This is a genomic window from Draconibacterium sediminis (assembly GCF_000949475.1).
Taxonomy (GTDB): domain Bacteria; phylum Bacteroidota; class Bacteroidia; order Bacteroidales; family Prolixibacteraceae; genus Draconibacterium; species Draconibacterium sediminis.
Window position 1 is genome coordinate 2,191,516 of the sequence record NZ_JRHC01000001.1, and the last position, 57,671, is coordinate 2,249,186.

At 39.1% G+C, this 57,671-nt stretch carries 44 protein-coding genes (2 of these 44 only partly in view); 33 read left to right on the top strand and 11 right to left on the bottom strand.

From position 1 onward, the window contains the following. On the top strand, positions 1-799 hold the 3' portion of the coding sequence (gene glmS / locus LH29_RS08530; RefSeq protein WP_045027730.1) for a glutamine--fructose-6-phosphate transaminase (isomerizing). 1,040 nt of this gene lie to the left of the window's left edge; the window shows 799 of its 1,839 coding nt (coding positions 1,041-1,839); the start codon falls outside the window, past its left edge; it ends in the stop codon at positions 797-799. Positions 800-1,267: 468 nt separating this feature from the next. Here glmS and LH29_RS08535 read toward each other — a convergent pair whose 3' ends face one another. After that, positions 1,268-2,020, bottom strand: coding sequence for a DUF6261 family protein (locus LH29_RS08535; protein WP_045027733.1), 753 nt, complete (start codon positions 2,018-2,020; stop codon positions 1,268-1,270). A 757-nt stretch (positions 2,021-2,777) separates the two neighbouring features. Between LH29_RS08535 and LH29_RS08540 the strand changes: the two genes are divergently transcribed. The 4 genes from LH29_RS08540 to fabD all read left to right on the top strand — a co-directional run bounded on the left by LH29_RS08540 (position 2,778) and on the right by fabD (position 7,248). Beyond that, positions 2,778-3,776 (top strand): AlbA family DNA-binding domain-containing protein, encoded by a 999-nt coding sequence (locus tag LH29_RS08540; RefSeq protein ID WP_045027736.1) that lies wholly within the window; start codon positions 2,778-2,780, stop codon positions 3,774-3,776. A 245-nt stretch (positions 3,777-4,021) separates the two neighbouring features. Further along, positions 4,022-5,299 carry a vWA domain-containing protein gene (locus LH29_RS08545; protein WP_045027738.1) on the top strand — a complete coding sequence of 426 codons (1,278 nt, stop codon included), beginning with the start codon at positions 4,022-4,024 and terminating at the stop codon, positions 5,297-5,299. 218 nt (positions 5,300-5,517) lie between these two features. Next, complete coding sequence (locus tag LH29_RS08550; RefSeq protein WP_045027741.1) at positions 5,518-6,045, top strand: DedA family protein; 528 nt, start codon at positions 5,518-5,520, stop codon at positions 6,043-6,045. A gap of 315 nt (positions 6,046-6,360) precedes the next feature. Continuing rightward, positions 6,361-7,248, top strand: coding sequence for an ACP S-malonyltransferase (gene fabD, locus LH29_RS08555; RefSeq protein WP_045027743.1), 888 nt, complete (start codon positions 6,361-6,363; stop codon positions 7,246-7,248). Between the two features lie 100 nt (positions 7,249-7,348). Here the strand turns inward: fabD and LH29_RS08560 are convergent, their stop codons facing one another. Beyond that, a complete protein-coding gene (locus LH29_RS08560) occupies positions 7,349-8,707 on the bottom strand; it encodes a sigma-54-dependent transcriptional regulator (protein ID WP_045027746.1) in 1,359 nt (452 codons plus the stop codon). Positions 8,708-9,100: 393 nt separating this feature from the next. Here LH29_RS08560 and LH29_RS25055 point away from each other — a divergent pair, with 393 nt between their 5' ends. Further along, entirely contained in the window at positions 9,101-9,841 is a 741-nt protein-coding gene (locus tag LH29_RS25055; RefSeq protein ID WP_045027749.1) for a flavin reductase, read from the top strand. A 14-nt stretch (positions 9,842-9,855) separates the two neighbouring features. On the opposite strand, the gene LH29_RS08570 is transcribed toward LH29_RS25055, so the two are convergent. After that, on the bottom strand, positions 9,856-10,092 hold the full coding sequence (locus LH29_RS08570) for a CDGSH iron-sulfur domain-containing protein (RefSeq protein WP_045027751.1): 237 nt from the start codon (positions 10,090-10,092) through the stop codon (positions 9,856-9,858). 116 nt (positions 10,093-10,208) lie between these two features. Here LH29_RS08570 and LH29_RS08575 point away from each other — a divergent pair, with 116 nt between their 5' ends. Next, positions 10,209-11,321 (top strand): lactonase family protein, encoded by a 1,113-nt coding sequence (locus tag LH29_RS08575; RefSeq protein WP_052670699.1) that lies wholly within the window; start codon positions 10,209-10,211, stop codon positions 11,319-11,321. 3 nt (positions 11,322-11,324) lie between these two features. On the opposite strand, the gene folE is transcribed toward LH29_RS08575, so the two are convergent. Then, entirely contained in the window at positions 11,325-11,948 is a 624-nt protein-coding gene (folE, locus tag LH29_RS08580) for a GTP cyclohydrolase I FolE (protein ID WP_045027754.1), read from the bottom strand. Positions 11,949-12,134: 186 nt separating this feature from the next. Between folE and mqnB the strand changes: the two genes are divergently transcribed. The 3 genes from mqnB to LH29_RS23735 all read left to right on the top strand — a co-directional run bounded on the left by mqnB (position 12,135) and on the right by LH29_RS23735 (position 14,767). Beyond that, positions 12,135-12,821 carry a futalosine hydrolase gene (gene mqnB / locus LH29_RS08585; RefSeq protein ID WP_045027756.1) on the top strand — a complete coding sequence of 229 codons (687 nt, stop codon included), beginning with the start codon at positions 12,135-12,137 and terminating at the stop codon, positions 12,819-12,821. A gap of 247 nt (positions 12,822-13,068) precedes the next feature. Beyond that, positions 13,069-14,034, top strand: a complete 966-nt coding sequence (gene rfaD, locus LH29_RS08590) for an ADP-glyceromanno-heptose 6-epimerase (RefSeq protein ID WP_045029048.1) — start codon at positions 13,069-13,071, stop codon at positions 14,032-14,034. 55 nt (positions 14,035-14,089) lie between these two features. Beyond that, positions 14,090-14,767, top strand: coding sequence for a lysoplasmalogenase (locus LH29_RS23735; RefSeq protein WP_052670700.1), 678 nt, complete (start codon positions 14,090-14,092; stop codon positions 14,765-14,767). A 264-nt stretch (positions 14,768-15,031) separates the two neighbouring features. Here the strand turns inward: LH29_RS23735 and LH29_RS08600 are convergent, their stop codons facing one another. Together LH29_RS08600 and LH29_RS08605 are read right to left on the bottom strand one after the other, a co-directional pair. Beyond that, complete coding sequence (locus LH29_RS08600; RefSeq protein WP_045027758.1) at positions 15,032-15,439, bottom strand: hypothetical protein; 408 nt, start codon at positions 15,437-15,439, stop codon at positions 15,032-15,034. Beyond that, positions 15,436-16,002 (bottom strand): RNA polymerase sigma factor, encoded by a 567-nt coding sequence (locus LH29_RS08605; protein WP_045027761.1) that lies wholly within the window; start codon positions 16,000-16,002, stop codon positions 15,436-15,438. Before LH29_RS08605 ends, LH29_RS08600 begins: the two co-directional genes overlap by 4 nt. Before the next feature lie 533 nt (positions 16,003-16,535). Here LH29_RS08605 and LH29_RS08610 point away from each other — a divergent pair. After that, on the top strand, positions 16,536-16,865 hold the full coding sequence (locus tag LH29_RS08610; protein ID WP_045027763.1) for a DUF6249 domain-containing protein: 330 nt from the start codon (positions 16,536-16,538) through the stop codon (positions 16,863-16,865). Between the two features lie 281 nt (positions 16,866-17,146). Here LH29_RS08610 and LH29_RS08615 read toward each other — a convergent pair whose 3' ends face one another. Continuing rightward, positions 17,147-18,421 carry a M64 family metallopeptidase gene (locus tag LH29_RS08615; RefSeq protein WP_045029052.1) on the bottom strand — a complete coding sequence of 425 codons (1,275 nt, stop codon included), beginning with the start codon at positions 18,419-18,421 and terminating at the stop codon, positions 17,147-17,149. Between the two features lie 230 nt (positions 18,422-18,651). Between LH29_RS08615 and LH29_RS08620 the strand changes: the two genes are divergently transcribed. Together LH29_RS08620 and LH29_RS08625 are read left to right on the top strand one after the other, a co-directional pair. Further along, on the top strand, positions 18,652-19,968 hold the full coding sequence (locus LH29_RS08620; protein ID WP_045027766.1) for a mechanosensitive ion channel family protein: 1,317 nt from the start codon (positions 18,652-18,654) through the stop codon (positions 19,966-19,968). A gap of 155 nt (positions 19,969-20,123) precedes the next feature. Then, a complete protein-coding gene (locus LH29_RS08625; protein WP_082063498.1) occupies positions 20,124-20,609 on the top strand; it encodes an Lrp/AsnC family transcriptional regulator in 486 nt (161 codons plus the stop codon). Between the two features lie 49 nt (positions 20,610-20,658). Here the strand turns inward: LH29_RS08625 and LH29_RS08630 are convergent, their stop codons facing one another. Further along, entirely contained in the window at positions 20,659-21,987 is a 1,329-nt protein-coding gene (locus tag LH29_RS08630) for an ammonium transporter (RefSeq protein ID WP_045029054.1), read from the bottom strand. Between the two features lie 358 nt (positions 21,988-22,345). Here LH29_RS08630 and LH29_RS08635 point away from each other — a divergent pair, with 358 nt between their 5' ends. Beyond that, entirely contained in the window at positions 22,346-22,813 is a 468-nt protein-coding gene (locus tag LH29_RS08635; RefSeq protein WP_045027768.1) for an Lrp/AsnC family transcriptional regulator, read from the top strand. Here the strand turns inward: LH29_RS08635 and rlmB are convergent. Continuing rightward, entirely contained in the window at positions 22,804-23,562 is a 759-nt protein-coding gene (gene rlmB, locus LH29_RS08640; protein ID WP_198152381.1) for a 23S rRNA (guanosine(2251)-2'-O)-methyltransferase RlmB, read from the bottom strand. The genes LH29_RS08635 and rlmB overlap by 10 nt on opposite strands. Positions 23,563-23,569: 7 nt before the next feature. Continuing rightward, positions 23,570-25,516 (bottom strand): ribosomal protection-like ABC-F family protein, encoded by a 1,947-nt coding sequence (gene abc-f, locus LH29_RS08645; protein ID WP_045027774.1) that lies wholly within the window; start codon positions 25,514-25,516, stop codon positions 23,570-23,572. An 821-nt stretch (positions 25,517-26,337) separates the two neighbouring features. On the opposite strand from abc-f, the gene LH29_RS08650 reads away from it, so the two are divergent. The 16 genes from LH29_RS08650 (at position 26,338) to LH29_RS08725 (ending at position 49,546) form a co-directional block, all read left to right on the top strand. After that, on the top strand, positions 26,338-27,567 hold the full coding sequence (locus LH29_RS08650; RefSeq protein ID WP_045027776.1) for a site-specific integrase: 1,230 nt from the start codon (positions 26,338-26,340) through the stop codon (positions 27,565-27,567). 332 nt (positions 27,568-27,899) lie between these two features. Beyond that, positions 27,900-28,307: a MerR family transcriptional regulator gene (locus LH29_RS08655; protein ID WP_045027779.1), complete on the top strand. Its 408-nt coding sequence runs from the start codon at positions 27,900-27,902 to the stop codon at positions 28,305-28,307. Positions 28,308-28,528: 221 nt separating this feature from the next. Continuing rightward, entirely contained in the window at positions 28,529-28,864 is a 336-nt protein-coding gene (locus LH29_RS08660; protein ID WP_045027782.1) for a helix-turn-helix domain-containing protein, read from the top strand. A gap of 5 nt (positions 28,865-28,869) precedes the next feature. Next, positions 28,870-30,081, top strand: a complete 1,212-nt coding sequence (locus LH29_RS08665; protein WP_045027783.1) for a primase-helicase family protein — start codon at positions 28,870-28,872, stop codon at positions 30,079-30,081. 203 nt (positions 30,082-30,284) lie between these two features. Further along, positions 30,285-31,178, top strand: coding sequence for a CHC2 zinc finger domain-containing protein (locus tag LH29_RS08670; RefSeq protein WP_045029055.1), 894 nt, complete (start codon positions 30,285-30,287; stop codon positions 31,176-31,178). Between the two features lie 204 nt (positions 31,179-31,382). Then, entirely contained in the window at positions 31,383-31,751 is a 369-nt protein-coding gene (locus tag LH29_RS08675) for a ribbon-helix-helix domain-containing protein (RefSeq protein ID WP_045027791.1), read from the top strand. Between the two features lie 9 nt (positions 31,752-31,760). Next, positions 31,761-32,663 (top strand): relaxase/mobilization nuclease domain-containing protein, encoded by a 903-nt coding sequence (locus LH29_RS08680; RefSeq protein ID WP_045027794.1) that lies wholly within the window; start codon positions 31,761-31,763, stop codon positions 32,661-32,663. Between the two features lie 702 nt (positions 32,664-33,365). Continuing rightward, complete coding sequence (locus tag LH29_RS08685; protein WP_045027796.1) at positions 33,366-34,700, top strand: sugar porter family MFS transporter; 1,335 nt, start codon at positions 33,366-33,368, stop codon at positions 34,698-34,700. Positions 34,701-34,713: 13 nt separating this feature from the next. Next, positions 34,714-35,610 carry a carbohydrate kinase family protein gene (locus LH29_RS08690; RefSeq protein WP_045027798.1) on the top strand — a complete coding sequence of 299 codons (897 nt, stop codon included), beginning with the start codon at positions 34,714-34,716 and terminating at the stop codon, positions 35,608-35,610. A 12-nt stretch (positions 35,611-35,622) separates the two neighbouring features. Further along, positions 35,623-37,824, top strand: coding sequence for a GH32 C-terminal domain-containing protein (locus LH29_RS08695; protein WP_045027801.1), 2,202 nt, complete (start codon positions 35,623-35,625; stop codon positions 37,822-37,824). A gap of 11 nt (positions 37,825-37,835) precedes the next feature. Next, positions 37,836-40,931 (top strand): SusC/RagA family TonB-linked outer membrane protein, encoded by a 3,096-nt coding sequence (locus tag LH29_RS08700; protein ID WP_045027802.1) that lies wholly within the window; start codon positions 37,836-37,838, stop codon positions 40,929-40,931. A gap of 4 nt (positions 40,932-40,935) precedes the next feature. After that, complete coding sequence (locus LH29_RS08705) at positions 40,936-42,624, top strand: RagB/SusD family nutrient uptake outer membrane protein (RefSeq protein WP_045027803.1); 1,689 nt, start codon at positions 40,936-40,938, stop codon at positions 42,622-42,624. Between the two features lie 57 nt (positions 42,625-42,681). Next, on the top strand, positions 42,682-44,514 hold the full coding sequence (locus LH29_RS08710; RefSeq protein ID WP_045027805.1) for a DUF4960 domain-containing protein: 1,833 nt from the start codon (positions 42,682-42,684) through the stop codon (positions 44,512-44,514). Between the two features lie 11 nt (positions 44,515-44,525). Next, positions 44,526-45,632, top strand: coding sequence for a DUF4960 domain-containing protein (locus LH29_RS08715; RefSeq protein WP_082063500.1), 1,107 nt, complete (start codon positions 44,526-44,528; stop codon positions 45,630-45,632). 111 nt (positions 45,633-45,743) lie between these two features. Next, positions 45,744-47,906 (top strand): GH32 C-terminal domain-containing protein, encoded by a 2,163-nt coding sequence (locus LH29_RS08720; protein WP_052670702.1) that lies wholly within the window; start codon positions 45,744-45,746, stop codon positions 47,904-47,906. A 71-nt stretch (positions 47,907-47,977) separates the two neighbouring features. Continuing rightward, complete coding sequence (locus tag LH29_RS08725) at positions 47,978-49,546, top strand: glycoside hydrolase family 32 protein (protein WP_052670703.1); 1,569 nt, start codon at positions 47,978-47,980, stop codon at positions 49,544-49,546. A gap of 46 nt (positions 49,547-49,592) precedes the next feature. Here LH29_RS08725 and LH29_RS08730 read toward each other — a convergent pair whose 3' ends face one another. Then, a complete protein-coding gene (locus tag LH29_RS08730; RefSeq protein WP_045027809.1) occupies positions 49,593-52,343 on the bottom strand; it encodes a substrate-binding domain-containing protein in 2,751 nt (916 codons plus the stop codon). A gap of 472 nt (positions 52,344-52,815) precedes the next feature. Here LH29_RS08730 and LH29_RS08735 point away from each other — a divergent pair, with 472 nt between their 5' ends. The 3 genes in view from LH29_RS08735 to LH29_RS08745 are tightly spaced (at most 43 nt apart) and all read left to right on the top strand, a layout consistent with a single transcriptional unit that may run on beyond the window. Continuing rightward, complete coding sequence (locus tag LH29_RS08735) at positions 52,816-54,153, top strand: sugar porter family MFS transporter (RefSeq protein WP_045027811.1); 1,338 nt, start codon at positions 52,816-52,818, stop codon at positions 54,151-54,153. Positions 54,154-54,185: 32 nt separating this feature from the next. Continuing rightward, positions 54,186-55,088, top strand: a complete 903-nt coding sequence (locus LH29_RS08740) for a carbohydrate kinase family protein (RefSeq protein ID WP_045027814.1) — start codon at positions 54,186-54,188, stop codon at positions 55,086-55,088. Positions 55,089-55,131: 43 nt separating this feature from the next. Beyond that, positions 55,132-57,671: the 5' portion of a SusC/RagA family TonB-linked outer membrane protein gene (locus tag LH29_RS08745; RefSeq protein WP_045027817.1), read on the top strand. Its footprint extends 622 nt past the window's final position; only the first 2,540 of its 3,162 coding nucleotides appear in the window; it begins with the start codon at positions 55,132-55,134; its stop codon lies off the right edge, out of view.

Below are 57,671 nucleotides of genomic sequence, written 5' to 3' on the forward strand. Positions count from 1 at the left end.
GATTCTCATCAGTCAGAGTGGCGAAACGGCCGATACACTGGCGGCTTTGGAGCTGGCCAAATCAAAAGGAGCAACCGTGCTTGGTATTTGTAATGTGGTGGGCTCAACCCTGTCGCGCGAAACCGAAGCCGGTGTATATACCCATGCCGGTGTCGAAATTGGTGTGGCCTCAACTAAAGCATTTACCGCGCAGGTAACCGTGCTTACCATGATCGCTCTGAAACTGGCTAAGCGCAAGGGAACCATCAGCAGCGATGACTATACAATGCTGGTAAAAGAGCTGGCCGAAATTCCTGAAAAAGGACGTGCCATTCTCAACGACGGAGAAAAAATAAAGGCCATTGCCGAAAAATACCACGAGGCCGTAAATGCGCTTTACCTCGGGCGCGGCTACCTGTTTCCGGTGGCGCTCGAAGGGGCTTTAAAGCTAAAAGAGATCTCGTACATTCACGCCGAAGGTTATGCCGCCGGCGAAATGAAACACGGCCCAATTGCGCTGGTCGATAATAATTTGCCGGTTGTGGTGGTGGCGCCTCAGGATGATTATTACGAAAAAGTGGTCAGCAATATTCAGGAGGTAAAAGCCCGCAAAGGAAACGTAATTGCCATTGTAACCGAGGGCGACAAGGGCTTAAAAGAGATGGTAAACGATATCATCGAAATACCAAAATCGCACCCCGCGGTGGCACCCTTGCTGGCGGTAATTCCGCTGCAGCTAATGGCCTATCACATCGCTTTGCTAAAAGGTTGCAACGTCGATCAGCCGCGCAACCTGGCCAAATCGGTAACGGTAGAGTAGGGCGTAATAACAATGCCGGACAGCCGGGCTTTCCGCTTTACCTCTTTTGGCAAAGCGTGGTTTTTGTAAACGGTACGGGGGCTCCTTTCATCCGCCTCCATCCGTTAACAAAAACTTCACGCTTGCCTGCAACAGGGTGCCGCTTCAATCCCTGCCGGAGCGTTTCAAAGCAACCAATAAAGAGATTACGGGGGATTCCATCTTTTTTTCACCCGAGGTTAATCCTATTTAATCCCCTCGGGATATTGGCGCTGAAAGCGGCGAATGTGAATAACCCGGTGTGTAGCGCCGGGCTGAAATGACCGGAGGGCAATCGTCCGGATCAGACAGCTGATCAAGGATCGACCGAACTTCTGGACGAAAAACAACTGTTCTTCTTTGATCGTATTTCACAGAAAAAAGCACCCAACCCGCAGGATGGATGCTTTTGCTAACCTTTAAAACAAAATTTATAATAATTATTACTATTTATTCATCTTCGGGTGTTGGAGGTTCTTCTTCCTCGCCACTGTCTTTACGGCCTTCGCGAATAGCAATTGTATTCTCTAAGGTTTTTATTTTCTGGTTCAGCTCGATAATGAAATTCTCAATTTGGGGCGTTTGCATATTCAAACTTACCAACGCATTTACCCGCTCAACCATTAGCTCATACAGCGGATCGATTTCAAGACGCACCACTTTGGCATTACCGCTGTTTTTGTTGGCCAGCACAGTATCGCGTTCGTCTTGTTTGGCTTTAAATGCTACATTCAGGTTGTTAAGGTGCGATACCCAGGTGCCAAGTCCGCAAGTGGCAACAAAGCCAGCATTTTCGCGCTGCGTTAAATCGCCACCTAAGTTGGTAAGCCCTGCTGTTTCTTCGTTATAGCTTACCCTTCGCACATCGCCATATAAATCGAACAAGCGTCTCAGGCTTTTGGCCGCTTCCACTTCTTCTGGTATAGTGCACAAAAGAGTAGCATTAATACGCATATCGATAGCGCGCCAAACATTATCTCTGTCCTGATCTAAGTTTTGTAGTTGTTCGGTTAACACTGTGCCCTGATCAACGCGCAATTCGTCGTCGAGCTTGGTTAAGGCAGCATCGAAGTCTGCAAATTCGGCTTCCGAATGTATGGCGGCCGGGGTAAGTATCACGAGCAAACTTTTAAAGTCGCTCATAAACTGGAAGTATTCTCCGTTGCGGAGTTTATACAAAAAAAGATTTAAAATTTTTTTCATGATAATGTGGGTTACGAATTAGAAACTATGTTTTTAAAGGTTATTTAATTTTGTTTTTGTGAAAAGCGTTTGGCTGATCGAGCGATTTATTTTTTGTTCAATAAAATTAGAGCAAATGTTTACTAAAGTCAATGCTTCAGATTATGTTCCACAGCATTTTTGTCGGTGCTGCATTTAAACCACATGCAAATCATCACTGAATTTACCTCTCAACACTATTGCGGTGTGCCAGAAAGATATTTAGCAGGCTTCTCGCAGCTGTGCGGCCCCGGTCTCACGAAAATTTTACCCTTGCTGCAAAACTACATAGGGGGTCTAAACAAAATTTTTTGCCTGTTGCAATGCTGCGAGGTGGGTCTCACAAAAATTAATCGTAGTTACACGGCTGCATGGTGGGTCTAAACAAATTTGCAGGCATGTTACACGGCTGCAGGAGGGGTATAAACAAAATTTTTTGCCATTTGCAGCGCTGCAACACGCCATCCACAAAGTTTGCCGGGTAATTACACGGCTGCAGGAAGCCTGTAATCAGTGAGTTACAAGGGTGCGGAGAATGTATGGTTTTCGGAAAACCGCGTGTGGTGAGGCATAGGGGTTAAAGCCCGGTTACAATAAAAATAAACAGTAATCATAATAAGTATTGTTATACCTCCGATTTAGAGTAATAACATTACCTTTAGCTTTGAGATAATGAAAATAGCATTACCTGGTGATGTTTCACCACCGTTAGGCACCATAATGAAACAAAAACTCAACAATGGATTTAAACGAAATTTTGGATTATTCTTCGGAAACATCAAATATTGATTTTAAGCAGGCTGAATATCCTTTAGGAAAGGTGTTCAACAAGAATGAGTTTTTAAAAGATATTTCAGCGATGGCAAACAATCCATCTGATGAAAAGAAATATATCTTTATTGGAGTAATAGAAAAAGATGGACTAGCAGATAGTTTTATTTCAATTCCAGAATTGACAGACCAAGCCAAATATCAACAATTTTTGGATAATAATATTGAGCCTCAAATTAACTTCCAGTATTCACAATTTGAATATAATGGGTACAAGCTTGGTTGTTTCATAATTGAGAATAATAACGAAAGACCATATCTTTTTAAAAAGAATGTACAAAACCCTATAACAAATGAAATAGAGTATAGACCAGGTGATGGAGTTATTAGAGTTGGAACAAGTTCCAGAAAAATGATTCGCAAGGATTTCGAATTAGTTTACTCTAACCGAATTAAATTAAAAGATAGAAAATCAGACATTAAAATCACTCCTTACCTTAAAGATTGTTCAAATACAATAATGCAAGACAAGGGTTATAGATGCGTTGAATTTAAAATAGAAAATAATTCAAATAAATCAATTGGTTTTGACTTGGAGGCGCGTTTCCCATACCATAACAAATACCAAATATTGAAGAAATTTGATATAGACAAACAAATAATTCAGGAAGCCAAAAGTACGTTTAATTCATCTTTTGCAATATCATTTAGTCCTTTAGTAGACTACTCCATTTTTGCTTTACATTTCGAACGCAAAGACTCATGTTTATGTGTTAGTCGTGTTCAAAAAGTTAATCAAAAAGCCGCTGTCGAAATTGCACAAAATGACTTCGAAGAAGATATTCTTCAAAATGAGGTATTAGTGTTAAACAAGAATAATGTTCCAATTATTGTCGATTTGATTTTACGAAGTGATGACTTTATTGATGGAGCATTAAAACAAAGTTTTGAGATAAATAATGAATAAATTACGGTGCCTAACAAATTGCAAATTGCATTGCGGGTGTAGTGGTGTGCGTTGTCTCTGCTCCTTTCTTGACCGTCATGTCCTACCGGACACTGACGCTCTTCGAAATCCGCAACGACAACTTGCAAGTGACCGTTAATATCCGGTTGGACGATACTACCTACAGGAAATTAACTCGCTCCGACGCAACCTTTTCACCGTCACACCAATCTAAAGGGAAACACTTCTAAATTAAAACACTTCTTATGAAACAACTAAACAGAATAATCAGACTGACTTTAATAGCCACCGTAATACTTATGTGGGGCTGTTGGCGAGATGACGATACAAACGCGAAGAAAACGGCAGACGGCAAAACCAGCTTGTTTGGCGAGGTAACCGATCCTGAAACTCCACAACCAAGTACGGGCGATGGTGCTTATGAATATGCTGCTGCTGATGGATCGGGAAGATCAAGCGGGACCGGATCGCCGACAAGCACCGGCGACTGGGGCGGTGGAAATCCAAACGGGCAATACGAACCGGGAGTGTTAACTGCCGGCGAATGGAACGACCTCGATAACTGGGAGTTTTGGAATAACCTGCTAAACAACCAGGAGTATTACGAGGATGTAAATAAATGGAACCTGAAAGAAATAAAAAGGTACAGTTTTGTGGTGTTCGATAAAAATGAATCGCCGGTTGCCAATGCCGAAATCAGTCTCTTTTCCGATGAGGTGGAAGTTTGGAAAACCAAAACCGATAATAAAGGGAAAGCTTCATTGTGGTCGGATTTGAATCTCGACGGGTTAACGGCCCGTGTTGCGTTTGACGGCGCCGAAGAACTTATCGATGCCCTGGAATACGCCGACGGAATAAATACAGTGTATCTTGATAAAACAGTAGAAAACAATAAAGTAATAGATGTATATTTTGCTGTTGATGCAACGGGCTCGATGAGCGATGAGATCAACTATTTAAAAGCAGAGTTAAATGATGTAATTGTACGGATTAAAGAAAATAATCCTTCGCTGGAAATGCGTTTCGGGTCGGTGTTTTACCGGGATGAGGGTGATGAGTTTGTTACGCGCCCATTCAGTTTTACCAGCGACGAAAGCAGCCTGGTTTCTTTTATTTCGGAACAGTCGGCCGATGGTGGCGGCGATTTCCCTGAGGCTGTGCATTCGGCACTCGATGTGGCCATTACGCAGAGTTCGTGGAATAATGATGCCTCGGCCCGGATACTGTTTTTGTTACTGGATGCTCCGCCTCACTACACGCAGGACGTAATTTCAAGTCTGGAATCAAACCTGATAAAAGCCGCCGATAAAGGAATTAAAATAGTACCCATTACCGCTTCGGGTATTGATAAGGCAACGGAGTATTTAATGCGTTCTTTCGCCATATTGACCAACGGAACGTATGTGTTTATAACCGACGACAGTGGTGTTGGAAATGATCACCTGGAACCAACAATTGGTGAATTCGAGCTTGAAAAACTAAACGATCTGATGGTGAGATTGGTGAGTGAGTACGTGCCTTAAGTCGTATTTCATAATTGTATTTGCATAAAAAACGCTAATGGATTCTCGCTGCAATGTAACGGAATCCGTTAGCGTTTTTCTTTTACAGGATAGAGTTATCGGTTAAAATTCGCTGCTTAACGACCGTATTAAGTCAGTGGTCGATAAAATTAGAAGCATCAGAACATTTGCGTAACTTTACTATCATATTAGTTATTGACTTATAATCCTGTTTACAAATGAACGGCAAAATAGCAATACCCAAAAAGTTCTATTTTATCTTGTTTGCTTCGGTTGTTGCTATTTGCCTGTTCTCTTTCACCATCGGTCGCGAACTCTATGCCGGTAAAACAGAGAATATCTTTTCCTTTGGTCTTATTCATTTTGCCGGTTACCTTTTCTTTTTGCTCATGCCGGTTGAGCTGGCATTTATCTATTATTTGCCCTATTACCCGGGGGTTGATCTGATTACTACTGCTATGTTAACAGCGGTTACGGCGCAGTTTATCGATTATTTAATTGGCCGCTTATTGCGTCCGAACAAAATTATTGAACTGATGGGGCAGAAGCGCATTGAAAAAGCGGAGCAAAAAATTAAACGCTTTGGCATGCTCACCATTTTTGTATTCAACCTGTTTCCCTTATCGTCGCCGGTAATTGCATTGGCCGCCGGAATGTTACGTTACGATTTTCGACGGTTTTTGGTGGTGAGTATTTTGGGACTTTTGCTGAAATATGTGGTTATTTACCTGGTGTTTAAAGGTTGAGGAGTTACGAGCCACTAGCTGCGAGCCACTAGCTACGAGCCGCGAGCTTCTAGTATCAAGTATCCAGAATCCAGTATCCAGTATCCAGTATCCAGTATCGAGCATCCAGTATCAAGCATCCAGCATCCAGTTGAGCGTAGCGAAATCCCGACCGTAGCGTCGGGGCATCATGTTTTCCCAATTATCGACCCATATAACCCGATGTTCGATTTCCCCGCAAACATTTTGTCAAATTATTGGCAATGGTGCATAAAAGGATTTTGTCCTTATAAAATTAGTGTAACTTTGTCGCCGGATTTTTAAAAACAAAAAATTATGAAGGCATTTGTATTCCCTGGTCAGGGAGCGCAGTTCCCGGGAATGGGAAAGGATTTATATGAAAATTCTGCTGAAGCAAAAGCATTATTCGAAAAAGCAAACGATATTTTAGGTTTCAATATCACCGACATCATGTTCGAAGGTGAGGTTGAAGACCTGAAACAAACAAAAGTAACCCAACCAGCCATTTTCTTACACTCTGTATTATTGGCGAAAACATTGAAGGATTTTGCTCCTGATATGGTTGCCGGTCACTCGTTGGGAGAGTTCTCGGCACTGGTTGCCAACGGAACACTGAACTTTGAAGACGGTTTGAAACTGGTTGCACAACGTGCAATGGCCATGCAAAAAGCATGCGAAGTTGAGCCATCGACAATGGCTGCAATTGTTGGTTTGGAAGATGCAGTTGTTGAGGCTGTTTGTGCCGAAATCGACGACGTAGTAGTTCCTGCAAACTACAATTGTCCGGGACAGTTGGTAATCTCAGGTTCTGAAGCCGGAATTGACAAGGCTTGTGCGTTGTTAACCGAAAAAGGTGCAAAACGTGCGTTGAAACTGGTTGTAGGTGGTGCTTTCCACTCGCCTTTTATGGAGCCTGCCCGTGAAGAGCTGGCTGCTGCTATTGAGGCAACTACGTTCAATCAGCCAACTTGTCCGGTTTACCAGAATGTTGACGCAAAACCGGTTTCTGATCCTGCAGTGATCAAAGAAAACCTGATCGCTCAGCTTACTGCTCCTGTAAAATGGACACAGATCGTAGAAAATATGATCGCCGACGGTGCTACTTCGTTCACCGAAGTTGGTCCGGGTAAAGTGTTACAGGGATTGGTAAAAAAAGTTGACCGCTCGATGGAAACTGCCGGCGTAAACAGTTACGAAGGATAGAAGTCTTCCACTACGCTCAGACTGACGTTTGGGGTAGCGATATAGATAAAAAATCCCGGACCTTTTAAGTCCGGGATTTTTTATGGTATTAATTAATTGATTAATCCATGTGTTTCTGCAGCATCCGGTAAATGGTCGATTTCCCAATTCCTAATTTCGATGCTACCAGGCGCACATTCTGATTGTATTTATTCAAAAAGAATTTTACAATTTCGTTGTTGTATTCTTCCAGTGTTTTTTCCTGGGCAAGCAGGTTTTGCACACTTTCATCAACATTCATATTCAGGTGGCTCGGTTTGATCACATCGCGGCTACACATTACGCAAGCCAGTTCCATGATTGCTTTTAGCTCTCTGATGTTGCCGGGATAGTGGTAGTTCGATAACATTTGTTTTGCCTCTGCCGACAGGGTTTTGGGTTCCATTTCATTGTCGCGGCAAAACTCATCAACAAAAAACTTAGCCAGCAAAATTTTGTCGTTTCCGCGCTGACGTAAGGGTGGAATTTCGATTGGTAAACCCAGCAGACGATAGTAAAGGTCTTGTCGGAACTGGTCGTCGCCCGACAACGTGGCCAGGTTTTTATGTGTCGCCGAAATAATGCGTACATCAAGAGGTATTACATCGTGGCCACCCAAACGCACCAATTCTCGTTCCTGTAAAACGCGCAGCAATTTTGCCTGAAGATTTAAATTCAGGTCGGCAATTTCATCAAGGAAAAGTGTACCTCCGTTGGCGGCCTCAAACTTTCCGATCTTTTGAAAATCAGCACCTGTAAATGCACCTTTTTCGTGTCCGAACAATTCGCTCTCGATCAGCCCGTCGGGAATGGCCGACACGTTTACTGCTATAAATGGCTTGGCACTGCGTTTCGAGTTGTAGTGAATTCCTTTGGCAACCAGTTCTTTACCCGTTCCGGTTTCACCCGAAATGGATACAGAAATGTTGGTTTGAGTAGCTTTGTTCATTAGCTCAAACACGTGCTCAATTTCGCGGCTGTTACCTTTTATAAGGTTTTTAAAATTATATTTCTCGGCAACCGCTTCTTTTAAATTGGTGTTTTCGGTTTGAAGTTGGTCAGTCCTGTAAATATTTCGGATAATGTTACTCAGTTTTTCCCTGGTGTCGGGTGCTTTCATAATGTAATCGTAGGCACCGTTTTTCATCAACTCTATAGCAGTCGAGATATCGTCCTGTGCTGAAATTACGATTACATGCGTATCCGGGATTTTTTCCTGAATTTTAGCGAGTACTTCTTTCCCTGTCATATCGGGAAGCGTGTAGTCAAGCGTTACCACATCAGGCTTTTCGTTCATTGCATTAATGAAGTCTGTCCCGTTGTGAAACACTTTTACCTGTAATTGATCATCCAGAAGTTGCTTTTTTAGCACTCTGGCGTAAAGTACATTGTCTTCCACAATGTACACTTTGTAGTTGTTCCTGGGTTTTTGGTTGGCCATTTCTTTTATTTAGAGTGCTTAAAAATAGTGAAATGTAAGAATCTATCAAACAAAATGTCCAAATATTGGAAAATAATTAGGCGAGATTCCCAATTTTAAATTAATAGTGCCTGTTTCTCTCGGTTTTGTAAGGTTTTTGTCTTCTGTTTTGCGTGCCAAAAAATTATTTAATGTTAAATGGATTGCCAGTTTTAGCAATATTTGCTGGTAAGCGCGTTACAAATTCTGAACACCGGCTTCCTTTTGGTGTTGTTGTTCAATAATCGAAGTACATTTTTATTATTGCCGGTACCAGGTGCTTGAATAAAATGTTAGCATTTAAAAGTGTATTGGCAGGTAAAATTGGAATTGTATTGTTAAATTTAAACAAACGAAATTCAAAAATTGAAAAGAATGAATTATTCCGCCTTTCATAAATTAAGTTATGGCTTGTATTTAATTGCTACAGAATTGAACGGCGAAAAAGCCGGTTATATTGGAAACACCGCTTTTCAGATTACTGCCGAGCCATCGAAAATTGCCATTAGTTGTAATAAAAATAACTACTCAGCTCAAAAGATTATTGATAGTAAAAAGTTTTCGATCTCAGTATTGAAGAAAGAGGTTGATACTTCCTTGATCGGTAAGTTTGGGTTTATGTCGGGAGCCGATATCGACAAGTTTCAGGGCGTAGAAACCATAACGGCAAAAACCGGTGCTCCAATCGTTGTTGATTCGTCGGTGGCGTGGTTTGATTGCGAAGTGATTGACTACGCCGATGTGGGTTCACACTATTTAATTACAGCCGAAGTGGTGGATGGTGATAAACTGTCGGATGAAGAACCGCTGACTTATGCCTATTATCATGCCAAATATAAAATGCGGTCGCCGAAAAATGCGCCAACTTATATTGATAAAGATAAACTGGAAGAAGAGCCGGAACCTGTTGTATACGAAGAGGTAGAAGAGGAAGAACACAAGCATACGGTGAGTGAAGACGGAATCTATTCGTGCAATATTTGTGGCTATCAGTACGATCCGGAAGAGGGTGACCCTGCGCTTGGAATACCTCCGGGAACGCCTTTTGAAGATTTGCCTGACGATTGGAAATGTCCGATCTGCAACGCTTCAAAAGACGATTTTACAAAGGTTTAGAAAGTTGTTAAAGCCTATAAGGTTCGGTGAGTGCCATCGCAAAATGGTTTCTTTTTGGAGTGTTTGCATTGACAAAGCCAAACTTCCTTTTTCTCATCGATATCGAAAGGTAGTGGTGTAAATTCCGTTCCCTGGTGCGAGCCGTCGCAAAAGGGTTGGTTTTTACTTCGTCCACAGGCACACCAATAATAGGTGCCGGGTTCCAGCGTAAGTGCTTTTGGTGCTTTTTCAGCTATTACAGGTTTCTTCATACATTAAAATTTTTGTTATACATTGGCACAAGATTAAAGTTATTCCGAAAGTAAACTTCTTCGAACGATTCATATTGTGCTCATTTTTTTGTTTAACGTTCATTAAATATACAAATATGTTACGTACTATTTTGTTTAACTGCCTGCTAATTTTACTTGGTGTAACTGCCGGATTCGCGCAGCAAAAACAGCTTTTTTATGTAGGAACTTTTACTTCTGAAGGTGCGGAAGGAATAAACTACTGCAGTTTAAATACCAAAACCGGAGAAATTGATTTGCTCACCACTTTTAAGGGGATTGATAATCCGTCGTTTTTGCGTTTGAGCCCGGATAAGAAGTTTTTGTATACCGTTTCGCGTACCACGCCCGAAGTTGAACCATCGGGTGGTTATGTAGTTGCCTACCAACTCGACAAGATCGGAGGATTACACTTTTTGAATAAGCAGGCCGCAAATGGAAGTGGCCCGTGTCATATTGATGTTTCGCCCGACAGAAAGTACGTGGCAATTGCAACCTATGGCGGAGGAACTACTTCCATTTATCCGGTAGATGAAGATGGCAGCCTTAAAAAAGCGTTGACAGTTGTTAAAAATACAGGCAAGAGTGTACATCCTAATCAGACTCAGCCACATGCTCATTCCATTAAATTCTCAACAAAAGAGCCAAGCATTTTTAGTGCCGACCTGGGAACCGATCAGTTAAATATCTTTCATTTTGAAGATGGGAATTTGGGGCGTTACGAGCAGGAATTTGTAAAGCTGCCGGCCGGTTCAGGGCCAAGGCATTTTGTTTTTCACCCCACCGAAAATATAATTTATGTAATTAATGAACTTAACTCAAGCATTTCGGCAATTCGTAAAACCGGAGAAAAGTGGTCGGTATTTCAAAATATCTCCACCTTACCAAAAGATTTTAATGGCGTGAGTTATTGCGCAGATATTCATTTCTCGAAAGACGGGCAGTATTTGTATGGCTCAAACCGGGGGCATAACTCCATTGCTGTTTTTAAAGTTAAGGCCGATCAGGAATTGACATTTTTAGGAACTGTGCCGGTAGAAGGAGACTGGCCACGAAATTTTGGAATTACACCCGATGGGAAATGGATGTTGGTTGCCAATCAGCGTAGTCATAATATTACGGTCTTTCAGTTGGATGAAGAAAGCGGAATGCCCAAATTCAGCGGAAAACAGATTCGATTGCCGGCGCCGGTTTGTATCGAGTTTCTGTAGCTTTTAGCTCAGTTTGGTACTGATAAGTTTGATAAATTCTTCGCGGGTTGCTACCTTTTCAAAAGCACCCGTAAAATCCGATGTTGTTGTAATGGAGTGTTGTTTTTGTACACCGCGCATTTGCATACACAGGTGTTGTGCTTCAATAACAACGGCAACACCCAGTGGTTTTAGCGTATCCTGGATACAATCTTTTATTTGTGTTGTTAACCTTTCCTGCACTTGCAAGCGGCGGGCAAACACATCAACAACACGGGCAATTTTACTTAATCCGGTAATCGTTCCGTTGGGGATGTAGGCAACGTGTGCTTTCCCTATAAACGGAAGCATGTGGTGTTCACACATCGAATAAATCTCAATATCTTTTACAATCACCATTTGGCGGTAGTCTTCTTTAAACATGGCCGATTGCAGGATTTCTACCGGATCGATCTGGTAACCCTGCAACAGAAATTGCATGGCTTTTGCCACTCTGTCGGGTGTTTTGTCAAGTCCCTCGCGCGATGGATCTTCGCCAACGATCTGCAAAATCTCTTTGTAATGCTCCGAAAGCTGTTCGGTTGCTTCTTCGTTGTACAAATCAGTTCGCTGGTATCCGTTTGAGTTGTTATTCTTTAATGAACACATTGTTGTTAAAATTTTAATCCATACAAAGATTAACTTTTTTTTATAAAATCAGTATGAATGAGTAGATGGATTTGATATACAGTGAGACGATGACTTGTGTTAAAAGCAAGGATGAAATACAGATTTGGTGTAATATATGGACATTGATCCGAAGCATATCAAAACAGGAATTACAAAAATTAATGTATGGAAATTTTGATTGTAGCAGCCACTACAATGGAGATAAAATTGATTGTTGATGAGCTGGAGAAAGTAGAGGAAGAGAGTCATTTTGTAAAGACTTACCGATTTGGTGATTTCAATATTGATATTTTGGTAACGGGCATAGGAAGCTCGTTTGCCACATTTCACTTAACAAACGCACTTCGCGAAAAGAAATACGATGCCGTTATAAACGTTGGTTTGGCCGGAAGTTTAACGCAGGAGCTAAAAATAGGAGAGGTGGTGAATGTGGTTAGCGAAGAATTTGCTGACCTGGGTATTGAGAAACAGCATGAATTTCTTACGCTATTCGAATCGGGATACATTGGGATGAACGATTTTCCGTTTGAAAATGGTTTGCTAAAAGCAAGTAATTCAAACGGTTGGATAAAACTGAAAAAAGTAAAAGGAATAACCACCAACAAAAGTTACGGACGCGATAGCAGTATTGCCGAAATGCGGGAAAAATTTACAGCACATGTAGAGTCGATGGAAGGAGCAGCTGTTTTTTATGTTTGCAACTGGATGGGCGTTAAATGTTACGAAATACGATCGATATCAAATTATGTAGAACCCCGCGATTCGGCAAAATGGAATATTCCTTTGGCCCTTGTCCACCTGAAAGAAGCGTTGTCGGTAATTTTAAAACAAGTTCCTGCACCTGTAAGCTAAATTCATTAACGGGCATGTTTGGTATAGCTGCTTAAGATCCTGATCTAATTGATAATGTTAAATTTTAAGTACAAAAACAAGCTGTTTTGCTTATAGGCATGTGTTTACGCGCAATTTTTTGGCAAATACGAAAAGTTAAATTTATTTTGCCACGCGTACAATAAAAAGCGAAGTGGCTGGTTTTTTATTACAAAGCCACATTTTTCAGAAAACAGCGTTTTTGCGTACCACACAAAACCGCTTTAAAATGATAGTTGTAACAGGAGCAGCCGGGTTTATCGGAAGTTATTTAGTAGGGAAACTCAACAAAGCAGGATACAAAGATCTGATACTGGTTGATAAGTTCGATGACCCCTGGAAGGATTTGAATCTTCTGAAAAAAGATTACCGTGAGTATATTGACCGGGATGAGTTTTTTTACTGGTTAATTAAGAATGCACAGGATGTAGATTTTATATTCCATCTGGGTGCACGTACCGATACGGTGGGGCAGGAGCCCGAACTTTATCAGCAACTGAACTTAATTTATTCGCAACGCCTCTGGAACATTTGTTCCGAAATTCAGGTACCACTTCTCTACGCGTCGTCAGCGGCCACCTATGGCAATGGCGAAGAGGGTTTTTCTGATGAACATCAAAAAATTCAGGATTTACGACCGCTTAATTTGTATGGTTGGTCGAAACACGATTTTGATGTTTGGGCACTGAAGCAATTCCGCACACCGCCGTTTTGGGCAGGAATGAAATTTTTTAATGTATACGGACCCAACGAATACCACAAAGGTCGAATGGCTTCGGTGGTTTTACATGCTTATAAAACCATAAAAGAAACAGGGCACATGCAGCTGTTTCGTTCGCACCATAAAGCCTTTAAAGATGGCGAACAAAGCCGCGATTTTATTTACGTGGAAGACATTGCCGATGTGATGATGTACTTTTTGGAGAATCAGGAAAATACGGGCATATATAATGTAGGCACCGGAAAAGCCCGTTCGTTTCTCGATCTTACAAAAGCTGTTTTTAGTAGTATGAATGTAAATCCGGATATCTCATTTATTGATACGCCCGTTGATTTGCGTGGAAGATACCAGTATTTTACCGAGGCTGAAATGAAAAAATTGCGCGATGCAGGTTACAAAAAGCCTTTTGTGGAATTGGAGGAAGGCGTTAACGAGTACGTAAATAAATACCTGATGACGGAAGCCTGTTTTTAGGTTCCGGTTTCGTTTTTTACCCGAATAGTTTTAATTTTACCTCAAACAGCGATTGATGAAAAAGATTTTTCTTCACCTTCTTTTTGTGGTAATTGTGGTAGCCGATTTAATCGGCGAGTATTTGCAGAATCCCCAAATAGATCATATTGCAAAGCCTTTACTTTTGATATGGATTGCCGGATATTTCTTTTTGTATTCAAAGAATATCGATAAAAAGGTGTTGCAGTATGCTGGTGCAGGTTTTCTCTTCTCTTGGCTGGGCGACTTGTCTATGATGTTTTCAGCCGATTTTACCTGGTTTGTATTGGGTATAGTTTCGTTTCTGGTGGCACAGGTGTTCTATATTTTCCTGTTTTTGCGCACCATCAATCTTTCGGGAAAAACATCGTTTCTGAAAAAGAAACCCATATGGCTAATCCCTTATCTGGCATTTGGTTTAATTGTGTATATCGTGCTTTTTCCACAACTGGATTTAGTACTGCGTTTTGCCATTTTTGTATATATGGTTGCCATTTTAACCATGTCGGCAATGGCACTAAACCGCTTTGGTAATGGTCACCCCATAAGTTTCAGCCTGGTATTTGCCGGTTCGTTGTTTTTTGTTTTGTCCGATTCGCTGATCGCTGTCAATCGGTTTCTTGTTGCAATTCCTTACGAAGGTTTATTTATAATGACAACTTACATTGCTGCCCAATACTTAATAATGTTGGGGCTATTAAAACAATACGAATAAAAAAATCCCGACTTATAAGCCGGGATTAATGTTTCATATGAAACTCAGAGAGTAGGTGTGTTATTATACCCATCCTCTTATCCTTCCCTGCTAGCAAGGAAGGACGATCAGTTGATAGTTTAAAACAAATTCAATGCAATTATTTTAATTGGTCATTTCTTATGAAGGTTAATCGTCTTTCCCTTCCAGGAAGGGAGAGATAGGAGAGAGGGTAGTGATTTGTGTTCCTCATTTTGATTTTAATTCAAAACGAGGAGTTTATGATTACGCAAAAATCTTACTGTTCGAACTAATAATTTTATCGATAAAAATTAATACCGAAACGCCGATAGTAATTCCGGCAATACTCAATGGCAATGTTCCCAATTTGCTGAAGAACGACTCGTAGCCTTCCGATAATCCTTGTCCGGCCTCGGGTAGTAATTGTCCGATTTGGCTGTCGGCCTGCATTCCGGTGTTGCTTACAACGAAAATGGCTGCCAGTAACACCACAAAAAGTATCGAAATAATCCAAAACCCTTTTCCAAGGATCTTTTCCGATTTAATTTGTTCCAATGCACTATCCTCTGCAAAAATTTTATTCATCACCTGCACCGTAAAACCGGAACCTGGTTTTTCCAGTTCCATGTTTTGCAGGAATGCTTTTAATTTTATGTCTTCCAATTCGTTCATAATATAGTGTATAATTCGTCCTTCATTAATTCATTCAAAATAGTATAGAGCTTTTTACGAGCTCTGAAAAGCTTCACTTTTGTATTGCTTTCCGAGAGTTTTGTTACTTTGCTGATCTCCTCGATCGATTGTTCCTCGAAATAATACAAAAGTATCAGTGTATATTCATCTTCCGGAAGTTTGTCCATGGCAGCCTTTATGGCTTGTGCCCTGTTTTCTTCCGGTATTCCATCCAGGTTCATTTCTTCAGCTTCGTCGGCAATCTGCACATCGTCGGTCGATGCAAAATGCATTTTTCGTTTTCTAACCTCCGAAATACAATTGTTATACGTAATGCGGTACAGCCAGGTCGAAAACTTTGCAGTGCCTTTAAAAGTGTGCAACGATTTGTAGGCTTTTATAAAACTCTCCTGTGCCATTTCTTCGGCGTCTTCACGATTTTTAAGAACTTTCATTGCAATGGAAAAAACAATATCCTGGTATCGCTCAACGATATACGAAAAGTAATTGGTCTGTCCGGCCTTTACCTTTTCGATGTAATAGATATCATCTTTTTGCTCCATCTGTCCTTTTGACGTAAGAATGATTTTCTGGTTACAAGTTACGAAGAAAAAGTTTCACGCAGATTTTGCGGATTACACAGATAAATAAAAAACACTAAGAGAGAAAAAAGATTTCATTTTTAAACTTTGTGCTAATAGTTATTACCATAATAGGCACAATAGAAATCACCAGGATATATTTAATAACTACAAAGACTAAAAGAATATGAAGTACTTATTGTTTTCTTTAACCCTTCATCCGTCAGCCGACGGAAACCTACCTGAAATGGAGCGAGCAATGAAGTTTTTTTTTTAATAATGAAATGGCGACAGCAAAAGGGGTAGCTAACTAGCTAATCAAAATCTTTATATAAACTTATAAACTAATGACTTCTACAGCGTCTTTATATAGTATAATAATCTGCGTTTATCTGCGAAATCTGCGTGAAACGATCTATCAGCAAGAAAAAAAATCTGAAAAGTTGTAACCGCCAAAACAAAGTGGCGTCAAAAGAGCGAAAACAGAATAAAAAAACAATTTAAAATTTAATATCATGGAAGGAATTTTCGTACCAATCGGTTTTTTTCTGGCAATCTTCGCCATCTTGTATGTTTACTGGACAACACGTACAAAAGAGCGCCTGGCGCTGGTAGAAAAAGGGCTCGATGCCGGAATATTTAAAGGTGAATGCTCGCAGCTTTCGCTGGTAAAATGGGGAATCTTTTTAATTGCAGTAGGACTGGGAGTAGTTGTTGGCTATTCATTGTCGAACGTAATGGATGAAGTTGTTGCCTTCTTTACCGCAATCCTGGTTCTTGGAGGAGTTGGTTTAATTGTAGCTTACTTTATTACTTCGAAACTTTTGAAGAAGAAAGAGGAATAGTTAGCAGAGGCGATACAATAAAAAAGCGGATGAGTAAAAAAACTCATCCGCTTTTTTATTTTCTGCCGAAAAAAATTAAATCCTTTTTCTATCTCCACTTTTGTGGAGCTAAAAACTGACAATCTATTTTCGTCTCCACGGTTGTGGAGGCCCGTTTTGAAAATCTATTTTTATCTCCACCGCTGTGGAGTTCCATTTTGACAATCTATTTTCACTGCCACGGCTGTGGAGGTCAATTTTGAAATTCTATTTTCGTTTCCACCGCTGTGGAGCTGCTAATTTTACTCCGAATAATAGCGAATTACTTTTCGAATGGCTTCCTGGCACACCGGGCAAAAACCTTCGGCTTCGTTGGTATGCATGCGGCAATCGATATGCGGACTGTAAATTCCTTCGGCCATGTAGCCGCCGCCTTCGTACACACCAACGGCATTTTTATATTTATCTTTTCGTGGTGTTGGAACAGGAGTGTCCTTGTCCACCATGTTTTTCCATTTCTTATCAAAATCAACCAAAGTGGTAATGTTGGGTTCCCATGGTTCAATGTCAAGGTTGTAAAAATCTTCGTATGCCACGGCCGAGTTGTAGTATTCATCGCCCAGTCCGCCAAATCCATGGCCAAATTCATGTACAAAAACCTGTCGGGTGAGTTCGTTGTCGGCAGTGCAAACAGTAACAAAATTGTAAAATCCGCCGCCGCCGTAACGTTCGGTATTTACCAGTACATAAATCTGATCGTACGGAACGCTGGCTGCTGCATCGTAAACCGTTTTCATATCGGCAGTGGTGAGGTAGCGTGGTAAATCAAAAGTGTAATAGCTGGTATTAAAATAAGTGTTTTTATAAATGTGTTCGCCCGGAACATCCGTTCCCGAATTTTCCGAAGGGGCAAAAACGGCATGCACATTAAAGTTTGCTTTCTCCGATTTGAACGGTTCGGTATCGAATAAATAACCCGAAACTTTTGCGGCATCAGCATAAAAATCTTCCATTTCGGCAGCGGTGTAACCTTCAGCCAGAATGGCAATATCTACCTTTTTGGCCGGGTCGCCATTGTTGACAATGTCCTTTGTTTTAAAGGTAGGCGTATCTTCCTTCAAAATAAAATAATCCTTTGGGTCGATATCTGTTGTATATATTGTTTTAAACGTTCCGTCCCACTGGCGGGCATCAATTTCAAGGCGTACATCGTTTTTCGGAAACGGGAAAAACGCCGCCTGGTAAAATGTTTTATTGTTGGTTTTGGCGTCGGCAGTGGTTTGCCATTCCTGGAAAAGCGTGCTAAAACCTTTGCTGTAAATGAGCTCGTCGCTTTTTACATCGAAAACGCGGTAGCGGTAACTTCCGTAGTTAAACACATCAATAAGGTTTGTTTTCGACCCACCCCAAAAAGGCTCCTGTTTCATTTGCTGCGGATACACCACAACTTCTTTACTGTTTCCGCCCAGCAGAAAATCGAAGCGAAAAGTTTTGTCCTTAAAATACGTGTTGAATTTGGGCTGTGCGAACGTTAAAAAGGGGATTATTAACAGAATAAAAGAAAACTTCAACTTCATTTTATGCTCATTTATTATTTTTGGCTGAAAATAAGGATACATATTGACACAAAGAATGACAATTGCAACCACTTTTCTATTAACAATCTTCGAGTTACCAAATTTGTTTGGTAATCTGAACTGATAGCGATTTTTATTCTCAACTATTAATGATAAATTGTTGGCAGAAACGTGCAGAAAGTTGGTTTTGAAGTGGATTAAAATAAACTGAATGAATAACCTTTAGATTTATGAATATTATTTACCGCTATTTACTTGATCATATCCGTGAAATCGGAACAATGGAAATTTTGGCCAAACCCTTGGCCGCATTAATTTGCCTGGTTATTATTGTTTTTGTGGCCTGGCTGTCACATTTTATTACGCGCAAGATTTTTTTGGCGATTGTGCAGCGCATTGCCAATCGTACAAAAACAAACTGGGACAATATTTTAATCGAAAACAGGGTTTTTAAGGGACTGGCACATTTGGTCCCTGCATTTATATTGTTTTATACTGCCGATTATTCGTATCCCGATATTCACCAGCAGGTAAGTGAACTGGCACCGGATGTTTACAAATCTTTATCGCAGGATTATTATTGGGGGCTTAGCCGCTTGCTGACAAAAATAGCGCGAATTTATTTTATTGCGATCATCGTTTTTGTGGCCAACTCAACCTTAAATGCCGCTTTGCAGATTTATAATACTACTGAGTTTTCGCATAATCGCTCGATAAAAGGTTATGTGCAACTGGTGAAAATTTTTGTGTTTTTTATGGCAGGCATACTGCTAATCGCCGTTTTGCTGGGAAAAGATCCTACTGCCCTTTTGGCTGGATTGGGAGCTATTGCTGCTGTTTTATTGTTGGTTTTTCGCGATACGATACTGGGTTTCGTGGCATCGATTCAGCTGTCGGCAAACGATATGGTGAAAATTGGCGACTGGATTCAAATGGAAAAACACAAGGCCGACGGAACGGTTATCGATATAACATTGAATACTGTTAAAGTTCAGAACTGGGATAAAACCATTACCACAATCCCGACATACGCGCTGGTTTCCGAGTCGTTCTTCAACTGGAAAGGAATGGAAGAATCGGGTGGACGACGTATAAAACGCTCGGTTGCCATCGATACCAATACCATTAAATTTTGCGATGCAGCCATGTTGGAGCGTTTCGAAAAGTTCGATCTTATCCGGTCGTATATTCAGGAAAAGGAAAAGGAACTGAGAGAATACAACAAAGGAAAAAATCTGGCTGAGGAAGATTATATCAGTGGTAGGCATCAAACCAATGTTGGTATTTTCAGAAAATACCTGGAGGTGTACCTTCGCCAGCATCCAAAAATTAATCAGGAGCTTACATTTTTGGTGCGCCAGTTGCAACCCATGGGGAAAGGTTTGCCCATTGAGATTTATGTGTTCAGCAGCGATCAGGAATGGGCAAAATATGAGAGTATTCAGGCCGACATTTTTGACCACATTTTTGCCGTTATTCCCGAGTTCGAACTGAGGGTTTTTCAAGAGCCCTCAGGTGCTGATATTGAAAAGATTGCGCGACGGTAATACCAGCGTAAAATACACTGGTTTTTACTTCTTTAAAAAAATAAGTTTCTTACAGTCTGTAAGTAATAATATGTTTTTAAGCATCTGAGATTAGTGATTGTAATTTTTACCTACATTTGTGCTATAATTTGAAACTAACTCAGAAGATTAGAAACATGAAGTCGAATGATTATTTAGAAGAAAAACCGGCTGATATTGATGAGCTGGATGAAAAGATATTAAAGCTTATTACAAAAAATGCCCGAATACCTTTCTTGGAAGTTGCCCGTGAATGTGGCGTTTCGGGTGCTGCTATTCATCAGCGTGTTCAGCGCTTGTTAAATATTGGTGTTGTACACGGAAGCGAATTTATTGTAAGTCCTCAAAAACTGGGTTACAACACCTGCGCATACATGGGAATTTATCTCGACAAGGCAAAGTTCCACACACAGGTTGCCGAAGCTTTACGAAATATTCCTGAAGTAGTTGAATGTCATTACACAACAGGGGCTTATGCTATTTTTGTTAAAATACAAACTAAAACAAACAAGCATTTAAAACGCCTGATCGACGAGCAATTGCAGGATATTGAGGGCATTGCCCGCACCGAAACATTTATTTCTTTAGAACAGGACTTTAAACGACAAGTACCTATAAAATAAAAAAAGGCCGGTTTTAACCGGCCTTTTTTATGCATAAACGTATTGTATCTTAATCTTCTGAGTAAACAAAATTATACGATTCGTCGTGTTGGCTAATGTCCAGACCAACTTTTTCGCCATGAGGAGAAATTCGCATTGGAACAATCATATCGGTTATTTTGTACATTAACATCGAGCCACCGAAAGTGAAAACTCCAACAATAACCAGTGCCAGTAAGTGATATAGGAAAGTGGTGATTTCCCCATGAATCAAGCCTACTTCGTTGGCAAAAACAGCGGTAAACAACATACCTGTAATACCACCCATTCCGTGAGCTGGGAATACATCAAGTGTATCGTCCAGTTTTGATTTGGTACGAAGCGTAATGGCGTAGTTGCTAATAATGGCGGCAATTACACCAATAAAAATACTCGAGCCAACATTCACAAATCCGGCGGCCGGAGTAATGGCAACCAAACCTACAACAAGTCCGATAGCTGCACCAACTGCTGATGGTTTTTTACCTTGCGCTGCATCAAAAAATATCCAGGTTAACATGGCCGCTGCCGATGCAGTATTGGTATTAACCAGTGCCGATGCAGCAATAGAATCGGCTGCCAATGCAGAACCGGCATTAAAACCAAACCATCCGAACCAAAGCATACCAGCACCTAATAAAATATAAGGAATGTTTGCCGGCTTTATTTCTTTGTTAGCGTCTTTTCTTCTTCCAAGGAAAATCGCTCCTGCCAGCGCTGCAAATCCTGCCGACATATGTACTACGGTACCTCCTGCAAAGTCAAGTACTCCCCAGTTACGAAGAAATCCGTTTGGATGCCAGGTCCAGTGGGCCAGCGGCGCATAAATAAATAATATAAAGAGTACCATAAATAACATGTAGGCTCTGAAACGTACTCTCCCTGCGAAAGATCCGGTAATAAGAGCCGGTGTAATTATGGCAAATTTTAGCTGGAACATGGCGAATACGGCAAACGGAAATGTTGGAGCAAAATCGGGATGCGTTCCTCCGTTAACTCCTCTAAACATAAAGAATGTTAATGGATTACCAAACAGACCAAATCCTTCACCTCCGATACTGTCGCCAAAGGCAATACTAAAACCAACTACCACCCATAACACACTTACAATTCCCATGGCAATGTAACTTTGCAGCATGGTAGAAATAATATTTCTCGATTGGATCATTCCTCCGTAAAAGAATGCCAATCCGGGAGTCATTAACAATACCAAACCTGTTGCTGTCAGCATCCATGCGGTATCTCCGGCGTCGAGGTTCGAGGTGTCAATTTCTCCAATTCCAGTAGGTATAATTACGCCAAGAGCGGCAACAATTATCAAAAGGGCCAGAATAAGCCACCAACTTGTTGAATTTTTCATGTCTATAATTTTAAGGTTACTAATTTTAAGCCTGCACAGCATCATACAACCCGGAATTTCAAGTTGAAATTGAGTTGTTTTTTGTTGCTGAAATTAATCTGTCTATACCTGTTTTAGATTTTTATTGCTGTCTGTTTTTATAAAAATCTGTCGTAAAAGTATTAATTAACATGAAAATGGCTACTATTTGTGGAATAATGAAAGTAATTTGAAGTATTAATTAACAAACTGATAATATTTTTGTGTTTTTTGTAAGTCTGGACTTCTTTGTTGTGATTTTGTTACTATATTGTATTTCCGCTTACTTTACTTTGAAATAATGTTAGTTTTTTGATACTTTTGTAGAAAATTGTTAAAGATGACTTTAAGGAATAACTTAGACGACTGGGATTTAAAAATTCTGGATATAATTACCAAAAACGCAAGGATACCTTTTAAAGATGTTGCAAAAGAAGTAGGTATTTCACGTGCGGCTGTGCATCAACGTGTTAACCGAATGGTAGATTTGGAAGTGATCGTTGGATCGGGCTATCACATCAATCCTAAAAAGGTTGATTTCAAAACCTGCACCTACATCGGTATTTTCCTCGAAAAAGGAGGTCTTTTCAGCGAAGTGGTAAAAGGGTTGGAAGAAATTCCTGAGATCGTTGAATGTCATTACACCACCGGAGCATACGCTATTTTTATTAAAGTTTACGCCAAAGATAATGAGCACTTAAAAAATATCTTAAGCGGAAAAATTCAAAAAATTGGTGGTGTTGCCAGTACCGAAACTTTTATTTCTCTTGAAGAATCCTTTAAGCGCACGATTCCTGTTCAGGCCTGAGTTCGTTGCCTGACTGCCTCGTAAATCATTAAAGCAGCAGATACCGAAACATTTAACGATTCAATCTGTCCTAAGATTGGAATTTTTAATTGTTCATCGGCAAGTTTCAGAATTTGAGCAGAAACACCCGTGTCTTCTGAGCCCATAACAATGGCCAGTGGCGATTTCATTTCGGCATTGGTGTATAGTTTGTCGCCTTTTTCGGTGGCAGCAACTACTTTAATGCCCGAGTCCTTCAGAAACCGGACCGTATGGTACAGGTTATTGGTTTTGCAAATTGGAATGTTATGAATAGCTCCTGCCGATGTTTTAACAGCATCGGCACCAATACGCGCCATGCCTTTTTCGGGAATAATAATTGCCTGTACCCCGGCACATTCGGCCGATCGGGCAATGGCGCCAAAGTTACGCACGTCGGTAATCTGATCTAAAACAAGCAGGAGGGGAGTTTTTCCTTCTTCGAAAATTCCCGGAATTACTGTTTCAACATTGTCAAACTCAATAGGCGAAACAAACGCCAGCACTCCCTGGTGATTTTTTCGAGTAATACGGTTTATTTTCTCGATAGGAACGTATTGTACGCCAATCTCGTTTTCTTTAATCAGTTCTTGCAGTTCGGTGATCAGTTCGTTTCGCAAGCCTTTTTTTATCAGGATTCTGTCAATTGTTTTGCCTTTTTTAATGGCTTCGATAATCGCTCTTGTTCCAAACAGAAAATCCTCTTTATCTATTCCTTTTTGTCTCATCATTTTTAATTTACCAGGTTTTTTTAGCCTTCCAGTTTTCCAGCTCTTCGTGGGCATTTTCCCAGTCAAGCATACTTTGTTCCAGGTTCGATTTTAATTGCTCGTATTGCTCAAAAACCGAGTGATCGTCGATATCCCCGGGATTGGCAAGTAACTTGTCCATTTCTTCTATTTCGGCCTCCAGTTCTGCTATTTTTTCTTCGGTTTGAGCTACGCTTTTCTCCATTCGCGAAATGGTGCGGTTGATCTCCTTTTTTTCATCGAACGACAGCTCATCGTTTTGTTTATCCGAAGTTACAACTTTTGCGGCTTTTGTATTCTTTTTCTTGCTTTCCAACTCTTTCATCGACTCCATTTTCTTTCGGTACAGAAAATCGAAAATGCCGCCCAAATGTTGTTTTGCCTTTTTATTTCTGAATTCATAAATACAATTCACTAAACCATCCAGAAAATCACGGTCGTGCGAAACCACCAACACGGTTCCCGAAAAATTGGCCAGTGCGTTTTTTAGAATCTCTTTCGAGCGCATGTCGAGGTGGTTGGTGGGCTCATCCAGAATAAGAAAGTTAACCGGCTCAAGCATCAAACGAATCATTGCCAGTCGCGACTTTTCACCCCCACTTAATACTTTAACTTTTTTTTCGATGTCTTCGCCACGGAATAAAAACGCGGCAAGAATATCCCTAATCTTTGTGCGGATATCGCCAACAGCAATTTCATCTATGGTTTCAAAAACCGTAAGTTCGCCATTTAGCAGTTGCGCCTGATTTTGGGCAAAGTAGCCAATTTTTACATTGTGCCCCAATTTCATTGTTCCACCGTGTTCCAGCTCGCTCATGATAATCCGGGCAAGCGTTGTTTTGCCTTCTCCGTTACGGCCAACAAACGCTATCTTTTCACCATTTTCGATAGTGAGGTTGATATCATCGAGCACGTGCAACGAATCGTAATATTTGCTGATATGTTTGGCTTCAACCACGACGCGACCCGAGCGTGGTGCCGGTGGGAAATTGATTTTCAGAGCTGAGTTATCTTCTTCTTCAATTTCAATCCTGTCCAGTTTTTCCAACTGTTTTACCCGCGACTGCACCTGCACTGCTTTTGATGATTTGTATCGGAACCGTTCAATAAAACGTTCGGTATCTTCAATCATTTTTTGCTGGTTGGTGTAAGCTGCCAAATTAATCTCGCGCTGTTCGGCTTTCCAGTCCATGAAACGGCTGTAATTCATTTTCTGGTCGGTAATTTTGCCGAGTGAAATTTCGATGGTGCGGTTACAAACGGCATCCAGAAAAGCTTTATCGTGCGAAACCAGGATAACGGCTCCGCTGTATGTTTTCAGAAAATCTTCCAGCCACTGAATCGATTCGATATCAAGGTGGTTGGTAGGCTCATCCAATAAAAATACATCGGGCTTTTTTAGCAGCAATTTTGCCAGCTCAACACGCATACGCCAGCCTCCGCTGAATTCGGAGGTCATCCGGTCGAAATCAGTTCTTTCGAAACCAAGTCCCATAAGCGTTTGCTCGAGCTCGGCTTCGTAGTTATCGCCACCCAAAAGCTGGTAACGCTCGTTGTATTCGGTAATCAGGTCGAGTTTCTTTAAATAGTCATCAGAATGATAATCTTCGCTTTCGGCAATTTCCTGGTTTAGGTGCGCTATTTTCTTTTCAATAGCTAAAAGTTCCTCAAAAGCCTGTGTGACTTCATTTTTCAGTGTGCGCGTATCCGAAACCACCATTTGCTGAGGTAAATAACCAACGCTTGTTTCTTTCGGAACGGCTACTACACCTGCCGTTGGATTTTCTATGCCTGTAATAATTTTTAGCAGTGTACTTTTTCCGGCACCGTTTTTACCAATCAGTCCAATTCGGTCTTTTGGGTTAACCAGAAAACTGATTTCTTTAAACAGTTCGAAACCGCCAAAACTGAGATTTATTTTATCTATCGATATCATTCTGTACAAAAATTGCCCAAAGATAATTATTTCGCACAGACAGGGTAGTGCAAAAACAGGTGTGAGATTTCTTGATATTACTTTGTTTACCTATCTCAAAAAATAAGTTGGATTTAAAGGGGATTTTCTATGTTTTGTTTTGAAGTTTGGCGTGATAAAATACGCAAGTGTAAAGTAAATTATCGAGTGTGCTAAATTGAAAAGAGCATTATTTAATGGAGTAAAGAAAGAATTTCTGAAAAAATACTATTTGGTGTTTTAATGATTAATCCGTAACTTGTATGGTGTAACTAAAAAGATAAATTATAAGGGTAGAATATGCATCTTGATTGGTTTATGTTAAGGGGTTTGTAAAATTATCAATCATCTTCAAAAAAAAGCGTCCATAAATGTTCTACCCTTTATTCTGAAACTACAACCGAAATTATATACAAGTTAATTCTCGTCTACAAAAATTAGTGGTATCAAAAAAGAGCTTCAGCTGGATAGCTCTTTTTTGTTGTTTAATTATCTATCGAATTACAAAAATTGCCTGGTTTGAGTTTAGGGCTTAAACAGAAAAAGGAGCCCGGTAATTACCAGACTCCTTTCGTTTTAGTAGCGAGAGGCGGGCTTGAACCGCCGACCTCATGATTATGAATTAGAAATCTTGGGTTTTCTTTAATTTTTATGAATTTGTAAATGTTTGATAACATATTGCATTATAGTTAGTTGTGTGTCTTGTTTGGTAATTTTTATTTTGTTGCTTTTGGATATAATCGTTAAGTTTGTGTGCAAATTGTGTGCAAATTATTTGATTTGTACACGAAAAATTTATTTCGATGTTTAGCTATTCAAACAATGGTATTACCATAGCATCAATCTTAGATCAAAGAAGGGAATTAAAGGAACAAACTTACCCTATAAAGATACGAGTAACTTTTAAAAGAAGAAGAGTTTATTATTCAACTGGCAAAAGTTTAAGTAAAACCGATTGGGAAAAGTTACCGATAACCAAAAGCAAAAAACAGATCTTGTTAAAAACTGATGTTCAACATTCTTTTGATAAAGTTAAGTCGGCAGTTGTGAAATTGGAACGTGATGATAAATTTTCTTTTATAGTCTTAAATAATTATTTAGGAAACGGTGTTGGTGATACCTTGAATGTTTGTTTTAAAACAAAGTTGGATTCATTGCTTCAAAACGATCAGATAAATACCCACGAGTACTATAGTTATACCTTAAAAAGTATTGAAAGTTTTGCTGGAGAAAATATCCCTTTGGATCTTATTACTCCAGAGTGGTTACAGAAATATGAAAAGTTTCTATTAAAAGAAGGAAAATCTTATACAACAATTGGAATGCGAGGTCGCGCTATTCGAACAGTCTTGAATAGTGCGAAAGAAATAGGATTAATAAAGGAGAGCCAATATCCTTTTGGCCGGGGTAAATATAAAATACCAACAGGTAAAGGGCGTAAATTGGCTTTAAATCTGGAGCAGATTAAGAACCTTATTACTTATACTGATGGTAGCGAAGCAACTGAGCACTATCGTGACTTATGGTTCTTTTCCTATCTCTGTAACGGAATCAATTTTGCTGATCTGATTACCTTAAAATATTCCAATATTAAAAATGACGAACTATATTTTATACGATCAAAAACAATCAAAACAGCAAGGGTTAAAAAAGATATTTGTGCAGTAATTACACCCGAGATGCAAGCAATAATGGACAGGTGGGGAACGAAAGATGTAAATCCTGATAATTACATATTTGGCTTTTTAAAAGGAGGTGAAACTCCTTTAGAAATAAAGAAAAGAACCCGGGATGTAATCAGTAATTGCAACAGGCGGCTAAGAAAGATTGGTAAAGCATTGAATATTGCTGGGCTTAGCACCTACACGGCCCGCCATTCTTATGCCACAGTACTTAAAAGATCGGGTGCAAACATTGCTTATATCTCAGAAAGTTTGGGCCATAAGGACCTGAGGACAACAGAAAACTATCTGGCTTCCTTTGAAAAAGAGGAACGGATGAAGAATGCCAGTCTATTAACTCAGTTTGAATAAATTTTGTCATATATTTATATTATATCTATGGCCTATCCCATACAAGCTAGTGCCTAAGATTTGGGCATTGGGAAGTATATGTCGCACCGATGAGGTAGGAAGTATTAGTATGCCAGATCTAAAACGTAAATAAAACGCGAAAAAGAAGAAATTATAATTGTCGTGACAGTACTACGTCAATTTAAAGAATAACTAAAAACAAAAGCTTTAGATAAACTTTTAGACTAACTTAGACATTTAGTGTGTTTTAAATAATTGGATAACTGTAAGTTGGAATGTCTAAATCTCACTATTTAGAAATAAATTAGATATTCTTAGACAAAAAAAGTAGTATGCCCCGTCGCAAACAATACAAAATACCAGCCAGAGAAATGGAAGTTTTTGATGCAATCGTAGCAGAATTGCAGCAAAAACCAGAACTGGCTAATTACGATATGAACACCCTCGAAATATCGGTGAAAAAGAAAATCAATCCCCGTATTCAAAATATTGATAAAGCAATCGAAAACCTGAAAAGGTATATGGTTGTGAACAAAGAATTCATTCGAATGGTGAACGGTGAGCCGATTGTTCTGAAAAAAGATATTGCCAAAATGCTAAAGGTTTCGCGGCCAACCCTTGATAAATGGATTAAGGACGGATTTATAAGCTCTGTAAAATCTGAAGTAATGGACAATACAGAGATCTTTCCACCGGACCTGATTTTGAAACAACTTCAAAATCAAAAGAAGAAAATGTAAAAAAAACTTTTCAGTTTTACATCGATTAACTTTATATCGTTTTACTCCCATTCGAATTTTGCTTAACTCAACCAGAGGATTTATTTCAATATTTAATCACTATTTACTTCTTTTTGTCTCTTTGTGTAAGGCTGTTTATCTGTTTGATTGCCAGTTGTATTCGTTTTTATTTTGCTCCTGAGTTTAATTAAAATTTAGGTGTAACCAAAAAACGGAATACTATGTCAGACATTATTGTAACAACGCCCGATGAACTACGGGCAATAGTAAGTGAGGCCGTATCACAGGCGCTGCCGAAACAGGCTCCCCAACCAAAAATTGATACCATGACTTTAGACGATACTTTGAAATTGTTAAAGGAACATGGCTATCCCACGTCAAAAGCAAAAATCTACAAGTTGACTTCTACTGGTAAAATACCATGCAAAACGTATGGTAATAAGCTGGTCTTTTCGCGGAAGGAGATACTGCTGTGGGCAGAAAATCAGACAAAATCCCGACACGATTCTTCTAAAATAGATTTAACACTTGCCCGAAGTGCCAGACGAAAAATGTAAGCACTATGAAAGACGAGACACAAGAAAACCAAAATAGTCGCCAATACGTCCGCGTTGGAACTACTTTATATAAAATCGTTCAAAGACCGCTTATCAGTGGCGATTTTGTAGAGGAGAAAATCCCCTGGAGTTATGAAACGCTTCGGCAGGATTTCGGGAAAAACAACCTTCCGGAAATCGATAAATACGATGGCTTTTGTATCATCCCTGACCATATTCACTATAAGCAGGTACACGGTACATTTCTAAATCAATACGAACCACTAAATTATAAGCCAGCACCAGGTCAGTTTCCATACATCCGAATGTTTCTTAATCATATTTTCAGAGAGCAAATTGAGCTTGGACTGGACTACATCCAGCTCCTTTACACGAAGCCAACACAAATACTGCCTATTTTGTTGCTGGTTTCCAAAGAAAGCAATACGGGAAAGACAACCTTTCTACGATTTCTGAAAATGATTTTTAGTAAAAACTCGACCTTCAACAATAACGAAGATTTTCGCAGTCAGTTTAATGCAGATTGGGCAAACCGACTTTTGATACTGGTTGATGAGTTGCTTATCAATAAAATCGAAGATACCGAGAAAATAAAAAATCTCGCAACTGCTATTGATTATAAGATGGAAGCAAAAGGCAAGGACCGGAAAGAGATTGAATTCTTTGCCAAATTTGTGCTTTGCTCCAATAAAGAACACAATCCCATCATTATCTCCAGGGAAGAAATCCGTTTTTGGATCCGAAAGGTGCATACAATAGAAAAGGACGATGTTTACCTGAAGGAGAAAATGGCTAAGGAAATTCCGTACTTCCTGCACTTTCTTCTTCACCGGGAACTTTCTACAAAAGATCAGTCACGTATGTGGTTTAGCCCCGCAGCGATAGAAACACCGGCTTTAAGAAAGGTAAAAAGATACAATGTCAATAAAGTAGAGATTGAACTGGCTACCTACTGTTACGATGTTATGGATGGTTTAGCACTGGATAAAATGTGGTTCTGTCCCAAAGACCTCACAGAGGTAATACGTGAAGCCGGTTTACGCGCAGACATTGGTTTGGTTCGTAATATTCTCAAAGACAACTGGGGGCTAAGCTCACATAAGAATAGTGAATACAGTTTTTATTATATCGACCCAAACGGAGAAATAGCTCCGGTGAAAAGAAAAGGGCGATATATGGAGATCACAATGTCTCAAATCAATAAAATCCTGTTGTAATGTTGTGGACCTCTATGTAAGTATTTGAAATATAGTAAGTAAAACATAACAACAATACTACAACAACGACACAACAAAATCTGGTTTGTTGCAAACAAATAACCACATTCAAACTGCTTGTTGCAGACTTGTTGCTTCTGTAAGCAATTGAATCACTTTTGGTTAATCATGTTTTGCAACAAAACAACAAAAAATCAACACTTATGGCACTGTCAGAAATAAAACAACTAAGTATCAGGGATTATCTCAATATGAATGGGATCCGGCCTAAGAAAAATTTTAATAGCTACGGTATGTATTTATGTCCATTTCGTGAAGATCAAAATGCAAGTTTAAAAGTGGATTACCAGAAAAATATCTGGTATGATTTTGGAATCAACGAAGGTGGTTCAATTATAGACCTCGTAATGAAAATGGATCGCTGTTCTTTTTCTGAAGCTGTCACCCACTTGGAAAAACTTACTACCGTGCCCAAACGGAATTATTTTTCTTTTCACCGGGAAAATGAATTGAATAATACGAAAGGCAATGAATTGTCAATTACCGTTCGTGATGTCCGGAGCATCTCTCATCCAAAACTGGTTGACTGGGTAAATACCAGAAAGATTGATTTGTCGTTGGCAAATCTGTATTGCCGCGAAGTCCACTACCAGAACCGTGATCGGATGTACTACTCAATTGGATTTGGTAATGATAGTGGAGGTTATGAACTGAGTAGCCCTTCGAGGTTTAAAGGTTGTGTTCCTCCCAAAGAAATTTCAACTGTAAAGAATGCCAGTTATGTCTGTCTGGCTTTTGAAGGATTTTGGGATTTTCTTGCCTACTTGACTTTACAAAAAACCGAAAAGACACCATACGATGTGGTTGTTCTAAATTCGGTGGCCAACGTCCAAAAGGCACTTCCTTTTATAAAAATGCACACCAATATCTTTGCTTATTTTGATAATGATGTAAGTGGACGAAATGCCTTTCAGAAAATTAAATCATCCTGTCCGCAAGCTCGCGATATGTCCAAACGATATTCCATTTACAAGGACCTGAATGACTATCTATGCTCCCGGATGCGGATAATAAAAGACCGGCGGCTGGGACTTTAATGAAGTGATTTATGAGTTCGGAGAAATTGATTCACCGACCTGAGAAGACCTCGAAAAGTCACTAAGAAATAACTACGGGGGGAGGGGACTGCAAGATGTGTTTTTATTACCATAAAAACCTTCGGTATCTTGTCTGGCAGGAGCCCCTGGTTTTGACCAGACCAACATGCAGTCCCCTCCCCAAAAACAAAACGAGAGTAAACTATGCGACCAAAATTACCGGAGCACGAAAAACGAACCGAGATCATCCGGCTGCTTCTCACCAAAGAGGAAAAGCAGCGACTGGATAGTTTGGTGCGTGCCGGGAAGTTTGGCTGTCGGAGTGATTATATACGCTATGCCATATTTCGGAGATCAGTTAAGAAAGAAGTTCACTTGGATCCGGAGACAAAAGAGCAGCTGAATAATCTGGACTATGAATTGAATAGGATTGGTGTAAACCTGAACCAGCTCTCTAAAAAAATGAATTCATTTTCTACTTACAATGTTGGAGATAATGACCGACACTTACTAAAACAGGCTTTTCAGATGATGATGCAATGCCTGGCTTTTTTACAAAAACACCTGCACTAAGTTTTTACCATGGTCATCGTAATCCATCAATCTGGCAATACTCAAAATGCTTTGTTTTACAACGAAAAGAAAGTAAAGCAGAAAAAGGCACACTTCTATAAGAGCGGCAATACGCCAACCATAAATCCTTTTGCCGGAACAAAACAAGATCGGCTGAATATTCTGAAAGAGATTGAAAATAGAAACACTCGGGTGAAAAAGAAGGGTTTGCATATTTCGGTGAATCCAACGGTAACAGACCTGGTTAAACTGGGAGACAAGGGAATTCGTACCGAAATCGGAAACCTGATGGAGCATTTGGGCTATGGAAACCAACCATACTTTGTTTATAAGCATTCAGACATTGACCGCACACACTTTCATATTGTTTCGACACGTATCGATTGCCAGACCGGGAAGAAAATCAAAGACAATTATGAGAAAGAGAAAACGCAACGTTTCATTAAATCCCTGGAGCAAAAGTATGATCTTACCAAAGAACAAAACCATGTACAATCCAATTTGAAATTTTCTGCAGGTAGCAGAAACCTCAAACAGAACCTAGAGAGTTTATTTTATCAGCTGAATCAAATCGAATCAATAACTACAAAACAGTTTTACGACAAATCGCTGGAGCTTTTTAATGTTGAGATCAGGAGATCGGGAAGGGGGCATGTTGCTTTTATCACAGATGAATTCGGGAATCCGATTCGTTACCCGATCCGGCTTTCCGAGTTTCAGGAAAGGCCAAGGTTTTATTTTACAGCAAAAGCTGAACAGGAAATCCAAATTCCGACACAGGTAATTGATCAATTTCAGTTGGCACAATGGGCGAGAGATCTGAATCGGTTGGTGGAGAAAAGTAAAGGACGTAAAAAGGAGCTAAATATGAAATATAAGGTGAAGAATAGAGATCGGGGAATGAGTCTTTGAAGCTAATTGTCTTGGGATTTAAGGAACCTTTCAAAATAAAGATTTATTTTATCTGATTCCCATTTTATCAACGAAAGGTTTAGTAAGGTGGAAATCAGTGGTGAGAAAATGATGGCGATTTTTATGAGCTAATTAATTGAAAATACTATAACTACCCTTAATCATAAATAATTAATCTAAAACTTTTAAAGTAGCCATAATCCTCTTCATCGACCTCCTGATTACATGCCATAATACAATGAAGTGATGCAAACTTGTATTTATATATTCTGATAATTTTGATTATTGAGTTAATGTGTAATTTATGGATTCTCAGGAAACTGGGGATCTTTTTTGGACAAATGAAAAAATGGCGAAAATAAGAATAACTGGCTCAAGTGTTTTAGTTAGTGAATATTAGGTGGGAGTGATGGTGAAGAAATTTTTGAATTTGAAAAAATGTAATTTGATTAAAAGTTATAGAGATCGCAAAAAAAAGGGCATTTAAATTCAGTCGTCCAACAATTATGAACAATGTAGGTTTCTCAAAAAGGAGCAATCTTTTCAATGAAACATTTCTTACAATTTGTTACATAAACTAAAATGCCCATAAAATCGACTTAAAATGTAACATTTAAAGGAGCTTTTGTATCGTTGATGGAAGCGAAACCAATAGGCGCAAAATATCTTTGATTCATGATAAACCAATAATTCTGAATCGAGATGAAACAACAAAATGTTTTTACAGTTGCAATTATAATCGCCTTGGGTGGTTTCCTATTTGGTTATGATATTGCTATGATGTCAGGAACCACCACTCAATTAGAAACTTTATACAATTTAAATAGCTTTTGGCTGGGTTTTACTGTGGCTGTTGCTATTATTGGGACCATCATTGGTACATTAATAATAGGTAGGCCTGCAGAAAAATATGGTCGCCGCAAATCATTAATTGTATTATCTGGTCTTTTTGCCTTATCAACTTTAGGTAGCGCTTTTGCAATAAACTGGACAATGCTTCTGGTGTGTCGTTTGATAACAGGTGTGTTACTGGGGTGTATAACAGTAGTAACTCCAATGTTTATCGCAGAGATTTCACCGGCAAAGAAACGCGGACAGCTGGTACTAATGAACCAATTTTTTGTTGTAGCTGCCATATTCTTGGCATTTGCAATTAATTATCTTCTGGCAAATATAATTGAAAGCAACTCTTGGCGTTGGATGATTGGAATCGAAGTCCTGCCTGCTACACTTTTCTTTTTATTACTGAATTTAGTTCCTGAAAGCCCACGTTGGCTAATCAATAAAGGAAGAAGCAAAGAAGCTTTAGGTGTTTTTCTACGTATAGGAGCAGAAAGACCTGAAGAGGAAGTTCGAAATGTAAAAGAATCAGTAGAACAGGGAGAGGCAATGGGACATGGCAAATTATTCGTTAAGGAAAACCGTTTCCCAATACTAATTGCGATTCTAATTGCGGCCTTCAATCAGCTGGCAGGTATCAATGCCATAATGATTTATGCTCCGCGTGTTTTCGAGATGGCTGGCTTTGGGACCAATGCATCGCTCTTACAGTCGATTTCTGTTGGTGCAACCAACTTACTTTTCACGTTCGTAGCATTATTTTTAATTGACAAATATGGCCGTCGCACATTGCTAATGGCAGGTTCGATTGGTATGGTATTTTTCCTCGGAATGTTATCAAAAGCATTCTTTACCGAAAACTACTCGGAACTGGGTGGCTATGGTGTCATGATTTATCTAATGGGATTTATCGCCTTCTTCGCATTTTCGCAAGGTGCTGTACTTTGGGTCGTTATCTCAGAAATCTTCCCAAACAAAGTTCGCTCTCAAGGACAAGCGCTTGGAAGCTTTACCCATTGGATTTTTGCAGCTGCCTTAATTTGGGGCTTTCCAGTACTGAACAATACTGTTGGTGGAGGTATTTCATTCGGTTTTTTCACAATAATGATGGTTTTACATTTCGTCTTTGCATGGAAAATACTTCCTGAAACTAAAGGAAAATCATTGGAAGACATTCAAAAAGAGCTAATACGATAATAATCACTTTAAAATGGATATAAAAAATAACGAAATTTTGTGTATTGGAGAGGTGCTGTGGGATTGTCTACCATCGGGAGCAAAGCCTGGAGGAGCGCCAATGAATGTAGCACTTCATTTAAATGCAATTGGGTTAGATGTGGCTATTGCGAGCAGAATTGGGAACGACGAGTCAGGTAAAAAACTGAAAGATTTTCTAAAAAGGTCTGGTGTTACTACGAAATACATCCAAACCGATGAATTTCTTTCAACCAGTGAGGTTTTGGTCCATCTGGATGATAATAATAACGCTACCTATGAGATTTGTGAACCGGTTGCCTGGGACAGTATTCTTTTAACTGACGAATTAGTCAAAAAAGCAAAAAGTTCAGGCTTGGTTATATACGGTTCCTTGGCTTCACGTAATCCACTAACGCGAAAGACCATTCTGAAAATGTTGGATAATGAAGGTATTAACCTTATTGATGTAAACTTCCGTGAACCTTATGATTCTCAAGAAGTCGTTGAACAGCTACTGGAAAAAACCGATATAGTAAAATTAAACGATGATGAACTAGTGGTTTTTGCGCAGTGGTACAACAAACATAAAGACGATGAAAAAAGTCTGATAAGGTGGTTTGTAGCACATTACAATATAAAAATGGTTTGCTTAACGAAGGGCGAAAATGGTGCTTTGTTGTATTGCAATGGCGAATTTTATGAACACCCTGGTTTTAAAGTAAATGCGGTTGATACCGTTGGTGCAGGAGACGCATTTCTTGCCGGATTAATTGCATCTCTTCTAAATAAAAAAGAACCTGCCGATGCATTGGCTTTTGCTTGTGCAACAGGAGCATTTGTTGCATCAAAAGAAGGAGCGACTCCAAGGTACGACATGGCTGAAATTAATGAAATTTTATCAGGAAACTAAATAGGGAACAAAATGAAACTAATCATTCTAATTATTTCATCTTTATTCATTGCTGCTTTTTCTTTATCGTGTAGCGATGATGATGGACCACTTCCTCCGGTAGTCACTCCTGAAGAAACGATTGAGGAAGTAGTTGCGTTTAAGTTTAATGAAACCTCCGGGAATAGCACCGTCGAATCGAATACCAACAATAACTACGAAATATTGGGTAACGGTATTAACCGAATGCCTGGCGTATTGGGTAATGGATTGTTTTTCGATGGCTTGTCAAGCCAGATAACTGGGACATTGTCTAGCAGTATTCTTCCTAAAAGTCAGTTTAGTTTGTCTTTATGGGTTTCACCCAAATCGTATCCTATAAGCACATCTGCTATGTTGGCACTGACTTCTGAGGGCTCGAATACTGGAGTGATGGTAGGTATAAATAAGTTTGGTCAGATAGTAGTGAACTACTTTATAAATGGAGTCTCGTATGAACATGTAACTGCCGAAAGTCTGCCAAAAAATGCATGGAGCTCTGTGATGGTAAGCATTAGTCCCAAAAACGGTTTATTGAAGATCTTTCTTGATAAAACGATTATTAAAAATACTACTATCCCGAACGGAAACATCTCATGGCCAGCAGGCAACACTTCGTTCATTATTGGGAAAAATACAAAAGGTGAGCAGATTGGCATTTATGATATTGACTATTTCTCAGGAGCCATAGATGAGTTAATGATATTTTCTGGTCAATTAACTCAAGAAATTGTAAATTCTGAATATAGTAAGTATAGCCCACCATCGCCTCCGGTATCCTATCAATTGGATATTAATTATTCTGATAACTTTTATCGGCCGATATATCACGCTCTTCCCGATTATGGATGGGCAAATGAATCTTACGGACTAATATACCATCAGAATAAATACCACATGTTCTTTCAGAAAAATGAAGTTTTTCTGGGAATCGCTCAACAAAATTGGGGGCACTTCACAAGTTCTAACCTTGTAGATTGGGATGAACAGAATGCCGTTTTATGGCCTGATGAAGGATGGGATAATTTTGGCATATGGTCAGGCTGTGCAATTATACTTAACGATGGTACTCCCGCAGTTGCATATACAGGTGTTGATGGGGTTAAGGCAGGTATCGGTACTGCAACATCCTCCGATAATTATCAGACACTTGTTAAAGATTCGTATAATCCAGTAATTCCTTTCGCACCATATCAGGTAGATATGGATTTTAGAGATCCGTATATCTGGAAAAAAGATGGTACCTACCACATGGTAGTTGGTAGTGGAATATCATCAATAGGTGGTAATCTTGTTTATTATAAAAGTGAAGATTTTAAGAATTGGAATTATGAAAGAATAGCCTTTCAGGGGCGGAAGAGTGAAGGAGAAGGAGCTTTTTGGGAAATGCCTGTTGTTTATGAATTCCCTAATGGAAAAGAAATGCTTTTAGTTCAAAAAACTCCCGATGCGACTCCGGCCATTACAACATATTGGATCGGACAATTCGAAAACGGTGTATTCACTCCTGATTTCGAAAAGGCTAAAAAATTAGAGGTTGTCAATGGATTTTTGTCACCGACGGTAACAGAGGATAAAGAAGGGTTAATAACAGCCATCGGAATTATCCCAGACGAGGTGGATGCACAATTCCAAATGGAGCAAGGATGGGCTCATTTATTCAGCGTACCTCAGGTTTGGGAATTAGATGAATCGAATACAATTGTAATTAAACCTCACCCTAATCTGGAGACCTTAAGGGGAGACCAAAAAACATTCACTGGTCTTACATTAGAAGCCACTGGAAGCAACTATCTAAATAATTATAATGAACGTCATTTTGAACTGAACGCAACTATTAATACTGGCGATGCTAATCAGGTAGGATTTATTTTCGGAAAATCTCCTGATGGTAAGGAAGAATATAAAGTATACTACGATTTTACAACACAACAGTGGGTGGTTGACGCTTCAAAATCATCACTTAGTTCATTGGTTCGAAAAGACATTAGGACTGGTTACTATCCTGTTAAACAAGGAGATGTAGTTGATGTGCGTGTTTTTATTGATGGATCGGTTTTGGAAGTATTTGTAGATAATCAATCACATTTTACAGGACGTTTTTTCCCAACACTTGCTAATGCAACCGGGGTCGACATGTTTGCCAACGGAGGAACTGCAACGGCCGATGTAACAGTTTTTAAAATTACTAACTAAAGATAATTAAAATGAAGAATGCAATGAAAAGCTTATGTTTTACATTAATGTTTTTTACTTCGCTGTTATCTTTTGCGCAACAACGCACCATTTCCGGAACAATAAAATCCGGTGATGGTGAGCCATTGCCTGGCGCTACTGTTGTCGTAAAAGGTACAACGAATGGGACAATTTCGAATTTTGATGGTAACTATCAAATTCAGGTTGGTCAAGGTGATACTTTACTAGTTACCTTTATTGGTTTCAAAGAAGTATCCGCCGTTGTAGGCTCTGAGAGTATCTATGATTTTATTTTAATAGAAGACACCGAGCAATTGGAAGAAGTGGTTGTTACGGGGTATGCAGTTGAAAAGAAATCAGACATAACGGGAGCAATTTCGATCGTGAAAACCGAAGAATTGGACATGGTTTCTACTCCTAATGTGATCTCGAAACTACAGGGTAGAGTACCGGGCTTAACCCTCACTTCTTCTGGAGTTCCCGGAGGTAACGACACCCAAATTTCTATACGTGGTTTAACTTCAGTATTTGGAGGAACTGGCCCGCTTTGGGTAATTGATGGTGTACAAACAACATCTCCGGCAGGTTTAAATCCTAATGATATTGGCAGTATTCAGGTACTTAAAGATGCGGCTTCAGCAGGTATTTACGGTACAGAAGCAGCTAGAGGTGTAATTATTGTGACAACCAAACAAGCCGAAAGCGGAAAAGCCAAAATAACATTAGACAGTAGGGTGACTCTGAATACCGTCCGTGACAATTTTAGTGTGTTAGGCTCGCAGGAATGGTTAGATGTAAGATATATTGCCCAAGGAAATGTTCCTGTTACCGCAGGTAATATAACTTATACTCCAGGTACGCCTTTACCTGAGTTTTTAGATTCAGATAATAACCTAAGGGTGTCAAATACTGACTGGATAAATGTTATTCTGAAAAATTCCATTTCCACCACTACTGACTTTGGTTATTCAAATGGTAGTGAGAGGTATAAAGTTTTTATGGGACTGGGGTATAGTAAAGACGATGGGGTGATAGAGCATACTTACTACGAACGTACAAACTTCAGGTTAAATTCCAGCGTTAATTTCTTCAATAATAGACTTACAATCGGTGAAAACCTTACAGTATCAAATTTTCAGGAAGTTAAAGGCAACTCGATGGAAGATGCCTTGTTACAAAATCCATTGATTCCAGTATATGGCGAAGATGGAACTTGGGGAGGCCCTGTTGGAGCTGGTCTTCAGGACAAATGGAATCCATTGGCAATTTTATACATTAACAGGAATAATGTACAGAAAACCTGGAGAACCTTTGGTAATATTTATGCCGACCTAACTATTGTTGAGGGATTAAAATTCAGTACGAAACTTAACTTCGATAATAATCGCTTTAAGTTTAACGAGCAGACAGAAGCCTTTAATCAGAATGGAAGTATCTTAGGAAACTTGGTGTATTTGTCTGGTGGAGAAGAGGTTGCTCGTTATTCCCGAAATAGAAATAACATGGACACCTATATCTTTACGAATCTGTTAACCTATGGTCGCGAGTTAGGTGTACATTCATTAAACGCATTTGTAGGTCACGAGGTATATCGAAAAGACCAGGATAACAGTTATTATCGTGTTCAGGTTCCTTATGGTACGGAGGTTGATTTTGAAAATATTGAAGCCTACGATATTCTTGCAGATAATAGTAATCTTGATGCTTATGGAATAGGTGCAGATAGCAGAAGAGAGTCTGTGTTTGCAAAAGCATCATACGACTTTAAAGACAAATATTACCTTTCTGCCAGTATTAGACGAGATGGCTCTTCTCGCTTTGGTCGCAATAATAGGTATGCCATTTTCCCAACAGCTTCGATTGGATGGACTATAAGTAACGAAAATTTTCTATTAAACAGTGAAATCGTAAATAACTTAAAACTCAGAGCTTCTTGGGGAGCTAATGGTAATGCCGACATTCTTGAATATGCACAATATTCTATTTACCAGCAAGCCATAGAGAATAGTAATTATGATTTAAACGGTGGTGGTAGTGGTGAAATTGATTTAGGTGTATCTCCCAATCAAGTCGGTAACCCGGATTTAAAATGGGAACAATCCTATCAAACCAATGTGGGAGTAGATGCAAGTTTATTCAACAATAGAATAAGCTTAGTATTAGATTTATACGAAAAGAAAACCTCTGATTTATTATTACAGGTCATTCAGCCTTCTGTATTGGGAGAGGCCGGCAAAACTTTATTTTTTAATGCAGGTGATATGACCAATAAGGGGATCGATGTGGTACTAGGCTATAGGTCCTCTCCACAAAAAGCATTTACTTTTGGAGCCGATCTCACATTCTCTGCTTATGAAAATGAAGTAACAGATCTAAGCAGCTCAGATAATTTCATTTTAGAAGGGGTGTCTTATACAGGAGTTGGACATCCAATTGGTTCCTATTTTGGGTATATCGCCGATGGTTTATTCAGGACTCCGGAAGAAGTGGCTGTACATGCAGTACAACCTGGAAAAGCTTTAGGAAACATCAGGTACCGAGACCTTAATGGAGATGGAGTGATTAACCAGGATGATAGAACAATTATAGGAAATCCACATCCCGATTTTATTTACGGAATAAATCTATATGCAGGTTATAGGAGCTGGGAATTTAATGTGTTTTTTGATGGAAGACAGGGTAATGACATGTATAATGCTCAACGCGAAATGCTTGACTTTACATACTTTGGTTTTAATCATGGAAGAAACACTTTAGATGCCTGGGCTGTCGATAATGCTAATTCTCTTATTCCTGGATTAAGTACCTCAGATGTAAACGATCAAAAAAGAGCTTCTACATATTTTGTTGAAGATGGTTCTTATTTTAGGCTAAAGAGTGTCAATATTGGGTATAACTTTTCAACTAAAACAGACAGCTTTTTTAAGAAATTGGGACTTGATGCTGGTAAATTCTATGTACAGGCAGAAAACCTGATGACCATAACTTCTTTTACAGGGTTTGACTACGAAGTGCCTGGGCTTAGCAGGACAGGCATTGGTATTGCAGGAATGGGTGTGTACCCACACACTAAAACGTATAGTTTCGGACTTAACCTACAATTTTAAAAAGATGAAAAAATTACTATTAATAATATTTGTAGCATTATTGCTTGTTTCATGTCAGGAAGACTTTCTGGATGTTGCGCCGGAAAATGTAGTTTCTGAGGAAAATTTGGATCCTGAACAACTTGTTGTAAGTGCCTATAGTGGATTAGACTATAGATTTAACACCGGTGAATTTAGAGATAATTGGCCCTTTGACCATGCTCCATCTAATTGGTGTTTCTCCGATATTAGAAGTGGAGATGCTTATAAAGGAGGAGGCGGTGTTGGTGATAATCCTGGAGGCGGAATGCATGCTCTGGAAATTCATCAAGTATTTCCCTCTTCAGAAAATGTTTACAATTTATGGCGAGCCTTGTATTTTGCAATATTCAGGGTGAATAGCGCAATAGTAGTACTCAATAACACATCTGATTTTTCCCAAAAAGAATTAAGGATTGCGGAATTGAAAGTTCTGAGAGCCCATTTCTATTTCGAACTAATGAAAAATTTTGGCTCTTTTGCTTACATAGATGAAAACACACCAGTTGAAGATGTTACCAGTATTGAAAACTCTTTTGATTCATCATTTTTATGGGGTAAAATTGAAGAGGACTTAAATACTGCTATTTCAGTATTACCAGAGACTCAAGAAGACTTAGGTAGAGTAAACAAACTGGTTGCCTATGCATATTTGGCAAAGGCTAAATTATTTCAAGGACAATGGAGTGAGGTAATAACCTATGCGGATAAAGTTATAGCCGGACCATACAGGTTGGTTAATGACCTTGAAAAACTTTACTCAACGCCTGGTTATGGCAATGATGAAAATGTATTCGCTATTCAGTACTCTGTAAACGATGGATCGGAATTCGGGAACTTAAATTTTGGAGATTTAATAAATTCTCCTGATTCTCCGGCTGATGATCCCAATCACCCATATTTAAATGGAGACGATTTTCATAAACCTTCACAAAACATAGTGAACGCATTTAAGGTAAATTCGAGTGGGCTACCGTTATTAGATTCGTATAATAACTCTGATTTGGAGTACGACGATACTTCAACTCCAGTAGATCCAAGACTGGACCACTCAATAGGTAGACCAGGAATAACATGGAAGCATTGGGAAAACATGCCCATGCGAGTTAACTGGAACAGGGATGTGCCAACTTACGGCTATTATGTAGTAAAAAAATATCAAATAGATCCTTACTCTGATTTAAGGGCATCAGGAGGTTTCCCTTGGGCAAAAGGAGCTTTGGATTTTCCAATAATTAAATTTAGCGATGTACTATTGTGGAAAGCCGAAGCAGCAATAGAATTAAGTGACGTGGCTACAGGAATGAGTATTATTAATCAAATTCGTACCAGGGCAAAAAATACACCCCGTGTGTATGACTTTAACAGTCCCTCGCAAGATGCAGCCACTTATTCTATAGAACTGTATCCTACAGAAGTAACACAAGATTATGCAAGAAAAGCTTTACGATTAGAAAGACGTTTAGAGTTGCATAATGAAGGCCATCATTTTTATGATTTGGTTAGGTGGGGTATTGCCGAGAGTTGGATCAATAACTACATGTTTAAAGAGAGTACTAAAAGAAGTTATTATGCAGGAGCATCATTTACTTCGGGAAGAGATGAATACCTTCCAATTCCACAAATTGAAATTGATGCATCAGGTGGTGTTTACCAACAACGTTCAGGATATTAATCCATGAATTAGACAAAATAATTAACCTATTTATGAATATTAAAAAGAAACGATAAAATGAAAAATTCAATTAAAAATATATACAGATGGATTCCTGTTCTTTTTTTCGGAATCACTTTAGCCATATTCACAAACTGTGAAGATGACATTAAATTTGAAGATATGGTGCCTGACTATACTCATTCGATAATGAGGTCTTTCTCGGCTAATGGACAAAAGGCAACTATTGATCATACTAATGGTGTGGTAAATCTAATTTTACCTGCTGGAGCAGATGTCAGTTCTGTTTCCGTTGATATGACACTTCCAGAAGGAGCAACAATAGAACCTGAATCAGGAAGTACACTTGATTTTTCTTCCGGCCCGGTAATTTTCACAGTTACCAATAACGAGGTGAGCAGAGAATATACAGTTACCATCGCTGCCTATGGAGATCCGATGATTATGACTTTTGCCATTGGTGAAAATGTAGGTGTAATTGACCAGGTAAATGGGACAATTAACGTTACGATTGGAAGTGAGGAAGATATTAAAGCATTAACACCTCAGTATACTATACCTGGAGGGACTACTGCGTCTCCACAATCTGGAGTAATAAATGATTTTACAGCCCCTGTTAAATATACCGTTTTATCTGACGACGGATTTACCGGGAAATCATATATTGTTACTGTAACACAACTGGCAGCTCCTGTAATTGATGTTTTTGCTACATCTGAAGATGTTTGTGCAGTAACAGGAGTTATTGATAATGATGCATCGACAATTAACATTATTCTACCTGCCGGATCAGATTTGTCTTCTGTTTCGCCTGTAATTACATTAAACGATGAATTAACAGTATCTCCAACTTCAGGTGAGGCTCAGGATTTTAGTCAGGGGCCGGTAACTTATATTGTTACAAATTTAGAAGGTTTAACCGCAGAATACCAAGTTACAATATCATCGCAGGAATCTACCAACAAAGTGGTCTTTTTAGGAGAAGCTGATTGTATAAATACCCTTGAAGATGACGATGCAAAAGCAGCAGCAGAATATTTGAAAGCTCAATATCCGGATGACTTTGCATACATTAAAATTGCCAACATAACAGAAGAGGCCTTGGCGAATACGAATGTTGCCATGTTATATTACCTGACTCCGCTTACAAATGGGACACAGTATTTTGCTACTTCAGATAATGTGATGACATTATTGCCAGCTGAATTGCAGCCAGGAGCGGCTCAGGCAGGTGCTTTAACAAGTTGGGTAAAAGGTGGTGGAAACTTATTCCTTGCTGGTGACCCAACATCATTTATTCATGTTTTAGGTCGTATGCCGGCAGATTATAATGCCGATAGAGGTTTAGGAAATTACAGATATACCGAGTTTGGCTGTGCCGATGCTGGTGGTTGCGTAGATTACGACAAACCGGTAGATGATATTTGGGGATTAGGTGTAAGAGATGCTAACAATTCAGGCGATAGAAGGGGACATCCGATATTTAATGGATTGACATTTGAAGGGGATGGAGAACTTTATCTAAACAATGCCGGTACCCGGGAAGCAAGATTAATTTGGTGGCAGCACATGGATGGTATTTTAACTCCCGGATGTTGTGGACAAGATGCGGCTTTAGTGTTTGAACAATCTGTTAATGCCGTTAAATTGGGAACACTACGTTGGATTGGAGATGGTTTTGGCTACGGTGCAGTAGAGTTTCTACCCACAAACGGAGCAGTTGAACCAAACTTCGACTCGAACATCTCAACAGATTTCGCGGGCAAGGTAATTACACTTGAAAATACAATTATTGGTTACGAGTTTGGCTCAAATGACGGAAGACCTAATGATTATCAAGGCAATATTGAGATGCTTACTTCGAACATTATTGATTATTTAAATAATTAAAGTTCAATAAAATGAAGAGAATAGTCTATATAAATATAGTAGCGATTGTAACCCTGTTACTAGGGTTGCAATCCTGCAACGAGAGGGAAAACTATATGGATGGCCCATCGGTTCTCGATATAGTTGAAGATGTTACAATCAATAGTAAAAGTGCTGAAATTGACCATTTGTCCGGCACCATAAATATCAGTTTGGCAGGTGGTACCGATTTAAGTTCTGTGGTTTTTGAGGCAACTGTGCCCGATGGAGTCACTGTAACACCCGCAAGCGGCTCAAGTCTTGATTTAAATAGTCCTACTCAGGTTGTTGTAAGTAACGGGTTTTCAGAAAGAACCTATATGGTTCATGCAACGTTGCTGCCCTCGAAAGTAGCTTTTTTGGGTGACGGTACAACTATTGTAGAAATAGCCGATGATGATGTGAAAGCTGCAGCCCAGTGGACAGAAGCAACTTATGGAACTGACTTTATTTACATTTCTTTCGATGAATTATCGGATGAAGCACTGAATGGAGTTAATGTTATAGTATATGTTTACGACAATGTAGGAACTTCAGACCAACCGGCAGCCTTATTAGAAAAACTGAATGTGCTTTCTAAGTTTTATGTACAAGGTGGTAAAATTGTAGCCGGATTGTTGGGGACAGGCCTTGTTGAAGAGTTAGGACGTGACAATTCCGGTTTAAGAAATATAATTGGAACAGGAGAAGGAGGCAATAATCCGGATACTTGGGGAGTTGGTTTTACCGGTTCTGAGGTCGCTAATATTATTTCTGCTGGTTTAGACTTCTATGCGCCAAATATGGCTTACGTAATCGACGCCGGATATAAAGAAGACCATAATGCTTTGTGGAATTTAGGCTCTATTACCAACGCGCCATATACCACCTTTAATTCGCTTTATGGCGCCGAACCGATTGCTGCATGGGATTGGGCTGTTGGCGGACAGGGTTTTGCAGGTATTATTGTCTGGAACCCATTTGATAGGTTCGAAGGTTATATTATTACAATTGGAATTGGTGGTATGGAATGGAATATGAACGATGGTCGCGACAATCCGTATTTAAGCAATGTGCATAAGATATATAAGAATAGTATTGATTATTTATTGAACAAATAAAATTCATTTTATCTGAATTGAAACATAAAGAGGCTGTTTAAGCAGTTTATTTAGGCAGCCTCTTTTTATGCCTACAATTTTTAACAACATTTCCAACTCAAATCTGGTAAAATGAAACTGAAATACATACCAATATTAATTGTATTTACTTTCTCCTTTTTAATTGCTTGCACCAAACGGCAAAAGTACAACGTCAATTGGTCATTTGAAGAGGATACGAAGAACGAAACTTTAAAGGCGGTTCAATCTTTGAAAGAAAACCTTGAATTAGTGCCTGGAATTTTGGGAAATGGTTTGCGAACGGATGGATATTCCACGTTTTTACAAACAAAACTTCCTGAGAACGTATCAAATATCTCAGTAGAAGCCTGGTTTGCGCTGGAAACTTACCCGACGGATACCGCTGGATTTTTCTCATTTCAACAAGATGCCAACAATTGGATAGCTGCTAATATCAATCAATTTGGAGAATTAATGCTCTCGGTTTGTGTTGCTGGAAAAACAGAATGGTATCCGACAAGTGTGCAACTTCAGAAATTTGAATGGTTCAACCTGGCACTTGGTATTTCCGAAAGCAAAGCTGCTCTATTTGTAAATGGTGAAACTATTCTTAGCACCCCGGTTACCGCTTCTCAAATGGTATATTCGTCCTTATTTATTGGACGTGATTCACGTGAAAGCAAAATTCATATTTTCCCGATTAACTATATTAACGGGATAATTGATGAAGTAAAAGTTTGGTTCAAGCCATTAACAGAAAACGATTTTGATAGACAAGAAATTAAGGAATTCGCTCAACATAAACCAGATTTATCTATACCCTCAATTCGTTTTGAAAGTGATTTTAATCGTCCGAAATACCATGTTTTGCCGGCAGCGAACTGGACAAACGAAACACACGGGTTAATTTATTACAACGGAAAATATCACATTTTCAATCAAAAGAACGGTACGAATGTCTATTTGGGAAGAATAAACTGGGGACATTATAGTAGTTCGGATTTGGTTCAGTGGACCGAACACCGTCCGGTATTAACTCCCGAAAAAGGTTATGACCAATACGGAATCTGGTCGGGGCATGTAGTTATAGATGATAATGGCAAGCCAGCAATAATGTATACCGGAGGTGATGGTAAAGAATTCGGAATGTGCTTGGCAACTCCTAAAGATGAAAGTTTAATTGTCTGGGAGAAATATAAGAATAATCCTCTTGTTCAGGGACCTCCCGAAAACTTTTCACGAATCGACTTTCGCGATCCCTATTTATGGAAAGAGGGGGGCAACTGGTACATGATAATTGGTTTTGGGTTGGTTGAAGGTGAGGAAGAGAAAGGTACCGTGTTGCTCTACAAATCATCTGATATGAAGACCTGGGAATATTTGCACCCGTTATTTAAAGGAAATCGCTCCGTTGATGATACCGGTATATTTTGGGAAATGCCTGTGTTTTGGAAAATAAATGGAAAATACATCCTTTTGGTGAATCCAACTCCTCATGACGGAAAACCTGCAGTTGCTGTTTATTGGACTGGTGATTTTGTCGATGAAAAATTTATTCCCGACCATAAAATACCGAAGCGCCTGGAAGTAATCAATCGAATGTTATCCCCATCCGTAACTTTTGACGAAAATGGACAAACAACAGCTATTGCAATTATACCTGATTTGATTCCGGCAGAAATGCAGATGCAGCAAGGCTGGACCCACCTTTACAGCATGCCACGCACGTGGGACTTGGTTGATGGGTACATCTATCAGCAGCCACATCCGGCACTGAAATCTCTTCGTACTAATGAAGAAAGCATTGCTGAAAAGGAAATCAAAGCGGGTGAAAAGCTGCTTCTTTCTGACGGTAAACAGCAATTGGAAATTATGGCCAAAGTGATTTCGAAAGACTGTGAAAAGTTCGGATTCAACATTGGTAAAAACAAAGAAAACGGGGAAGAAACCCGAATATACTTCGACCTTAAAACCGACGAAATGGTTGTTGATCTAACGAGATCAAGCCAAAACGAGTTGGTTGAAAAGAAAATTGAAAAAGGGCAATATGAAATTAACTCAGATGAAGAGATAGAGATTCAACTTTTTATTGATGGCTCAGTAGTAGAAGGATTCATTAATGGAAAAGATGGTTTTACAACCCGTATTTTTCCAAAATATGAGAATAGCAATCAAGTTGAGTTTTTTGCAGAGGGTGGAACTGTTCTAATTGAAGAACTAAAAGTCTGGGAACTAAGAAGCAGTAATAATCAAACAGACTTTTTACTGAAATAATTCAATAATTTTTACCGAATTGCCACTTAAATAGATAATTGAACGAGAATAAATATTTCAAGAAATATATAATGAAGACAATACTAATTCTTTTTACAGCAGTGCTAATATTTGGTTGCACTACCAAAACAAATAATCCAGAGGTAATCATTGAAGCTAACAATTATTATTCTGAAAACTATCGTCCACAATTTCATTTCACACCAGAAGAAAAATGGATGAACGATCCCAATGGGATGTTTTATTATGAGGGCGAATATCATTTGTTTTATCAGTATTATCCGGATTCAACGGTTTGGGGACCGATGCATTGGGGACACGCAGTAAGTACTGATCTTATTCACTGGAAACATTTACCGGTTGCATTGGCACCTGATGAGAATGGATACATATTTTCAGGAAGTGCCGTAGTTGATTGGGAAAACACTTCAGGTTTGGGAGAAGATGGACTACCTCCATTGATTGCAATTTTCACTTATCACAACCCTGTTTTAGAGAAAGAGGGAAAAATAGATTTTCAAACACAAGGAATTGCATATAGTAACGACAAAGGCCGTACCTGGACAAAATACGGTGAGCCTGTTTTAAAAAATCCTGGCATCCGCGATTTTCGTGACCCAAAGGTGATGTGGTACGAAGAATCCAAAGAATGGATTATGACACTGGCCGTAAAAGACCATATTGAATTTTATTCGTCACCTAACTTAATCGATTGGCAAAAGGAAGGTGATTTTGGAATAGATTTAGGTGCACATGGTGGCGTATGGGAGTGTCCTGACTTATTTGAGATGGAACTTGAGGGAAGCGATGAAAAACAATGGGTACTTTTGGTTAGTATTAATCCTGGTGGACCAAATGGTGGTTCTGCAACACAATATTTTGTGGGCGACTTTGATGGCAATACATTTACTACAGAACAGTCTGACACAAAATGGCTGGATTACGGGAGGGACAATTACGCTGGTGTTACCTGGAGCGATATCCCAAAAGAAGATGGACGTCGACTATTTATCGGCTGGATGAGCAACTGGAGTTACGCTACTGTTGTGCCAACAGAAAAATGGCGCAGCGCAAATACAATACCGCGGGAGTTGGTTTTGGAAATTTACAATGACGAATATATTTTGGCTTCAAATCCTGTAGATGAGTTAAAAGAAATTCGCGGTGAGAAAATTGAGCTGTCAGAGCAAGTTGTTTCCAGTTCGGTTGAACTTGAAATGCCAAAAATTGAACTCATGTGCTCCGAAATGAAACTGAATTTTAACTTAAAGCCGGATTCAGGGGATAATGCGCCAGAAGAGTTTGGTATTGTTTTAAAAAATGACAAAGGTGAGTATTTTAAAATTGGATATTACCACACTGAGAATAAATTTTACACTGATCGTTCAGAAGGAGGTATTTGTTCATTCTCCGATAATTTTGCAGGACTTCATACAGCGGATTATAAAGCCGGTGAAACCATGAACATTCATCTATTTGTTGATAAAGCCTCTGTGGAGGTGTTTGTCGATGGAGGAAAGTTAGTTTTTACCGACATTGTTTTCCCAAAAGAATCATACGATAAGATAGAATTGTTCTCAACAAATGGAAGTGTTAAGCTCTTTGAATCAGAAGTTTGGAGTTTAAAATCTGTTTGGTAAGTATAGTTTGAAGTTTGGTAGGCAAAGGCCCGGTGCATGCATCGGGCTATTTTTTTGCATAGTCGGATGGAGAAATCCCAAATTGTTTCTTAAAACACTGTGCGAAGTAGGAAGGAGATGAAAATCCAACTTCATGAGCAATTTCTGCCATACTTTTTCCGCTCGTCTTAATCAGTTCAAGGGATTCTTTCAGCTTCACTAAACGGACATATTCGCTTCCCGACATTCCGGTTAGTTTTTTTACTTTTCTGTACATTTGTACTCTTGATAGACCTGCCAAATCACTCAGCTCTTCTACCGTAAACTCTTCTTTTTGAATATTATCCTTCACTATCTTGGATATTTTATCTAGAAAGTTTTTATCCAATCTTGAAATATTATTTTGTTCATCTTCAATAATATACTGGCTTTTGTAACGTTCGTGAATTTTTTTACGCAGGTCAAGCAATTTTCTAATCCTGATTTGTAGATGCTCTTTGCTAAAAGGTTTGGGAATATAAGAATCCGCTCCTTCTTCAAGGCCCTCCAACCTTTGTTCAAGTGAAGACTTTGCCGTTAACAGGATGATTGGAATATGGCAGGTTTTCAGATCATTTTTAAGTTGATGGGTTAATTCCAAACCGTCCATCTCTGGCATCATTATATCGCTCACAATTAGATCTGGTTCTTCTTCTTCAATCATTTTTAAGGCAATTTTTCCATTTTGGGCTTCAAAAACGTCGTATGTATCCTGTAGACATTCTTTCACATATGACCGTACGTCATTGTCATCTTCAACAAGCAGAACAACTGGTTTTGGTATGGAGTCCGGTGTTTTGATTGTTGCCCCTTTATCATTGTCCACATTCTGCTTGGTATTACTATAACCCAGCAGATCTTGCACCAACGGTTTTTGACCTTCATCCTTTATTTTTTCTTCCTGGGTTAAATGTGCATCTCCCAATGGAAGTTTTACTATAAATGTTGTTTTTTTACTTTCAATGCTCTCAACAGTTATTCTACCGCGGTGCATCTCAACAAATTCCTTTGATAAAGCCAGTCCCAGTCCTGTCCCTTTCAAATTGTCTGTTTTGTCAACCTGATAAAAACGGTCAAAAATATGATTGATATGTTTTTGTGAGATTCCTTTTCCGTTATCCGTGACTTCAATTATCAGTTGTTCTTCCCACAAAGATTTTACAGTGAGTAGTTCTTTTCGAAGTTTAATTCTAATAGTGCCACCCGTTGGTGTAAATTTAAATGCATTGGAAAGAAGATTAAATACAACTTTGTCTAGTTTGTCCCAATCAAACCAGGCTTTGAGTTGCGATAAATTGGTGTCGAAAATCAAATTAATCTGTCTATTCTCGGCAAGCGACAAAAATGATTCATGAATATCGCTAAGAAATTTAACCACATCATAATGACCTGCCTGAAGCTTCATTTTTGAATTTTCTATTTTTCGGAAGTCCATGAGCTGGTTGATCAACTGGAGTAACCTCAGTGAGTTCTTATGCATCAGGCTAACTCGTTTATAAATATTATCCGGTAAATCAGATGTCTTTAAAAGATCCTCAAGAGGGCCGACAATCAGAGTGAGAGGTGTTCTGAATTCGTGAGAAATATTTGTAAAAAACTTCAGTTTTTCTTGCGTAATCTTCTCTACTTTATCTGATAGCTTTTTTAATTCTTTCTTTTGCTTTTTGAGATGAATGTTAGCATCCTTTAATTTATAAAATGATCGAACGAGCAAGAACATTAAAAGGATAACAAGCACGAAAGTGCCTGTAACTAGATATAACATGAACTGTTGAAACTTAAACTTTTCACCCAGATTCAGTAGCATATCCTTAGATTTGGAAATATCGGTTTGAAGTGAGTTGATTTTATCAAATTGTTTCCTGATTATGTCAACATTTGAGCGGTCTACAAGTGTCGTACTTAGTAGATTTTCTTTTTCGAACACCTCATTGTGCAGAATTTTTGACGCAATCTCAATCGCTTCTTTTCCTCCAGTTGGGTAAATTAGAGTGGCAGAGAGAATTCCTTTTTCAACCATTTCTATTCCTCCTCCTGCATTAGGTAATCCGTCGATTCCAATTATTAAAATATGATCTTCGTTTATCGATTGATCAATAACATTCCTGGCCATTACCGCATAATCATCATTGAATGCAAAGATTGCATCAACATCGATGTCTCTTTTGATGATCTCAGATAAACTGTCAGTCACAACTTCAAGTGTCTCAGTTGTATTAATCCTCATAATATTTTGAAGTAGAGGAAAATTCTCCAGAGTTTCATTAAAACCACGGGTTCGCTCAATAGCTGGTGAAGAAGTTAAACCTCCCATAATTTCTACAATATTACCCTTGTTGTTAAGCCTATTGGCGATGTAACTTGCAGCAACTTTCCCAATCATGTAGTTATCACCACCTACGTATGCCGTATAATTATCTGAATTGATTCTTCTATCAACCAATACTACCGGTATACCTTTTTTAAATACCGCATCGATAACCGGTTGTACGGGATCAATTTGATAGGGAGATACAATTAACAAGTCGATACCCATTTCAACCAATTCGTGAATCTGTTGCACCTGTAGGTTGGCATCGTCATAGGACTGTTTTATGATCAAGGATAAATCATCATGAAACATTATTTCACGCTCCATTTCAGCTTCCATATTTAGTCGCCAATCTCCATGTTGGGCACACTGAGAAAAACCTATTAGGTATTTATCTTTGGCGAATCCATATTCTGAAATGAAAAGAAGGAGTAGAATCGTTGATATTTGTTTTAAAAAAAAACTCATTCCTAATATTTGAAAAGCCTGACTAAAATAGAATAAATTTGCTTAACGTTATTACCAAACCAAATAAATCGAATGCTAGTCCCATTCTTATTCTGGGGGACTCGTTAACATTATTATCAATAAATAAATTAACGGTTTGAAAATTTGATTCATATTGATAAGAAAGTGTGAGAAGCTGTGAGTGATTATAAAAATTTCTAAATGAATCTCGTTCATTTTGCATAAATATAATGCTTAAATCTAAATTCGAGGATAATAATTGTTCGCTCTTTATAGTTGGAGCAATGGAATAAGATACCTCTTACACAATTGTTACATTTACTTGTAAAAATGTTTCAGGGTTGTTGCTTGGAGTCGTAGTTACTGAAGTGTTGAAACATCATTGCTTGTATTTGTAACATTCATTAATGCCTTCAAATTGGCGTCCCGCTACTTTTGGTTCAGAGTTTTAAACCAATAATTCTGAATCGAAATGAAACAACAGAACGTTTTAACCGTCGCCTTGATCATTGCTTTAGGCGGATTTCTTTTTGGCTACGATATTGCCATGATGTCGGGGACGACAACACAACTTGAAGAGCTATATAATTTAAATAGTTTTTGGTTAGGTTTTACCATAGCAATAGCTATTGTAGGTACTATAATTGGTACTATAATAATAGGGAAACCAGCTGAAAAGTTTGGCCGACGCAAATCTTTAATCATTTTATCAGGTATCTTTTTTATTTCAGCTTTAGGAAGTGCTTTTTCAATAGGCTGGGGTATGTTGCTATTTTTTAGATTGGTGACAGGCATAATGCTAGGTTGTATTTCAGTGGTTACACCCATGTTTATTGCCGAAATTTCACCGGCAAAAAAACGTGGGCAATTAGTGTTACTCAATCAGTTTTTTGTTGTAACTGCTATTTTCCTGGCATTTGCAGTTAATTATTTTTTGGTCAGCACCATTGATCTCGATTCCTGGCGTTGGATGATTGGAATTGAGGCAATTCCTGCCCTTTCATTCTTTTTATTGTTGAATCTGGTTCCTGAGAGTCCGAGATGGTTAATTAACCATGGACGATATGAAGAGGCTTTGTCCACTTTTGAACGTATCAAAGCTGAGGATCCGGAAGAGGAAGTCAGGATTGTGAAAGAATCAGTTAAGCAGGAAGAAGCTATCGGTCACGCTAAACTGTTTGTAAAAGAAAACCGTTTCCCGGTGATGATTGCAATAATGATTGCTGCTTTCAACCAATTAGCCGGTATTAATGCCATAATGATTTATGCCCCGCGTGTTTTTGAAATGGCAGGGTTCGAAACCGATATCTCTTTACTCCAATCCATCTCGGTAGGTGCAACAAATCTGCTTTTCACCTTTGTAGCTCTTTTTCTTATCGATAAATACGGACGGCGCACATTGTTAATGGTTGGTTCAGTTGGTATGGTATTTTTTCTTGGAATGCTTTCAAAATCTTTCTTTACCGAAAATTACTCCGATCTGGGAGGCTACGGGGTAATGATTTACCTGATGGGCTTTATCGCGTTTTTTGCGTTCTCGCAAGGAGCTGTTCTTTGGGTAGTTATTTCAGAAATATTTCCCAACAAAGTGCGTTCGCAGGGACAGGCACTCGGAAGTTTTACCCATTGGATTTTTGCTGCTGCACTTATATGGGGATTTCCGGTTTTAAACAATGCAGTTGGTGGCGGAGTCTCCTTTGGTTTTTTCGCGATCATGATGGTATTCCATTTCTTTTTTGCATGGAAAGTTCTTCCTGAAACCAAGGGGAAATCGCTGGAGGAAATTCAGCTTGAGATGAAAAGAAAATAACACTCATCATATAACATCAAAAGAAACTAATCATGGAAATTAAAAACAAGGAAATATTGTGCATTGGGGAAGTGCTTTGGGACAGGTTGCCTTCGGGAGCAAAACCGGGAGGAGCGCCAATGAACGTGGCGCTTCACCTGAATGCTATCGGCATGGATGCTACCATTGCCAGTAGCATAGGGAATGACGATGAAGGCAATAAACTAAAAGCCTTTTTGAATAGGTCGGGGCTCGATACCAGTTATATCCAAACGGAAGATTTTTTGCCAACAAGTGAAGTTATTGTTCAACTTGATGAAAACAATAATGCAACCTACGAAATATGTGAACCAGTAGCGTGGGATAACATTCGATTGACAAAAGAATTAATGGATAAAGCAAAAAAGTCCGGTCTGCTGATTTATGGTACGCTTGCTTCTCGAAATCCTATCTCGCGGGAATCTATCATGTTTTTATTAGACTATAGTGGAGTAAAGCTCGTGGACGTCAATTTTCGAAAGCCTTACGACTCGCAAAAGGTAGTTGAAGAGCTTTTGATGAAAGCTGATATTGTGAAGATGAATGAAGACGAACTAGTCGTTTTTGCAAACTGGTACAATAAACATAAATATGACGAGAAAAGCCTGATTAAATGGTTTGCTTCACAATACAACATAAAAATGGTTTGTATTACAAAAGGTGAAGACGGAGTCATTTTGTACTGCGAAGGTGAATTTTATGAGCATCCGGGCTTCAAGGTAAATGCAGTTGATACAGTTGGGGCCGGCGATGCATTTCTGGCTGGATTAATTTCTTCGCTTATAAATGGTAAATCCCCTGATGAAGCCTTGGCATTTGCATGCGCAACCGGTGCCTTTGTGGCAACAAAAACGGGAGCGACCCCTAATTACGATATGAAAGAAATCAATTCGATACTATCTGAAATTAAAGTGTAAGTGAGAAATAAATAATACTAAAACTAAGTAATCTTATTTAATTATGATGAAACTAATCAAATTGAAAAAAGCAGGCAAAGGGATATTTATTGTCCTGTTGAGTTTGCTTTCAACAGTGTCGTTTGCACAGCAAGCCACTGTTTCTGGTAATGTTACAGACTCCAACGGGGAAAGTTTGCCCGGCGTAACTATTATTGAAAAAGGAACGACGAATGGAACAATTACTGGTATTGACGGGGATTATACCATCTCTGTTTCAACAGATGCAACACTCGTATTCAGTTTTGTGGGTATGCTTAAGCAGGAAATTGCTGTAGGCAATCAAACAACAATTAATGTACAGTTGAATGAAGAAGCTATTGGCTTAGACCAGATTGTTGTAACGGGTTATCAAACGCAGAAAAAAGCTGATTTAACAGGTGCCATCAGCGTAGTTGAAATGGATGAAGTAAAAGAAACACCAACAGGAAATGCTATTAAAGCATTGCAGGGCCGTGTTGCCGGGCTTTATGTAACTACTGACGGAAATCCGGGGTCATTCGCTACTGTTCGAATCAGAGGTGGTAGTACCATGGGCGGAGGAAGTAACGATCCGCTCTATATTATTGATGGAGTGCCGACAACCGGAGGTATTGAACAACTAAACCCGAACGACATCGAATCGATGCAGGTATTAAAAGATGCTTCTGCTGCCAGTATCTATGGTTCGCGGGCAAACAACGGTGTAATTCTTATTACAACTAAAAAAGGAAAAGAAGGAGTTACCAAGGTTGAATTCAGTTCTTATGCCACTATTCAGCAATATACTTCAAAACTCGATGTGCTGAATACCTATGACCGGGGATATGTAAACTGGCAGGCTGCAATCAACGACGGATTGACACCAACTTCAAGTATTTATAAATACGACTGGCATCTGGATGGCGACAATGCAGTGCTCGACAAAATTTTATTGCCTGAATATATCGATCCTGCACAAACCATGCGTCCGGCTGATACACGCTGGTACGACGAGATTTCTCAAACTTCACTTATTCAGTCCTATAACCTTACAATCTCTAACGGAAATGAAAGAGGAAGTTCACTTATTTCTTTGAATTATTATAACCACGACGGGATTATCAAAGAAACTAACTCGAATAAAATTACCGCACGTATTAATTCCGATTATAATTTTTGGGACGGAAAATTAAAGGTGGGAGAGAACCTGAATGTTTCAAAAATATACAATGCCGAAATTCCTACCGGCGATGTAATGTACCTGGCATTGGTGCAACAACCCGTCGTTCCGGTAAATTCTGTTGATGGTGGCTGGGGTGGTCCTGCCCCGGGAATGACAGATCGGCACAATCCGGTTCGTTTAATCGAGCAGAACAAACAAAACAAAGGAAAATCATCGCGGGTTTTTGGAAATATTTATGCCGACCTCGAAATAATGAAAGGCTTACATTTCAGGACAAGTTATGGTGTGGACTACACCCAAACTTATAGGCGTAAAATGGATTATAGTTATGTGTCGGGATTTTTGATTAGTGACATTAACCGTACAACCACTTCACAGTCGCACAACTTATCATGGACATGGACCAACACATTGAATTACAAGTTCGAAAAAGAAAAACACAGCCTTGATGTGGTTGCAGGAACTGAAGCCATTAAATACGAAGATGAATGGTTCTGGGCAAGTCGCGAAGGTTTTGTTCTTGAAGATCCTGATTATATGTACCTCGATGCCGGAACGGAAAAAGTATTAAACGGAGGAGGTGGTTCAGGTAACTCACTATTTTCTGTTTTCGCGAAAGCTAACTATGTATATGATTCAAAATATTTGTTTTCAGCAACACTACGCCGCGATGGTTCATCACGTTTTGGTAAAGATAATTTGTACGGAATCTTCCCGGCCTTTTCTTTAGGATGGAGAATCAGTGAAGAAAACTTTATGGAGTCTGTTTCATCTGTTTCTAATCTGAAACTAAGAGCCGGCTGGGGTATTACCGGTAACCAGCAAATTAGTAACGAAGCCATTTATTCAATTTATCGTACGGATTATGGCGTTGATCCTACATGGGTTTTCGACTCTGGAACAGCTTATGATATAATGGGAGTTGATACTGGAACGCTGCCTTCCGGATTCAGAAAAATACGTGAGGGAAATCCATTGCTCAAATGGGAAGAAGCCAATCAAACTAACCTCGGTATCGATTTTGGTTTCTTCGACCAGACGATTTACGGAAGTATCGATTATTTCTTTAAGGAAACAAAGGATATTTTAATTGAACCTCCCTATCTCGCAGTTAAAGGTGAAGGTGGAAACCAATGGGTAAACGGAGCAACTCTTGAAAACAAAGGATGGGAAGTAGTATTCGGTTACAGAAAAGATTTTGCAAGTGGACTTAGTATGGATTTAGCGGCGAATGTATCGTCGTATAAACGGGAAGTAACCTATTTGCCAGATGAAGTTCTTACCGGATATCCTGGCGACCCGGGAACTAACAAAACTGTAATCGGACATTCTGATTTAGTTCATTTTGGATATATCGCGGATGGAATATTCCAGAACCAGGATGAAGTGAATGCCCATGC

What these genes read in the sequence shown, in the direction of transcription:
- LH29_RS08685 (WP_045027796.1), top strand. Translation starts at nt 33,366, where the DNA reads ATGAAACAACAAAATGTTTTTACAGTTGCAATTATAATCGCCTTGGGT.
- LH29_RS08535 (WP_045027733.1), bottom strand. Translation starts at nt 2,020, where the DNA reads ATGAAAAAAATTTTAAATCTTTTTTTGTATAAACTCCGCAACGGAGAA.
- LH29_RS08675 (WP_045027791.1), top strand. Translation starts at nt 31,383, where the DNA reads ATGCGACCAAAATTACCGGAGCACGAAAAACGAACCGAGATCATCCGG.
- LH29_RS08610 (WP_045027763.1), top strand. Translation starts at nt 16,536, where the DNA reads ATGGAAGGAATTTTCGTACCAATCGGTTTTTTTCTGGCAATCTTCGCC.
- LH29_RS08695 (WP_045027801.1), top strand. Translation starts at nt 35,623, where the DNA reads ATGAAACTAATCATTCTAATTATTTCATCTTTATTCATTGCTGCTTTT.
- LH29_RS08665 (WP_045027783.1), top strand. Translation starts at nt 28,870, where the DNA reads ATGAAAGACGAGACACAAGAAAACCAAAATAGTCGCCAATACGTCCGC.
- LH29_RS08730 (WP_045027809.1), bottom strand. Translation starts at nt 52,343, where the DNA reads ATGAGTTTTTTTTTAAAACAAATATCAACGATTCTACTCCTTCTTTTC.
- LH29_RS08600 (WP_045027758.1), bottom strand. Translation starts at nt 15,439, where the DNA reads ATGAACGAATTGGAAGACATAAAATTAAAAGCATTCCTGCAAAACATG.
- LH29_RS08705 (WP_045027803.1), top strand. Translation starts at nt 40,936, where the DNA reads ATGAAAAAATTACTATTAATAATATTTGTAGCATTATTGCTTGTTTCA.
- LH29_RS08625 (WP_082063498.1), top strand. Translation starts at nt 20,124, where the DNA reads ATGAAGTCGAATGATTATTTAGAAGAAAAACCGGCTGATATTGATGAG.
- LH29_RS08655 (WP_045027779.1), top strand. Translation starts at nt 27,900, where the DNA reads ATGCCCCGTCGCAAACAATACAAAATACCAGCCAGAGAAATGGAAGTT.
- LH29_RS25055 (WP_045027749.1), top strand. Translation starts at nt 9,101, where the DNA reads ATGAATTATTCCGCCTTTCATAAATTAAGTTATGGCTTGTATTTAATT.
- LH29_RS08560 (WP_045027746.1), bottom strand. Translation starts at nt 8,707, where the DNA reads ATGGCCAACCAAAAACCCAGGAACAACTACAAAGTGTACATTGTGGAA.
- fabD (WP_045027743.1), top strand. Translation starts at nt 6,361, where the DNA reads ATGAAGGCATTTGTATTCCCTGGTCAGGGAGCGCAGTTCCCGGGAATG.
- LH29_RS23735 (WP_052670700.1), top strand. Translation starts at nt 14,090, where the DNA reads ATGAAAAAGATTTTTCTTCACCTTCTTTTTGTGGTAATTGTGGTAGCC.
- LH29_RS08570 (WP_045027751.1), bottom strand. Translation starts at nt 10,092, where the DNA reads ATGAAGAAACCTGTAATAGCTGAAAAAGCACCAAAAGCACTTACGCTG.
- LH29_RS08670 (WP_045029055.1), top strand. Translation starts at nt 30,285, where the DNA reads ATGGCACTGTCAGAAATAAAACAACTAAGTATCAGGGATTATCTCAAT.
- LH29_RS08650 (WP_045027776.1), top strand. Translation starts at nt 26,338, where the DNA reads ATGTTTAGCTATTCAAACAATGGTATTACCATAGCATCAATCTTAGAT.
- LH29_RS08545 (WP_045027738.1), top strand. Translation starts at nt 4,022, where the DNA reads ATGAAACAACTAAACAGAATAATCAGACTGACTTTAATAGCCACCGTA.
- LH29_RS08605 (WP_045027761.1), bottom strand. Translation starts at nt 16,002, where the DNA reads ATGGAGCAAAAAGATGATATCTATTACATCGAAAAGGTAAAGGCCGGA.
- LH29_RS08735 (WP_045027811.1), top strand. Translation starts at nt 52,816, where the DNA reads ATGAAACAACAGAACGTTTTAACCGTCGCCTTGATCATTGCTTTAGGC.
- LH29_RS08630 (WP_045029054.1), bottom strand. Translation starts at nt 21,987, where the DNA reads ATGAAAAATTCAACAAGTTGGTGGCTTATTCTGGCCCTTTTGATAATT.
- LH29_RS08710 (WP_045027805.1), top strand. Translation starts at nt 42,682, where the DNA reads ATGAAAAATTCAATTAAAAATATATACAGATGGATTCCTGTTCTTTTT.
- folE (WP_045027754.1), bottom strand. Translation starts at nt 11,948, where the DNA reads ATGTGTTCATTAAAGAATAACAACTCAAACGGATACCAGCGAACTGAT.
- LH29_RS08725 (WP_052670703.1), top strand. Translation starts at nt 47,978, where the DNA reads ATGAAGACAATACTAATTCTTTTTACAGCAGTGCTAATATTTGGTTGC.
- rfaD (WP_045029048.1), top strand. Translation starts at nt 13,069, where the DNA reads ATGATAGTTGTAACAGGAGCAGCCGGGTTTATCGGAAGTTATTTAGTA.
- LH29_RS08715 (WP_082063500.1), top strand. Translation starts at nt 44,526, where the DNA reads ATGAAGAGAATAGTCTATATAAATATAGTAGCGATTGTAACCCTGTTA.
- rlmB (WP_198152381.1), bottom strand. Translation starts at nt 23,562, where the DNA reads ATGATGAGACAAAAAGGAATAGATAAAGAGGATTTTCTGTTTGGAACA.
- LH29_RS08635 (WP_045027768.1), top strand. Translation starts at nt 22,346, where the DNA reads ATGACTTTAAGGAATAACTTAGACGACTGGGATTTAAAAATTCTGGAT.
- LH29_RS08620 (WP_045027766.1), top strand. Translation starts at nt 18,652, where the DNA reads ATGAATATTATTTACCGCTATTTACTTGATCATATCCGTGAAATCGGA.
- LH29_RS08720 (WP_052670702.1), top strand. Translation starts at nt 45,744, where the DNA reads ATGAAACTGAAATACATACCAATATTAATTGTATTTACTTTCTCCTTT.
- abc-f (WP_045027774.1), bottom strand. Translation starts at nt 25,516, where the DNA reads ATGATATCGATAGATAAAATAAATCTCAGTTTTGGCGGTTTCGAACTG.
- LH29_RS08660 (WP_045027782.1), top strand. Translation starts at nt 28,529, where the DNA reads ATGTCAGACATTATTGTAACAACGCCCGATGAACTACGGGCAATAGTA.
- LH29_RS08680 (WP_045027794.1), top strand. Translation starts at nt 31,761, where the DNA reads ATGGTCATCGTAATCCATCAATCTGGCAATACTCAAAATGCTTTGTTT.
- mqnB (WP_045027756.1), top strand. Translation starts at nt 12,135, where the DNA reads ATGGAAATTTTGATTGTAGCAGCCACTACAATGGAGATAAAATTGATT.
- LH29_RS08615 (WP_045029052.1), bottom strand. Translation starts at nt 18,421, where the DNA reads ATGAAGTTGAAGTTTTCTTTTATTCTGTTAATAATCCCCTTTTTAACG.
- LH29_RS08540 (WP_045027736.1), top strand. Translation starts at nt 2,778, where the DNA reads ATGGATTTAAACGAAATTTTGGATTATTCTTCGGAAACATCAAATATT.
- LH29_RS08690 (WP_045027798.1), top strand. Translation starts at nt 34,714, where the DNA reads ATGGATATAAAAAATAACGAAATTTTGTGTATTGGAGAGGTGCTGTGG.
- LH29_RS08700 (WP_045027802.1), top strand. Translation starts at nt 37,836, where the DNA reads ATGAAGAATGCAATGAAAAGCTTATGTTTTACATTAATGTTTTTTACT.
- LH29_RS08575 (WP_052670699.1), top strand. Translation starts at nt 10,209, where the DNA reads ATGTTACGTACTATTTTGTTTAACTGCCTGCTAATTTTACTTGGTGTA.
- LH29_RS08740 (WP_045027814.1), top strand. Translation starts at nt 54,186, where the DNA reads ATGGAAATTAAAAACAAGGAAATATTGTGCATTGGGGAAGTGCTTTGG.
- LH29_RS08550 (WP_045027741.1), top strand. Translation starts at nt 5,518, where the DNA reads ATGAACGGCAAAATAGCAATACCCAAAAAGTTCTATTTTATCTTGTTT.